General features: G+C 57.9%; 52 protein-coding genes (1 of these 52 running past the window's edge). 40 read left to right on the forward strand and 12 right to left on the reverse strand.

Annotation, left to right across the window (positions count from 1 at the left end; all coding sequences use genetic code 11):
- The 12 genes from murJ to tppA all read left to right on the forward strand — a co-directional run.
- Positions 1 to 1,391 carry the 3' portion of a murein biosynthesis integral membrane protein MurJ gene (gene murJ, locus G5287_RS09425; protein WP_421231202.1) on the forward strand. It extends 172 nt beyond the left edge of the window, so the window shows 1,391 of its 1,563 coding nt (coding positions 173–1,563); its start codon lies beyond the left edge, outside the window; the stop codon is at positions 1,389 to 1,391.
- 154 nt (positions 1,392 to 1,545) lie between these two features.
- The gene (gene ribF, locus G5287_RS09430) at positions 1,546 to 2,520 is read left to right on the forward strand and encodes a bifunctional riboflavin kinase/FAD synthetase (RefSeq protein WP_019445579.1); all 975 of its coding nucleotides are present in this window, start codon (positions 1,546 to 1,548) and stop codon (positions 2,518 to 2,520) included.
- Positions 2,520 to 5,381, forward strand: a complete 2,862-nt coding sequence (gene ileS, locus G5287_RS09435; RefSeq protein ID WP_227341908.1) for an isoleucine--tRNA ligase — start codon at positions 2,520 to 2,522, stop codon at positions 5,379 to 5,381. The genes ribF and ileS overlap by 1 nt, the downstream gene beginning before the upstream one ends.
- The gene (lspA, locus tag G5287_RS09440; protein WP_005340447.1) at positions 5,381 to 5,878 is read left to right on the forward strand and encodes a signal peptidase II; all 498 of its coding nucleotides are present in this window, start codon (positions 5,381 to 5,383) and stop codon (positions 5,876 to 5,878) included. The genes ileS and lspA overlap by 1 nt, the downstream gene beginning before the upstream one ends.
- Complete coding sequence (gene fkpB, locus G5287_RS09445) at positions 5,875 to 6,327, forward strand: FKBP-type peptidyl-prolyl cis-trans isomerase (protein ID WP_005341354.1); 453 nt, start codon at positions 5,875 to 5,877, stop codon at positions 6,325 to 6,327. Before lspA ends, fkpB begins: the two co-directional genes overlap by 4 nt.
- On the forward strand, positions 6,327 to 7,262 hold the full coding sequence (ispH, locus tag G5287_RS09450; protein WP_216952856.1) for a 4-hydroxy-3-methylbut-2-enyl diphosphate reductase: 936 nt from the start codon (positions 6,327 to 6,329) through the stop codon (positions 7,260 to 7,262). The genes fkpB and ispH overlap by 1 nt, the downstream gene beginning before the upstream one ends.
- A 254-nt stretch (positions 7,263 to 7,516) precedes the next feature.
- Positions 7,517 to 8,020 carry a type IVa pilus pseudopilin TppE gene (tppE, locus tag G5287_RS09455; RefSeq protein WP_100646794.1) on the forward strand — a complete coding sequence of 168 codons (504 nt, stop codon included), beginning with the start codon at positions 7,517 to 7,519 and terminating at the stop codon, positions 8,018 to 8,020.
- Between the two features lie 14 nt (positions 8,021 to 8,034).
- Positions 8,035 to 8,430 (forward strand): type IV pilus modification protein PilV, encoded by a 396-nt coding sequence (pilV, locus tag G5287_RS09460; protein ID WP_421231203.1) that lies wholly within the window; start codon positions 8,035 to 8,037, stop codon positions 8,428 to 8,430.
- The gene (locus tag G5287_RS09465; RefSeq protein ID WP_421231204.1) at positions 8,427 to 9,527 is read left to right on the forward strand and encodes a PilW family protein; all 1,101 of its coding nucleotides are present in this window, start codon (positions 8,427 to 8,429) and stop codon (positions 9,525 to 9,527) included. Before pilV ends, G5287_RS09465 begins: the two co-directional genes overlap by 4 nt.
- An 11-nt stretch (positions 9,528 to 9,538) precedes the next feature.
- Positions 9,539 to 10,015 (forward strand): pilus assembly PilX family protein, encoded by a 477-nt coding sequence (locus G5287_RS09470; RefSeq protein ID WP_123173790.1) that lies wholly within the window; start codon positions 9,539 to 9,541, stop codon positions 10,013 to 10,015.
- A gap of 10 nt (positions 10,016 to 10,025) precedes the next feature.
- Positions 10,026 to 13,379, forward strand: a complete 3,354-nt coding sequence (locus tag G5287_RS09475; protein WP_421231205.1) for a pilus assembly protein — start codon at positions 10,026 to 10,028, stop codon at positions 13,377 to 13,379.
- A gap of 8 nt (positions 13,380 to 13,387) precedes the next feature.
- A complete protein-coding gene (gene tppA / locus G5287_RS09480; RefSeq protein ID WP_100654567.1) occupies positions 13,388 to 13,789 on the forward strand; it encodes a type IVa pilus pseudopilin TppA in 402 nt (133 codons plus the stop codon).
- A 3-nt stretch (positions 13,790 to 13,792) separates the two neighbouring features.
- On the opposite strand, the gene G5287_RS09485 is transcribed toward tppA, so the two are convergent.
- A complete protein-coding gene (locus G5287_RS09485) occupies positions 13,793 to 14,182 on the reverse strand; it encodes a type IV pilin protein (protein WP_100654566.1) in 390 nt (129 codons plus the stop codon).
- 95 nt (positions 14,183 to 14,277) lie between these two features.
- Here G5287_RS09485 and G5287_RS09490 point away from each other — a divergent pair, with 95 nt between their 5' ends.
- The 8 genes from G5287_RS09490 to luxS all read left to right on the forward strand — a co-directional run bounded on the left by G5287_RS09490 (position 14,278) and on the right by luxS (position 21,890).
- A complete protein-coding gene (locus G5287_RS09490) occupies positions 14,278 to 14,829 on the forward strand; it encodes a GspH/FimT family pseudopilin (protein ID WP_216952860.1) in 552 nt (183 codons plus the stop codon).
- A gap of 20 nt (positions 14,830 to 14,849) precedes the next feature.
- Positions 14,850 to 15,437 (forward strand): PilW family protein, encoded by a 588-nt coding sequence (locus tag G5287_RS09495; RefSeq protein WP_216954532.1) that lies wholly within the window; start codon positions 14,850 to 14,852, stop codon positions 15,435 to 15,437.
- 4 nt (positions 15,438 to 15,441) lie between these two features.
- Positions 15,442 to 16,548: a PilX N-terminal domain-containing pilus assembly protein gene (locus G5287_RS09500; protein ID WP_216952861.1), complete on the forward strand. Its 1,107-nt coding sequence runs from the start codon at positions 15,442 to 15,444 to the stop codon at positions 16,546 to 16,548.
- Between the two features lie 8 nt (positions 16,549 to 16,556).
- Positions 16,557 to 18,665: a type IV pilus modification PilV family protein gene (locus G5287_RS09505; RefSeq protein WP_421172253.1), complete on the forward strand. Its 2,109-nt coding sequence runs from the start codon at positions 16,557 to 16,559 to the stop codon at positions 18,663 to 18,665.
- Between the two features lie 73 nt (positions 18,666 to 18,738).
- Positions 18,739 to 20,361: an NAD+ synthase gene (locus G5287_RS09510; RefSeq protein ID WP_421231206.1), complete on the forward strand. Its 1,623-nt coding sequence runs from the start codon at positions 18,739 to 18,741 to the stop codon at positions 20,359 to 20,361.
- A 9-nt stretch (positions 20,362 to 20,370) separates the two neighbouring features.
- Entirely contained in the window at positions 20,371 to 20,709 is a 339-nt protein-coding gene (gene glnB / locus G5287_RS09515) for a nitrogen regulatory protein P-II (protein ID WP_005308848.1), read from the forward strand.
- 50 nt (positions 20,710 to 20,759) lie between these two features.
- Complete coding sequence (locus G5287_RS09520; RefSeq protein WP_041233948.1) at positions 20,760 to 21,362, forward strand: lipoprotein; 603 nt, start codon at positions 20,760 to 20,762, stop codon at positions 21,360 to 21,362.
- Positions 21,363 to 21,380: 18 nt separating this feature from the next.
- Positions 21,381 to 21,890, forward strand: coding sequence for an S-ribosylhomocysteine lyase (gene luxS / locus G5287_RS09525; RefSeq protein ID WP_033135492.1), 510 nt, complete (start codon positions 21,381 to 21,383; stop codon positions 21,888 to 21,890).
- A gap of 324 nt (positions 21,891 to 22,214) precedes the next feature.
- On the opposite strand, the gene tppF is transcribed toward luxS, so the two are convergent.
- Complete coding sequence (gene tppF / locus G5287_RS09530) at positions 22,215 to 22,832, reverse strand: type IVa pilus pseudopilin TppF (protein WP_421231207.1); 618 nt, start codon at positions 22,830 to 22,832, stop codon at positions 22,215 to 22,217.
- Positions 22,833 to 22,873: 41 nt separating this feature from the next.
- Here tppF and G5287_RS09535 point away from each other — a divergent pair, with 41 nt between their 5' ends.
- The 7 genes from G5287_RS09535 to deoD all read left to right on the forward strand — a co-directional run bounded on the left by G5287_RS09535 (position 22,874) and on the right by deoD (position 30,094).
- Positions 22,874 to 23,647, forward strand: coding sequence for a TatD family hydrolase (locus tag G5287_RS09535; RefSeq protein ID WP_421231208.1), 774 nt, complete (start codon positions 22,874 to 22,876; stop codon positions 23,645 to 23,647).
- 221 nt (positions 23,648 to 23,868) lie between these two features.
- Entirely contained in the window at positions 23,869 to 25,143 is a 1,275-nt protein-coding gene (locus tag G5287_RS09540) for a NupC/NupG family nucleoside CNT transporter (RefSeq protein WP_019445565.1), read from the forward strand.
- Between the two features lie 125 nt (positions 25,144 to 25,268).
- Positions 25,269 to 25,439 carry a XapX domain-containing protein gene (locus tag G5287_RS09545; RefSeq protein WP_005340467.1) on the forward strand — a complete coding sequence of 57 codons (171 nt, stop codon included), beginning with the start codon at positions 25,269 to 25,271 and terminating at the stop codon, positions 25,437 to 25,439.
- A gap of 424 nt (positions 25,440 to 25,863) precedes the next feature.
- Entirely contained in the window at positions 25,864 to 26,637 is a 774-nt protein-coding gene (gene deoC / locus G5287_RS09550; protein WP_005340468.1) for a deoxyribose-phosphate aldolase, read from the forward strand.
- A 109-nt stretch (positions 26,638 to 26,746) separates the two neighbouring features.
- Positions 26,747 to 28,078: a thymidine phosphorylase gene (deoA, locus tag G5287_RS09555; protein WP_227341916.1), complete on the forward strand. Its 1,332-nt coding sequence runs from the start codon at positions 26,747 to 26,749 to the stop codon at positions 28,076 to 28,078.
- 14 nt (positions 28,079 to 28,092) lie between these two features.
- Positions 28,093 to 29,301: a phosphopentomutase gene (locus G5287_RS09560; protein ID WP_216952866.1), complete on the forward strand. Its 1,209-nt coding sequence runs from the start codon at positions 28,093 to 28,095 to the stop codon at positions 29,299 to 29,301.
- 76 nt (positions 29,302 to 29,377) lie between these two features.
- Positions 29,378 to 30,094 (forward strand): purine-nucleoside phosphorylase, encoded by a 717-nt coding sequence (gene deoD / locus G5287_RS09565; RefSeq protein ID WP_040096807.1) that lies wholly within the window; start codon positions 29,378 to 29,380, stop codon positions 30,092 to 30,094.
- Between the two features lie 60 nt (positions 30,095 to 30,154).
- Here the strand turns inward: deoD and G5287_RS09570 are convergent, their stop codons facing one another.
- Positions 30,155 to 30,790, reverse strand: a complete 636-nt coding sequence (locus G5287_RS09570; RefSeq protein ID WP_216952867.1) for an AhpA/YtjB family protein — start codon at positions 30,788 to 30,790, stop codon at positions 30,155 to 30,157.
- Between the two features lie 119 nt (positions 30,791 to 30,909).
- Between G5287_RS09570 and serB the strand changes: the two genes are divergently transcribed.
- A complete protein-coding gene (gene serB / locus G5287_RS09575) occupies positions 30,910 to 31,920 on the forward strand; it encodes a phosphoserine phosphatase SerB (RefSeq protein WP_216952868.1) in 1,011 nt (336 codons plus the stop codon).
- A 28-nt stretch (positions 31,921 to 31,948) separates the two neighbouring features.
- A complete protein-coding gene (locus G5287_RS09580) occupies positions 31,949 to 32,854 on the forward strand; it encodes an alpha/beta fold hydrolase (RefSeq protein ID WP_216952869.1) in 906 nt (301 codons plus the stop codon).
- A 38-nt stretch (positions 32,855 to 32,892) separates the two neighbouring features.
- On the opposite strand, the gene G5287_RS09585 is transcribed toward G5287_RS09580, so the two are convergent.
- Positions 32,893 to 35,274, reverse strand: a complete 2,382-nt coding sequence (locus G5287_RS09585) for a PilZ domain-containing protein (protein ID WP_227341917.1) — start codon at positions 35,272 to 35,274, stop codon at positions 32,893 to 32,895.
- Between the two features lie 100 nt (positions 35,275 to 35,374).
- Here G5287_RS09585 and radA point away from each other — a divergent pair, with 100 nt between their 5' ends.
- Positions 35,375 to 36,742, forward strand: a complete 1,368-nt coding sequence (radA, locus tag G5287_RS09590; protein ID WP_227341918.1) for a DNA repair protein RadA — start codon at positions 35,375 to 35,377, stop codon at positions 36,740 to 36,742.
- A gap of 56 nt (positions 36,743 to 36,798) precedes the next feature.
- Here the strand turns inward: radA and G5287_RS09595 are convergent, their stop codons facing one another.
- Complete coding sequence (locus tag G5287_RS09595) at positions 36,799 to 37,179, reverse strand: PilZ domain-containing protein (RefSeq protein WP_216952871.1); 381 nt, start codon at positions 37,177 to 37,179, stop codon at positions 36,799 to 36,801.
- A 101-nt stretch (positions 37,180 to 37,280) separates the two neighbouring features.
- Entirely contained in the window at positions 37,281 to 37,763 is a 483-nt protein-coding gene (gene rsd, locus G5287_RS09600) for a sigma D regulator (protein ID WP_216952872.1), read from the reverse strand.
- Between the two features lie 337 nt (positions 37,764 to 38,100).
- Between rsd and hupA the strand changes: the two genes are divergently transcribed.
- Positions 38,101 to 38,373 carry a nucleoid-associated protein HU-alpha gene (gene hupA, locus G5287_RS09605; protein WP_005340484.1) on the forward strand — a complete coding sequence of 91 codons (273 nt, stop codon included), beginning with the start codon at positions 38,101 to 38,103 and terminating at the stop codon, positions 38,371 to 38,373.
- A gap of 114 nt (positions 38,374 to 38,487) precedes the next feature.
- Here hupA and G5287_RS09610 read toward each other — a convergent pair whose 3' ends face one another.
- From G5287_RS09610 to G5287_RS09620, 3 genes are all read right to left on the reverse strand, one after another.
- Positions 38,488 to 38,931, reverse strand: coding sequence for a PACE efflux transporter (locus tag G5287_RS09610; RefSeq protein WP_421231209.1), 444 nt, complete (start codon positions 38,929 to 38,931; stop codon positions 38,488 to 38,490).
- Positions 38,932 to 39,094: 163 nt separating this feature from the next.
- On the reverse strand, positions 39,095 to 39,952 hold the full coding sequence (locus G5287_RS09615; RefSeq protein ID WP_227341919.1) for a hypothetical protein: 858 nt from the start codon (positions 39,950 to 39,952) through the stop codon (positions 39,095 to 39,097).
- Between the two features lie 111 nt (positions 39,953 to 40,063).
- Positions 40,064 to 41,287 carry an Nramp family divalent metal transporter gene (locus tag G5287_RS09620; protein WP_227341920.1) on the reverse strand — a complete coding sequence of 408 codons (1,224 nt, stop codon included), beginning with the start codon at positions 41,285 to 41,287 and terminating at the stop codon, positions 40,064 to 40,066.
- Between the two features lie 237 nt (positions 41,288 to 41,524).
- Here G5287_RS09620 and rpsF point away from each other — a divergent pair, with 237 nt between their 5' ends.
- The 4 genes from rpsF to G5287_RS09640 all read left to right on the forward strand — a co-directional run bounded on the left by rpsF (position 41,525) and on the right by G5287_RS09640 (position 43,513).
- Positions 41,525 to 41,911, forward strand: coding sequence for a 30S ribosomal protein S6 (gene rpsF / locus G5287_RS09625; protein WP_005308887.1), 387 nt, complete (start codon positions 41,525 to 41,527; stop codon positions 41,909 to 41,911).
- A 30-nt stretch (positions 41,912 to 41,941) separates the two neighbouring features.
- Positions 41,942 to 42,172, forward strand: a complete 231-nt coding sequence (gene rpsR, locus G5287_RS09630) for a 30S ribosomal protein S18 (protein WP_005308890.1) — start codon at positions 41,942 to 41,944, stop codon at positions 42,170 to 42,172.
- Positions 42,173 to 42,224: 52 nt separating this feature from the next.
- Complete coding sequence (gene rplI, locus G5287_RS09635; RefSeq protein WP_005340490.1) at positions 42,225 to 42,671, forward strand: 50S ribosomal protein L9; 447 nt, start codon at positions 42,225 to 42,227, stop codon at positions 42,669 to 42,671.
- Between the two features lie 101 nt (positions 42,672 to 42,772).
- Positions 42,773 to 43,513: a ferredoxin--NADP reductase gene (locus G5287_RS09640; RefSeq protein WP_227341921.1), complete on the forward strand. Its 741-nt coding sequence runs from the start codon at positions 42,773 to 42,775 to the stop codon at positions 43,511 to 43,513.
- A 50-nt stretch (positions 43,514 to 43,563) separates the two neighbouring features.
- Here the strand turns inward: G5287_RS09640 and G5287_RS09645 are convergent, their stop codons facing one another.
- Both G5287_RS09645 and G5287_RS09650 read right to left on the reverse strand, forming a co-directional pair.
- On the reverse strand, positions 43,564 to 43,914 hold the full coding sequence (locus G5287_RS09645) for a hypothetical protein (protein WP_227341922.1): 351 nt from the start codon (positions 43,912 to 43,914) through the stop codon (positions 43,564 to 43,566).
- Between the two features lie 19 nt (positions 43,915 to 43,933).
- Complete coding sequence (locus G5287_RS09650) at positions 43,934 to 44,230, reverse strand: hypothetical protein (protein WP_421231210.1); 297 nt, start codon at positions 44,228 to 44,230, stop codon at positions 43,934 to 43,936.
- A gap of 255 nt (positions 44,231 to 44,485) precedes the next feature.
- Here G5287_RS09650 and G5287_RS09655 point away from each other — a divergent pair, with 255 nt between their 5' ends.
- Positions 44,486 to 45,496, forward strand: a complete 1,011-nt coding sequence (locus G5287_RS09655; RefSeq protein WP_227341923.1) for a Preprotein translocase subunit SecY — start codon at positions 44,486 to 44,488, stop codon at positions 45,494 to 45,496.
- A 54-nt stretch (positions 45,497 to 45,550) separates the two neighbouring features.
- On the opposite strand, the gene G5287_RS09660 is transcribed toward G5287_RS09655, so the two are convergent.
- Positions 45,551 to 45,718, reverse strand: coding sequence for a hypothetical protein (locus G5287_RS09660; protein ID WP_162484561.1), 168 nt, complete (start codon positions 45,716 to 45,718; stop codon positions 45,551 to 45,553).
- A 56-nt stretch (positions 45,719 to 45,774) separates the two neighbouring features.
- Between G5287_RS09660 and G5287_RS09665 the strand changes: the two genes are divergently transcribed.
- The 4 genes from G5287_RS09665 to gshA all read left to right on the forward strand — a co-directional run bounded on the left by G5287_RS09665 (position 45,775) and on the right by gshA (position 51,687).
- Positions 45,775 to 46,752 carry an NADP-dependent oxidoreductase gene (locus G5287_RS09665; protein WP_421231211.1) on the forward strand — a complete coding sequence of 326 codons (978 nt, stop codon included), beginning with the start codon at positions 45,775 to 45,777 and terminating at the stop codon, positions 46,750 to 46,752.
- Positions 46,749 to 47,186: a YqaA family protein gene (locus G5287_RS09670; RefSeq protein ID WP_005348990.1), complete on the forward strand. Its 438-nt coding sequence runs from the start codon at positions 46,749 to 46,751 to the stop codon at positions 47,184 to 47,186. Before G5287_RS09665 ends, G5287_RS09670 begins: the two co-directional genes overlap by 4 nt.
- Positions 47,187 to 47,213: 27 nt before the next feature.
- A complete protein-coding gene (locus tag G5287_RS09675; RefSeq protein WP_107683770.1) occupies positions 47,214 to 50,027 on the forward strand; it encodes a M16 family metallopeptidase in 2,814 nt (937 codons plus the stop codon).
- A gap of 61 nt (positions 50,028 to 50,088) precedes the next feature.
- On the forward strand, positions 50,089 to 51,687 hold the full coding sequence (gene gshA / locus G5287_RS09680; RefSeq protein WP_227341926.1) for a glutamate--cysteine ligase: 1,599 nt from the start codon (positions 50,089 to 50,091) through the stop codon (positions 51,685 to 51,687).
- Positions 51,688 to 51,831 lie beyond the last annotated feature (144 nt).

Genomic DNA, 51,831 nt, shown 5'->3' on the forward strand with positions numbered 1-51,831 from the left:
CCGAAGGTGCCTTCAACCAGGCCTTTGTTCCCGTGATGACGGAGTACAAGAAAAATGGCGACGAGGGGGAAGTGCGTGAATTGCTGGCTGCGGTGGCGGGTACGTTGGGGGGCATAGTGACTGTGGTCACCCTGCTCGGTGTGCTGGGGTCGGGTGTGCTGACCGCGCTGTTTGGCTGGGGCTGGTTCTGGGACTGGCTGCATGGCGGCCCTGCGGCCGAGAAGTTCGAGCTCGCCAGTCTGATGCTCAAAATCACCTTCCCTTACCTCTGGTTCATCACCTTTACCGCCATGGCGGGGGCTATCCTCAACACCTTCGGCCGCTTTGCGGTCTCGTCGTTTACGCCGGTGTTTCTCAACATCACAATGATTGCCGCGGCCTGGTGGATTGCACCGCTGATGGACAAACCTGAGATCTCGCTGGCGATTGGTGTCTTTTTGGGCGGTTTGGTGCAGTTTTTGTTCCAATACCCCTTTTTGCGCCAAATCAACATGCTGGTATGGCCCAAGTGGGGATGGAATCACCCTGGGGTAGTGAAGATCCGCACACTGATGATCCCGGCCCTGTTCGGGGTCTCGGTCAGCCAGATCAACCTGCTGGTCAACACCATGCTGGCTTCCTTCCTGGCGACTGGTGCCATCAGCTATCTCTACTACTCGGATCGCCTGCTGGAGTTCCCCCTCGGGCTGTTTGCGGTGGCCATCAGTACCGTGATCCTGCCAGCGCTGGCCAAGAAGCATGTGGATGCCGATCCGGCGGACTTCTCCCGCACTATGGATTGGGGGGTGCGGATGGTGATGCTGCTCGGCCTGCCCGCCATGATAGGCATTGCGGTCATGCGCGAGCCCATTTTGCGAGTGCTGTTCATGCGCGGCGAATTTGGCCTGCATGAAGTGAGCATGTCGAGCGCCAGCCTGCTGGCCTCCACTACCGGTCTGCTCTCCCTGATGCTGATCAAGGTGCTGGCCCCCGGTTATTACGCCCGTCAGGATACCAAGACGCCGGTGCGGATCGGGGTGATGTCGATGATTGCCAACATGGTCTGCAACCTCATCTTCATCTACCCGCTCGGTTACGTGGGGCTGGCGCTCTCGACCGCCTGCTCGGGCACTCTGAATGCGGCCTTGCTGTTCAAGGGGTTGTACCAGCAGAGCGTCTATCGTCCCTCCCGCCATACTGGCGTGTTCTGCCTCAAGCTGCTGGTCGCCAGCGTGCTGATGGGCTGTGTGCTCGCCTATCTGTCGCCGGATTTGGCCCAGTGGGGGGCGTGGAGCATGGGCAAGGCCAGTTTGCAGCTGACCATGCTGCTGTCGCTGGGGGCTGCGGTCTATGCCTTGGTGTTGCTGCTGCTGGGCATTCGGCCGCGTCACCTTAAATCGGGGCAGCAGTAGCCGTGATCCTGCGGCGCCATGGGGATAGTGCCTCATGGCGCCGCAGGGGGCGTGATTGGGCCCGGATAGTTGAAATCAGGCTATGAGGGCTGACCCTGCCTGCTGCCTGATATATAATCCGCCGATTTCCATGGCAGCAACGCACAAGGCACTGATGGAGCTTATTCGCGGCATTCACAATCTCAAGCCCCGTCACCGGGGATGTGTATTAACCATTGGCAACTTTGATGGGGTTCATCAGGGTCACCATGCGGTATTGGCACGTCTCAAGGAGAAAGCGGCCCAGCTGGGATTGCCCGCCTGCGTCATGCTGTTTGAGCCGCAGCCGCTGGAACTGTTTGCCGGCACGGCAGCGCCCGCCCGGCTGAGCCGGTTGCGGGAAAAGTACGAAGCGCTGCAGGGGCTGCATATCGATCGCATGCTCTGCGTGCGCTTCAGCCACCGTTTTGCCGAGCAGGCGGCCTCGACCTTCATCGAGCAGTTGCTGGTGGAGAAGCTCGGGGTGCGCTATCTGGTGGTCGGCGATGATTTTCGCTTCGGCAAGGGGCGGGAAGGGGATTTCCACCTGCTGGAGGAGGCGGGCCATCGCTTCGGCTTCGAGGTGATCAGCACCCAGAGCTTCCAGCTCGAACGGCAGCGGGTCAGCAGCACCCTGGTGCGTGAAGCCCTTAAGGCGGGCCGGATGGCGGAGGTGGAGCTGATGCTTGGCCGCCCCTACACCATCAGCGGCCGGGTGGCCCACGGCGACAAGCTAGGGCGCACCATAGGTTTTCCCACCGCCAATCTGGCCCTCAAGCGTCAGGTGATCCCGGTCGGTGGCGTGTTTGCGGTGGAAGTGATATGTTCCGGCAAGACCTTCCCCGGTGTAGCCAATGTGGGTGTTCGGCCGACCTTGAGCGGTACACAAGCCAGATTGGAAGTACATCTATTTGATTTTTCTGGTGATCTATATGGTCAGCAGGTCAAGGTGCTGCTTCGCCACAAGCTGCGCGAAGAGCAGAAGTTTGCCTCTTTCACTGCCTTGAAAGAGCAGATCGAACGAGATGCCCTGGCGGCCCGAGCCTGGTTCGGGCTGCCACAATTCAATTTACCCAGCACTCTTTTAGAAAAGAAGGGAACCCAGGACTGATGAGCGACTATAAACACACCCTGAATCTTCCGGAAACCGAGTTTCCGATGCGTGGCGATCTGGCCAAGCGCGAACCCAACATGCTGAAACGTTGGTACGATCAGGATCTCTACGGCGCTATTCGCCGCGCCAAAGCGGGCAAGCCTTCTTTCATTCTGCACGATGGCCCCCCCTATGCGAACGGCAACATTCACATCGGTCACTCGGTCAACAAGATCCTCAAAGACATCATCATCAAGTCCAAGGGCCTCTCCGGTTTCGATTCCCCCTATGTGCCGGGTTGGGATTGCCACGGTCTGCCTATCGAACTGAAAGTGGAAGGCATGGTCGGCAAGCCGGGCGAGAAGGTTTCCGCTGCCGAATTCCGCGCCGAGTGCCGCAAATACGCCAAGACCCAGATCGAAGCGCAGAAGACCGACTTCATCCGTCTGGGTGTGCTGGGCGACTGGGAACATCCCTACCTGACCATGGATTTTGGCACCGAAGCCAACATCATCCGCTCCATGGCCAAGATCGTTGAAAACGGCCACCTGCACAAAGGTTCCAAACCGGTGCACTGGTGTACCGATTGCGGCTCCGCGCTGGCTGAAGCCGAAGTGGAGTACTACGACAAGAACTCCCCCTCCATCGATGTGCGCTTCAAGGCCGTTGATGAGGCATCCGTTGCCGCCAAGTTTGACTGCGCCGAAGGCCACACCGGCAAGGGCCCGATCTCTGCGGTGATCTGGACCACTACTCCGTGGACCCTGCCAGCCAACCGCGCCATCGCCATGCACGCCGATCTGGATTACGCACTGGTGCAGGTTGAAGGTGAGCACCCAGAGCGTCTGATCCTGGCCGCCGAGCTGGTCAAGGACGTGATGGATCGCGCCGGTATCGAGAAGTTCCACAATCTGGGCTATGCCAAGGGTGCCGCGCTCGAGCTGCTGCGCTTCAACCACCCCTTCTACAGCTTCGATGTGCCGGTGGTACTGGGTGATCACGTTACCCTGGATGCCGGTACCGGCGCCGTACACACCGCCCCTGGCCACGGTCAGGAAGACTTCGTGGTCGGCCAGAAATACGGTCTGGAAGTGGCCAACCCGGTTGGCAGCAATGGCGTTTACCTGCCTGATACCGAACTGTTTGCCGGTCAGCATGTGTTCAAGGCCAATGCCTCCGTGATCGAAGTGCTGACCGAACGCGGCGCCCTACTGCATCACAAGGTGTTCAACCACTCCTATCCGCACTGCTGGCGTCACAAGACCCCGATCATCTTCCGTGCTACTCCGCAGTGGTTCATCAGCATGGAGCAGAAGGGTCTGCGCAAGCGCGCGCTGGAAGAGATCGAGCGCATCGAGAAGGACGGTATTGCCCAGCAAGGCCAGAGCGGCTGGGTACCGGCCTGGGGTAAAAACCGCATTCAGGCGATGGTTGAGAACCGTCCTGACTGGTGTATCTCCCGTCAGCGCACCTGGGGTGTGCCTATCTCCCTGTTCGTCCACAAAGAGACCCAGGAACTGCATCCGGAATCCGTGCGCCTGATGCACGAAGTAGCCAAGCGGGTCGAGCTGTCCGGTATTCAGGCATGGTGGGATCTGGACAAGGCCGAGCTGCTGGGTGCCGATGCAGACATGTACGACAAGGTGCCTGACACTCTGGACGTCTGGTTTGACTCCGGTTCTACCCACGCCTCCGTGGTCGATGCCCGTCCCGAGTTCAACGGCAAGCCGGCCGACATGTATCTGGAAGGTTCTGACCAGCACCGTGGCTGGTTCATGTCCTCCCTGATGATCGGTGTGGCCATGAAAGACAAGGCTCCCTATAACCAGGTGCTGACTCACGGCTTCACTGTGGATGGTCAGGGTCGCAAGATGTCCAAGTCCATCGGCAACGTGGTGAGCCCGCAAGACGTAATGAACAAGCTGGGTGCCGACATCCTGCGTCTGTGGGTAGCGAGCACTGATTACACCGGCGAGATGACTGTCTCCGATGAGATCCTCAAGCGCTCTGCCGATGCTTATCGCCGTATTCGCAATACAGCCCGCTTCCTGCTGGCCAACCTGAACGGCTTCAATCCGGCGACCGACATGGTGGCACCTGCCGACATGGTGGTGGTGGATCGCTGGGCTGTGGGTCGTGCCAAAGCGGTACAGGCCGAGATCATGGCGGCATTCGACGAGTACAACTTCCACGGTGTAACCCAGAAGCTGATGCAGTTCTGCTCCATCGAGATGGGCTCCTTCTATCTGGATGTCATCAAGGATCGTCAGTACACCGCCAAGGCTGACAGCCTGGCCCGTCGCTCCTGCCAGACAGCCCTCTATCACATCGCCGAGGCCATGGTGCGCTGGATGGCGCCGATCATGAGCTTCACCGCCGATGAAATCTGGGCACTGCTGCCGGGTGAGCGCGGCGAGTTCGTCTTCACCGAAGAGTGGTACGACGGCCTGTTCGGGCTGGAAGCGGGTGAAACCCTCAACGACGATTTCTGGGCCGAGATCCTCACCGTGCGTGGTGAAGTGAACAAGGCGCTGGAAGTGGCCCGTGGCGAGAAGCGTATCGGCGGCTCCCTGCAGGCCGAGCTGACCCTGTTCGCCAAGCCGGAGCTGGCTGCACGCCTGAATGCCCTGGCTGATGAGCTGCGCTTCGTGCTGCTCACCTCCAAAGCCAATGTGGTTGAGGCTGACACTGCGCCGGAAGGCTCTGTGGCGACCGAGCGTGATGACCTGTGGCTGAGCGTGGCCCAGTCTGCTGCCGCCAAGTGCGACCGCTGCTGGCACCATGTAGAAGATGTGGGCACCATAGCCGGTCACGAAGAGATCTGTGGTCGCTGTGTGACCAACGTTGAGGGTGACGGCGAAACGCGTCAATTTGCCTGATGAACATGACTCAACATAAAAGCGGCCTGCGTTGGCTGTGGCTGGCAGTGCTGGCCTTTGTTCTGGACCAGGCGAGCAAGCTCGCCGTGGTCAAGTTGCTGCCATTTGGTTACCCGGGGGTGGAGATCACCCCCTTCTTCAATCTGGTTCACGTCTACAACAAGGGCGCCGCATTCAGCTTTCTGGCTGATCAGGGGGGCTGGCAGCGCTGGTTCTTCGCGGTGCTGGCTTTTGCCATCTGTGGATTGCTGATCCACTGGCTGCGCAAGCAGTCGGTGACCCAGCGTTGGAGCGGTATCGCCTATTCACTCATCATCGGCGGCGCCCTCGGCAACGTCTTTGATCGACTGGTGTTGGGCCATGTGGTCGATTTTCTCGACTTCTACTGGCAGCGTGCGCATTGGCCGGCATTTAATCTGGCCGACAGCTTTATCTTTATCGGGGCCGCCATGATCGTGCTGGACGGTTTCCGTGGTGAGAAAAAGGAGCAGGCATGAGCCAGCAGATCACCGCTAACAGCAGCGTGCTGTTCCACTTCTCCATCAAGCTGGAAGATGGCTCGGTTGCCGACAGCACGGCGCTGCACGGCAAACCTGCCCGCCTGCGGATGGGCGATGGCAGCCTGACCCCCACCTTCGAGCAGTGCCTTTTGGGGCTGAGCGAAGGGGAGAGCAAGAGTTTTACTCTGGCGCCGGAAGAGGCCTTTGGTCTCTCCAATCCCGACAACATCTACCATCTCGACCGTGCCAAATTTGGCGCCGATGTGGAGCCAAAAGTCGGCACCATCATCCTGTTCGATCAGCCCAATGGCAGCGAGCTGCCGGGCATTATCCGGGCGGTAGCCGGGATGTCGGTGACGGTCGATTTCAACCACCCGCTGGCCGGTCATACCGTCACCTTCGAGGTGGAGATCCTGGGCGTTGATGATGAGGAGAAGGTGCATTAATGGATATTCTGCTCGCTAACCCTCGCGGTTTTTGCGCCGGTGTCGATCGCGCCATCAGCATTGTCGAGAGCGCGTTGGAGAAGTTCGGTGCCCCCATCTATGTCCGCCACGAAGTGGTGCATAACCGCTATGTGGTGAACAAGCTGAAAGATGCGGGTGCCGTCTTCGTCGAGGAGCTCGATGAGGTGCCGGATGACAGCATCGTCATTTTCTCTGCTCACGGCGTGGCCAAAACAGTGCGCGAGATGGCCAAGTCCCGCGCCCTCAAGGTATTTGATGCCACCTGTCCGCTGGTGACCAAGGTTCACATGGAAGTCCATCGCGCCAGTCGCAAGGGCTCCGAAGCCGTGCTTATCGGTCATGCTGGCCACCCCGAGGTGATCGGGACCATGGGGCAATACGAGAATCGCGAAGGTGGCATGTATCTGGTGGAGACACCGGAAGATGTGGCCAGGCTCAAGGTGAAGAATCCGGATGACCTCTGCTTCGTCACCCAGACTACCCTGAGCGTGGATGAGACCTCTGACGTGATCGATGCGCTGCGCAAGCACTTCCCCAAGATCCAGGGGCCGCGCAAGGACGATATCTGCTACGCCACCCAGAACCGTCAGGATGCGGTGCGGGAGATGGCGGGGCTGGTGGACGCCATGCTGGTGGTGGGGTCTCGCAACTCCTCCAATTCCAACCGTCTGCGCGAGCTGGCCGAGAAGGTGGGCGCCAGAGCCTATCTTATCGACGATGCGTCGATGATTGAGGCGAGCTGGCTGGAAGGGGTGAAGGCGATAGGGGTCACTGCCGGCGCATCCGCCCCCGAGGTGCTGGTGCAGTCCGTGATTGCCCGCCTGCGGGAGCTGGGAGGCAAGGTGGTCGCCGAGCATCCTGGCCGTGAAGAGAACGTGGTGTTTGAAGTGCCGCCAGAGCTGCGGATCCTCTGATCCCTCTCATCTCGCTGGATGTCGGTTTATTGCCAGAGCCACCTCGTTGAGGTGGCTTTGTTTTTTTGGCTCTAACGAGTCCTCTTTGCATGTTCGCAACTAGATTGCAGCGAAAATTGATGATGCAGCTCGAACTTTTGCATTGCCGGGATTGAAACACCAAGTGCCCGGCATAGACTGCCATCAAGCCCTTACTCTGGCTTAGCACACATGGAGTGTGTCTGTCCTCCTGGAACAAATCAGAGCGAAACAGGATGTTTTTGCGTTCAGGTTTTAGCCTTATCGAGCTTATGGTCACCATAGCGCTCGTCTCTTTGTTACTCACGTTGGGGGTTCCTTCCTTCAACGCTTTGCTGCGCACTATTTCTCTCAATACTCAGGCTAACAACTTTGTTGCGGCCATCAACCTTGCCCGCTCAGAAGCCATTCGCCGCAACACGGTAGTGACCCTCTCCGCCTCTGCCGATAACCTGACCCAGCATCACTGGGAGGCTGGCTGGCAGATCTGGGTCGATGGCAACGGTAACGGCATACTGGATAATGGTGAGTTGTTGCGAGGCTTTCCCGACATGGGGGGCGGGGTATTGAGCAGCAATACCTCCCTGCTGCGTTTTAATAGCGAGGGTTTTCTTGATGGCCGCACTCCGTTGGCACGGGTATTTTCCCTGCGTCCTGATGAGTGTCGGAATGAGCCCTCCCGTGATATCAACATCACAGTGGCTGGTCGCCCTTCCATTACCGAGGCTAGCTGCCCATGATGCGAGAACGGGGTTTGTCACTGCTTGAAATCATGATCTCGGTACTGGTGCTCTCCATCGGTATTCTGGGCATGGCGACTCTGCAACTGCAGGCTCTCAAGAGTAACCAGTCGGCGCTGATGCGTACCGAGGCGACCCAGTATGCATACATGATCAACGACATGATGCGGGCTAATCGCAGCGCGGCTCTGAACGGGCAATACAATATCGACTTGGGCGAAACTGTCTCGGGTAGCTCTATGGCGGTTCAGGATCTGCAACACTGGAAGCGGGTCGTAGCCGAGCTACCAGGTGGCGATGGCGCCGTATCGGTCAGTGCCGGAAGGGCCACCATCACTATTCAGTGGGATAGCAGTCGGCTGTCGACTGATCCTGCGTCGCGCAGCATGATCCTGAGGACGGACCTATGAGAAGGAGCGGTTTGCCGCTACACCAGCACGGGATCGGCTTGGTCGAGGTGATGATCGCCTTGGTGCTCTCGCTGATAACGGTGGGGGTCATGATTCAGGTGTTTCTCGGCAATCACAAAACCTATCTCACTGGCGAGGCCATTGCCCGGGTGCGGGAAGATAGCGGATTTGCCACCAATCTGCTGCAAAAAGAGCTGCGTATGGTGGGCTATCAGGGGTGTCTCAGCAAACAGGGGGTCAATATCACCAATACCCTCAATAACAGTACGGCACTGCCCTACAACTTCACCACCTTTTTGCGTGGTTACGACAATGTGACGTCCACTTTGCCAGCCGAGCTGTCTGCTCTGTTCAGCGGTTCCGAGCCCAGACCCATGCCGGGTAGCGATATCCTGTTGGTTCAGGGGCCGGTTGGGGTTGGGGTTCCGCTCAGTCGTGATAATCATAACAGTGCCGCCCAGCTCTTTGTGCAGCAGCTATCCAGCAAGGCCGACTATTGTGGTTCCGGCGCACAGGGTTATAGCGATCTGTGCGAGGGAGATATTGTCATGGTCTCCGACTGTCAGAAGGCCAGAATATTTCAGGTCACCAAAGTACAGGGCGTGGCAGGGGGGCGTGAGGTCAATATCGTCCACTCCAATGACAACAAATATACGCCAGGCAATGCCAGCAGTTCCTGGGGGGGGGCCAGCAGCCCACCCGAGGAGCGATTCGGTCTTGGCTCGGTCGTGAACAGGGTGGAAACCCGTCTCTACTATATCGCCCGCCCCTCCGCCAGCAGCCCCTACGCGCTTTATCGCAAGAACGGGGTGGCTGCAGGTATGCCCCTTATCGAAGGGGTGGCCAATATGCAACTTACATTCGGCGAGGATCAGAACCGGGATCGGGCGGCAGATCGCTATGTGAGCGCCGCCAGCAATCCAAACTGGAACAATGTACTGGGGATTGGAGTACAGCTTCTTATGCGCAGTAACCAAGGCAATGTGGTGTCGTCTCCGCAGGCCCTTAGCTTTGCCGGAACCACCTTCCGGGCGACCGATCGCAACTGGTACTGGGTCGCCGAAACCACAGTTGCGCTGCGCAACCGGCTACCTTGAGGAGCCCAGTCATGATGGATCGACAGCAGGGGATGGCGCTGGTGATCAGCCTGATTTTTCTGGTCATGGTGAGCCTGCTGGGTATGGCCAGTATGCGTGGGGCGCAGTTGCAAGAGAAGATGGCGGGTAACCAGAAAGAGGCGCTGCAGGCATTGCAGGCGGCAGAAGCGGGCCTGCGCGCTGCCGAGCGCTATATCGAGGCTGGCAACTCGGGTCCCTATGACAACAGCGCGGGCCTGTATGAATTTATCGACACCGCGGTGGATCCTGCCTCCCCTTCGACCGCTTGGCGTACCTATACCAACAGTGGTCTGGCGGGGCGCGCTCCCGAATACTTTATCGAACGGTTGCCCTATACCCAGGGGGGGAGCGAGGATCTGGCAGTCGATGAGCCCATCAGTGAGCGTCGTCTATATCGTATTACTGCAAGGGGATTTGGTCTCTCTGACGAGAGCCGGGTGCTGTTGCAATCGACCTATAGTCGCTAGGAGGCGGTGTATGGGCAAACTTGGTTTTGGCCTTTCGGTGATGCTCTGCTGTGCTTCGGCACAGGCGGCGCTCGATATTGCCCAGGTTCCCCTCTATCTCGGCACCCGGGCCGATCCCAATATCATGTTTACCCTAGATGATTCGGGTTCGATGCATTTCGAGATCATGCCCGAGTCCTTGATCGAGAACGATGCGCGTTATGTCTACCCACGTGCTAACAAGGTCTATGGTAGCGATGATTACGATAATCGTACCGTGACCTTTGCTGCGGGCAGTAATCGTAATGCCTACACCCGTTCCAGCCATAACAACAAGCTTTATTACAATCCGCAGTTGACCTATCGCCCTTGGGTCAAGGCGGATGGCACCTTGATGAGTAATGCCAAAATTACCTGCGCCCCGCACAATCCATTGAAGAATCCCGATAGGTCGTGCCGTGATTTGACCAATGAAGGTACGGAGTACGCAAATGCCGATAACGCTACTTTCTATAAAAAATTTAATGATGATGAAGTAAATAAAACGGAAGAGTTCTGGCCTGCCGTCTATTTCGACTACAAAGGTAGCGGTGATGTCAAGAAGGTGAGTAGCTATAACAGGGTGGAGATAAGTAAAAGCACGTCAAGTTACCTTGGGCGGCCCAATCGCAGCGACTGCAAGAGCGCGCCTGCCTGTAGCTATGACGAGGAGATCCAGAACTTTGCCAACTGGTATACCTATTACCGTTCGCGGATCCTGGCAGCACGAGCTGGCATTGGGCGTGCCTTTGCCAGTCAGGGGCAATCGCTGCGAGTCGGTTTTGCCACCATCAACGCCAGCGGTAGTGTGATCCGTGATGTAGCCGCTTTTTCGGGTACTAATCGCAGTGACTTTTTCAAAGATCTCTATAGCCGAGATATTCCAGCTGCCGGTACTCCACTGCGGACCAGCCTCCAGCATGTGGGAAACTACTTTTCCAAGACGGGTGGCGATGGCCCCTGGGCCGTCAGTGCCGGTAGCACGCTTCCTCATCTTACCTGTCGCCAGAGTTATAACATCCTGATGACCGATGGTTACTGGAGTGAGGGACGAGCTTATGATCCTGACCCTGCGGTCGGTGACCAAGACAATGATGGAACCGCTGATACCTTGGCTGATGTGGCTTACCATTACTGGAAAACGGATCTGCGTCCCGATCTCGCAAACAAGGTTCCGACCAGCACGGAGGATCCCGCTAATTGGCAGCATCTGGTCAACTTCACGGTCGGATTGGGGGTCAACGGCACCTTGAACCCTGCCAGCGGGAAGCCTGTGAGTTGGCCCAGCCCCTACGGCTCCGATGCAAAGAAAATTGATGATCTGTGGCATGCGGCCGTCAACAGCAAAGGGAATTTCTTCAGCGCGGCAGATCCCGATACCTTTGCCGCAGCTCTGAGCAGTACCCTTGCCCAGATCGCAGCGCGCAACAGCTCCGCCAGCTCGGTAACCGCCAACGCAACCCGGCTGGACAGCAATACCCACATCTACCAAGCCCGCTACAACAGCGGCGACTGGTCGGGGCAACTGGTCTCGATCCCGCTTAACAGCGATGGCACCCTTGGGGAGATCGCCTGGGATGCCGCTACCTTGATCCCCGAGCCTTCGGCACGCAATATCTTCACCCGGCAAGATGGTGTCGGCATCCCCTTCCATTGGGATACGCTGAATGTGACCAACCGGGCTCTATTCAATGTCGCTGGTGACAACCAGGGAGAAAGCCGGGTCGCCTATCTGCGCGGTGAGCGCAGTGGCGAGCAGCGCAATGGCGGTGCGTTTCGCAATCGCAGTGATCTGCTCGGCGACATCATCAATTCTGATCCCGTCTACGTGGGCAAGCGTGATTACGGTTACAGCAGTGCAACCGGTCTGACCCAGACCGAGCGGGAGGGTTACCAGGCTTTTCTAGGCTCGACGGCGATTACCCGGCGCCCACCCATGCTCTATGTCGGTGCCAATGACGGTATGCTGCACGGATTTCGAGTCGCCGACGGTGTCGAGCGACTGGCCTATATCCCGTCCAGCCTGCTGGGCGAGCTGAATCAGTTGACCAGACCGAATTACAGCCATCGCTACTATGTGGATGGGACGCCCAGGGTGGGCGATGCCTATCTGGGCAGTCGCTGGAAGAGCATCTTGCTGGGATCCACCGGTGCCGGTGGCAAGGCGGTATTTGCCATCGATGTGACGGCCCCGGATAACTTCACCGCCGACAAGATGCTGTGGGAGTTCACCGATAGCGAAATGGGGGTTGCACTGGCGGCACCCACTCTGGTACGTGTCAAAGCCGACAACAAATGGGTTGCTCTGGTTGCGAATGGTTACAACAGCACCAGTCAGACTGCGAGGCTGTTTGTGCTGGATCTGGCGACTGGCGCCATCATCAAAGAGATTGATACCGAGGTAGGGTCTTCCAGCGAGCCCAACGGTCTATCTTCCCCCTTGCCGGTAGATCAAGACGGGGACAGGGTTGTCGACTATGTCTATGCCGGTGACCTGCACGGCAATCTGTGGAAATTCGATCTGACTGACAAAAACAGTGCCCAGTGGGGAAGTGCTTTGAAAACGGGCAACAAGCCCAAGCCGCTGTTCCAGGCTTGTAATGGCAGCTGCAGTGCCGGTACGCGTCAGCCGATCACCATGCGTCCTTTGGCTATTCGGCACCCTAAAGGGGGGGTTATGGTGATGATGGGGACTGGCAGTTATTTTACCAATGATGACAAACTGGTTCCCGCCACGCCGAGGCTGGAAGCGGTGTACGGTATCTGGGATACGGGGGCTACCGTGCTCAGTAGCCAGCTGTTGCAGCAGAGCATCACCCATGAGTTTGTGGCCAACGGCACCACTATCAAGTTCAACGTGAGGGTTGTCTCCAACCGGAATGTCAATTACACCAGCCAAAAGGGTTGGTATCTGCTATTGAAATCGCCAAGCTTGAGCAAGGGGGTCGGTGAGCGGGCCGTCTCCGAGATGCTCTATCGGCATAAGCGATTGATCTTCAATACCTTGATCCCGTCGGCGGATGCCTGTGACTTTGGTGGCCGCTCCTGGCTGATGGAGCTGGATCCCATCTCGGGGGCCAGACTCACCTACTCGGTGTTTGATGTTAACGGCGACGGGGCCGTCAACGATGATGATTACGTCGCGATCGAGGATGAAGCCGGCAATGACATCAAGGTGCCGGTCAGCGGCAAGCAATTTGATGAGCTCACCACGACGCCAAGCGTAGTGGAAGATGCCGAGATGGAGCGCAAATATATCAGCGGCTCCAGCGGAAATATCTCGGTCACGCTGGAAGAGGGGGCAGGCTATCTGGGTGGCCGCCAGTCCTGGTTGCAACTGGAGTAGAGGTTGGCATGGAACGTGGTTTTACCCTGATTGAGTTGATGATAGTGGTCGCAGTGGTCGCCATTCTGGCCGCGATCGCGTATCCCAGTTACAACAACTACATGGCGGCTGCCAAGCGGGCCGAAGCCAAGGCAGTGTTGCTGGAAGCGGCGCAATATCTGGAGCGGGAGTTTACTGCCAATGGCAATTACGACGCCGGTAACCTAGCCTCTGCCGGCTTGGCGACCCTGCCGAGGGATGGGGGGGCTGCGTATTACAATGTAGCGCTCAATGCCAGTGGGGCCCGTTATACCCTGACCGCCATTCCGACCGGTGTGATGAATGGCGATCCCTGTGGATTGTTGACTCTCGATCAGAGCGGACTGCAGGGGGTATCACGAGCCACCATGACAGCCACCGAATGCTGGTAGCGTTCAGTTCCAGCACTCGGCAGGCGTCTTGATGTCGGCCTTGTTGATAGTCAGGGTATCACAGGCCGTATTGCCGGCCTTGTCGCCGACCTGGGCCCCCTTGCTGGTGGCCACCAGTGTGTAGGCGGTGGCGCTGGCGCCAGAAATGCTAAAGGTGTAGTAATCGCTGGTTGGGTTGCCCACACTGGCTATCGCACTGCTGTAACTGGCATTGGAGATGCGAAATTCTTCTTGTTTGAGCTGCATGGTCAGCAAGCCCTTGATGGCATCGGCTCGACGAGATTTACGCAGACCGTCAGTAAAGCTCGGGTAGGCGACAGCGGCAATGATGGCAACGATGGCAACGACCACCATCAATTCCAGCAGGGTGATTCCGGATTGTTTGATTCTCATGGGCGCGGCAGGGTTCGTTAAACAGATAGATACTATAGGATAGTACTGACATCATACTCTACTGGCATGTGCGAAAAGAAAGGAGTCTTTAGCCAATGGAATTCGCAGAGGGGCGCTCAGCCGGTTTTACCATGATTGAATTGATGATCGCCATGGCTCTGGTCGCCCTGCTGCTAACCGTAGCCATCCCCAGTTATCAGTCATTGCGCCAGGAGCAGATAGTCAAGGCGGCTACCCAAGCCGTTTACACGGATATCATGCTGCTCAAGTCTGAGGCTATCAAACGTAATAAACCGATAATCTTCAAGATATTCAATGCGGGGCAGGCCAATTGGTGCTATCGCATCGCTCTTGATTCGGCATGTAATAGCTGCTCGGATTCATGTTCTGCTATTGAAGGTCGCAAGGGCGTTGATGCCAGCGAGTTTAACGGCATTACTCTGACGACAAACTATGAATTATCCGGTTCTGAAAATGCTCTTGAAATCAATAACCGTAGAGGCTCATTCAAAGATCTTCACGGCAGTGGCGGTTTGGGCAATGGTTCTATTTGTCTGAAGAACGGGACCTCTGAGCACAGGGTTATTATTGCCACAAATGGGCGAGTGAGAACCGAGCCAGTCACGGGGAGCTCTCCATGCGATTAGGTCTGGCACGAGGCTTTAACATCGTCGAGTTAATGGTGGCCATGGTCGCAGGTCTGTTTTTGGTTGCAGCCGTAACATCCTTGTTCGCCACTATTCTCAAGGCCAATCAAACATCGATGCAGGTAAGTCGTCTAAATCAGGAGTTGCAAAGTATCACGGACATGATTGCCCGTGATGTACAGCGAACTGGTTACGATCAGGGAGCTACTGTGTTTCTCAATGCTGCATCAGGCTCCAGATCCCCCTTCTATTTTGATACTGGCAGCGACCTGATGAATGAGACGATCACTGGTTCCAAGATTTATCGCTGTATCCGGCTGAAATACGATGATGATAACAATGGAACCCTCGGTGCCAATGAGATCTTTATTTACAGCTACGACAGTACCGACAAAGGGGTGCAGCTCGGTACCAGTTGCAGCACGGGGAATTTACTCAGTACCGATGACACCATTGAGGTGACTGACCTCACTTTTTCGCTGCTTGGAAGCAGTGCGTCGGCTGGCGCGAGAACGGTGCGCTTGGCCATATCGGGTCAGTTAAAGGCAAATAGTGCACTTAAACTCACCTTGCAGCGTGATATCAAGCTGCGTAACGACGGGTATTGATGCCATGAAACGTTATCTTGGCTTTACCACATTCACTATTACGCTGCTGCTTATTGTGATCCTGCTTGGCATCTCTTTGCTGGTGGGCAAGCTGATGGTTGCTGACCGTCGTGTCAGTCTTAATGAAGTACAGTACCGGCAGGCGTTGGCACTGGCCGAGCTGGGTCTCTCGGATGGGGTCGGACGGCTTGCGCAGGATGCAGCTTGGCGCACCCCCAGTAGCGGTATATCTATCACTGTTTCGGCTGGCAATTATACCCTGTGGGCTCTGGATGAACCGACCGTGATTGTCGGTGGGGCGAACGTAGTTCCGGTTAAAGTGCGCACTATGGCAACCCTGGTGGACAGTACCGCCAATGCAGAGGTTGAGGTGAAGGCCATCAAGATAAGCGTGTTGGCCGGCACTCCCGCAGCCCCCCTGACAGTTGCCGGTGGTATGGCAGTATCCGGCAACTTCACTGTGGTGGCCAACCCTAACGGTGGGGGGCCAGGGGTTCCGTTATCTGTCTGGACGAATGGCAATGTGGATTTGACCAATGGTTCTGGTCAGACTTGCCATCAGGGAGACTACAGCGGCGGGTGCAGTACCTACATTAGCCAGAAGGGTGATAAGCAGTCGGACATCAAAGATAATGATACGGCATTCCCCACAGACCTGGTCTGGTATCTGTTTAACGAGAATGATGACGCTACGGGGTGGGCCAATCTGGAGTCACGAGCAGTACAACGGTTGAATAATTGCGACTCGCTCTCGACCGCCTCAAGCGGCCTTATTATCGTCGATGGAGACTGCAAACCGGGTGGGTCTATCGGCTCGGTTGCTGCGCCCGTGGTACTCATCGTTCGCAATGGCAATCTGATGGTCAATGGGAGCGCTACCCTCTATGGGCTGGTGTTTGCCTATTCATCCACGCCTGCTACGGCGACTACTGATATCAGCTTGAAGGGGGGGGCTATCGTCAACGGTGCCGTGGTGGCCAACTATCAACTGGGCAAAACGGCTAACGGTACCTTTGATGCCAAGTATGATCAGGCGGTGTTGAGCAATATCGAAAATGGGGCTGCGTTTCAGAGCATCAATCTGGTGCCTGGTAGCTGGCGCGACTGGTAGGAGCATGTATGAAACCGCACAAGGGATTTGGGCTGTTAGAGATTTTGATCACTCTGGTTCTGCTGGGAGTGGGGGTCGCAGGATTGGTGGCTATGTCTCGTTCGTTGCTCAATACCTCCCAGGATAGCCGCCGTTATGAGGTAGCCATGCGTCTGGCGGAGTCAAAACTGGATGCGTTTCGTACCTTCAATGGAGTGGTAAGCGCGGTTTCACCGCTTACTGCTTATAACAGTATCGCGGCAGGTTCCAGTTCGGCGACACCTCCTGATGGCGGTGGGACTTATGCCCTTAGTTGGACCGTCAGCAATCAGTACTGGAATGGTTCTGGCTGGCAAACGGCTATCCCGGCGGGTTATTTGCATGCCTATTCTGGCCGAAAGGTGGTCAATGTCACTGTCAGTTGGAGCGACAGCGTCGGGCAGTCCCATTCCTTGTTGCTTTCCGGTGCGGTATCGCCTGTTGAGTCATTAACCCAGAATCAGTTTAACGGGGGGTTGGATACCAGTCGTGAACCGCCCCATGTGGTTTATACCCCCGGGGTCGCGCCCGATGTCATTTCCATCCAGATTGACCAGGAAGGGCGCAAGCAAGAGACCAGCAAGCCATTGCCCACCGTGACCTCCAAGGATGGTTCTGTTGGCAAACTGGTGCAATTCGAGACTGTTACCTATAAGCCAGACAATGGTGGCAATACTCAACAGGTGCTGCAGGATCTGGCATCGGTCTCCTGTTCCTGCAGTTATGGCTCGAGTGTCAATGCCTACCTGCCCGGTAAGGCCATTTTGACCAGCAGCAACCTGTTGTACTGGAATGTGGGCTCCCAGGTTACCAAGCAGACCGGGGTACTCAACAGCAGTGTCAGAGATCAGCCGAGTCTCTGCACCAGTTGCTGCAAGGATCATTTCGATGGCAGCGGCAGCAGTTTCGAACAGTTTTACGCTCCACTCAATACCAGTCGACTGCGTTACAACAGTGGCCTCTCATCGGTCAATAGTGGCGATTATGTGGATGCCTGCCGCTTTGTCAGACTTGATGGTTACTATCGCCCGCTGCCTGACTGGAACCTGATCAAAGTTGTCGTGACCAGCGCTGATTTTCTTGCCAAGCCCGCAAACCAGACCAGCTATCAGAACTACATCAAGTACGTAGTTACTACCTACATCACCTGGCAGAAAAACACCCTCAACTGGACCGCAAACCCCACGGCCACGCCGCCGACGATCACCGAATTTGCAGAGTGGTTGCCTGCCAATGCTGCGACAGGGGGAGATACCAGCACCAAGATCACCATGAATACGGGGACCGCCCAGTTGATTGCTAGAGGTATCTACGTGGATCTGCTCTCGCCGGACAGTCTCTCGAAGCTCGATCTGACTTCTCAGGATCTGTTGGCCAAGGTTCCGTTTCAGGATATCAATCTGACCATGCTGGCGGAGTGGAGCTTGGTGCCATTGAGTGGCCAGTTGACTGGCAGTGCCTCTGACTATGTCGGTGTGACCAACGAGCCTGTCAAGACAGTCGTTGATCTTGGCAGCTATTATTTTGGTAGCTACAGCCGTGGTTATTTGTCCGCCAAGAAGAGCACCAAGGATGCATCCAACGTGTTGCAAAGTGCATCGATCAAGGTGACGGCCTACCAAGGTAACTCGGGGATCACAGCTTCACTTATCTCACCGGTAGATCGAAGTGAGGCCAAGGTCGCCACCATGCCTATCTCGATCGATACCAGCTCCCAGACTGTGCCAACTCTCACGGTATCGGGACGGATCGAGTGTCTTGAGCAGGGGAATGGCAACAATACTGCGCCAGTATCTTGCAGCAAAAATACCTTCGGTGGCTTGAATGTCAGTACCACAACTACGGGGGCTACTTGCCGTATTGATAAACCCCAGGCTAACAACCAGCCGGCTACCTATGTCTGTACGGCAGCGCAAAATAGTAGCTTGGTGGTGAACTTCTCCTACAGTGCACAGGGAAATAAAACTTACTTGTTGAAACCAGCTTCCCTCAGCATCGCCATGACGCCACCCGCCAACGGTCAGGTGATTAGTGGTCCTTGTGCCCTGCTGGTGGATAATGGTGTAACCAATGCGGCCAATCTAAGTTGTACCCCTTGAATCCGGGGCGCTGGCACAGCCAGCGCCTTTTCTTTATCATTCCCCATCATTTTCGAATACAAGATGCATCGCCATGGCAAAAGCCCTCTCTCTGATGCTTGCCCAGTTGAATCTGACGGTAGGCGCCATCGAAGATAACACTGACAAAGTGCTCGCTGCGGCGGCTCAGGCCGAGCAGCAAGGTGCCGATCTGCTGGTCTGCTCCGAGCTGGCCCTGACCGGGTATCCACCGGAAGATCTGCTGCTGCGCGCCGATCTGATGATCCGGGTCGAAGCCGCGTTGGCTCGTGTTGCCGAATGGCAGGGCAACTGTGCCATTTTGGTGGGTCACCCTTGGCGTGAAGGAGAGGCGCTCTACAACGCGGCTTCCCTCTATGAGCAGGGCCAGCTGATTGCCCGTTACTTCAAGCAGGATTTGCCCAACTACGGCGTGTTTGATGAGAAGCGCTACTTTACCGCGGCGACCGAGACCTGCGTGGTGCCGTTCCGTGGTTATCAGCTAGGGCTGCTCATATGCGAAGACCTCTGGCAGCCAGGCCCGGCGCTGGCCGCCAAGGCGGCAGGAGCCGATCTGCTGCTCACCATCAATGCGTCTCCTTACGATCAGGAGAAACCCTGGATCCGCCGCGAACTGATGACTGAGCGCTGCGATCAGACCGGTTTGCCGCTGGTCTACCTCAATCAGGTGTGCGGTCAGGATGAGCTGATTTTCGATGGCTGCTCCAAGGTGTTCAACAGCCAGGGTGAGTTGACCCATAAGCTCGCCCCGTTTGCCGAAGAGCTGGCGCTGGTACGTTTTGCTGATGGCCAGCCGGTGAAAGAGCGGGAACCGGCTGCGCCGCTGGAGCCGTTGGCCGAGACCTATAAGGCGTTGGTGCTGGCAGTGCGCGACTACGTTACCAAAAACGGCTTCCACGGCGCTGTGCTGGGCCTATCCGGCGGCATCGACTCGGCGCTGACGTTGGCCATCGCGGCCGATGCCATCGGGGCCGACAAGGTGCAAGCGGTGATGATGCCGTTCCGCTACACCGCCCAGATGAGTGTGGAAGATGCCAAGGAGCAGGCTGAGCGGATGGGGGTTGAGTTCAACATCATCTCCATCGAGCCGATGTTCGAAGGATTTATGACCCAGCTGGCGCCGTTGTTTGAAGGTACCGCTCGCGATACGACCGAAGAGAATCTGCAGGCCCGCTGCCGCGGCGTGCTGCTGATGGCGCTCTCCAACAAACGTCGTCGTATCGTGCTGACCACAGGCAACAAGAGTGAAATGGCTGTTGGCTATGCCACGCTGTACGGTGACATGGCTGGCGGTTTTGACGTGCTGAAAGATGTGCCCAAGACGCTGGTCTTCAAGTTGTGCGAATATCGCAACTCGGTCGACTATGTGATCCCGCAGCGGGTTATCGACCGCCCCCCTTCAGCAGAGTTGGCGCCGGATCAGGTGGATCAGGACAGTCTGCCGCCATACGACATCCTCGATGCCATCCTCAAGCGTTATGTGGAAGAGGATGCGTCCGTGGCCGACATGGTGGCCGAGGGCTTCGAGGAAGCGGTGGTGCGCAAGGTGATCCGCCTGGTGGATCTCAACGAATACAAGCGCCGTCAGGCGGCGGTCGGGCCCCGCATTACGGCTCGCAACTTTGGTAAGGATCGCCGTTACCCCATTACATCCGGGTTCGGCAAACAGAACTGGTAAGGAGTCACCATGAAGAAGATTGAAGCCATCATCAAACCGTTCAAGCTGGACGATGTGCGCGAGGCCCTGGCCGAGATCGGCATCAACGGTATGACCGTATCCGAAGTCAAAGGCTTCGGCCGCCAGAAGGGCCATACCGAGCTCTATCGCGGCGCCGAATATATGGTCGACTTCCTGCCGAAAGTGAAGGTGGAGCTGGTGGTGCAGGACGAGGATCTCGATGCCTGTCTGGAAGCGATCCAGAACACCGCCCGTACCGGCAAGATTGGTGATGGCAAGATCTTCGTCTGCGAGGTGGAGCGTGTCATTCGTATCCGTACCGGCGAAGAGAACGAAGACGCTATCTGATGTCGTTTTTGCCTCGTTATGTTCAGGAGAGCAAATCAAGTTCTGCTCTGATGTCCCGAAAGCGCATCGTGGCGGTGGCAGGCCTGCTGGCAGTACTCACTGCGTGCAGTACCCGCCCGCCGGCTCAGCCGGAAAACCTGTGCCAGATCTTTCGCGAGAAGCCGGAGTGGCACAAGGCCGCGCTCAAGATGAACGAGAAGTGGGGGACGCCGATCCATGTGGTGATGGCCATGATGTATCAGGAGTCCTCGTACGTACATGATGCTCAGCCGCCGATGCAGTATTTCCTCTTCATCCCGACCGGGCGGGCCAGTTCGGCTTATGGTTATGCTCAGGTCAAAGATGAAACTTGGGCGGATTACCAGCGGGAAACCGGCAACAGCTGGAGTGACCGCGATGATTTTGCCGACGCCATCGATTTTATGGGTTGGTACACTAACAAAGCCCAGCGGCTCAATGGCACCTCCAAGTGGGATGCCTATGGCCAGTACCTCAACTATCACGAAGGGTGGGGTGGCTACCGGCGTGGCAGCTATCGCAGCAAGGGGTGGTTGATGAAGACCTCTCGCAAGGTGGAAGCTCGCGCCCAGCGCTACGGCGCCCAGTACCGTCAATGCAAGGATCAGCTCTCCCGTGGGGGCTGGTTCTGGTAACCAAATCAGGAGTCAGAAATGCCGTTATTGGACAGTTTTACCGTTGACCACACCCGTATGGAAGCGCCAGCGGTGCGTGTGGCCAAGACCATGCAGACCCCGAACAAGGACACCATTACCGTGTTCGACCTGCGTTTCTGCGTGCCGAACCAGGAGATCCTCTCCGAGCGCGGCATCCACACCCTCGAGCACCTGTTTGCCGGCTTCATGCGTGATCACCTGAACGGCAACGGCGTGGAGATCATCGATATCTCCCCCATGGGTTGCCGTACCGGCTTCTACATGAGCCTGATCGGCGCACCAGACGAAGCCCGGGTTGGCGCCGCCTGGCAGGCCGCCATGAGCGACGTGCTGACTGTGCAGGAGCAGGGCAAGATCCCCGAGCTGAACGAATACCAGTGTGGTACCTACAGCATGCACTCGCTGGAAGAGGCCCACGCCATCGCCCGTCATGTGCTGGAGCGCGGTATCGGCGTCAACCACAACGACGAGCTGGCTCTGCCGGAAGAGAAACTGAAGAGCCTTTGAGGCGGATGAGCTATCGCTCATCTGATAACCTCTTCAGGGAATCTTAAAAGAGCCGGTCAGCCATGCTGACCGGCTCTTTCTATCTCGACCGACCGCAAAAATGGTGATGGCTTGCTCCCCTTGTCGACTCTGATTAGGATGGTTTTTGACCTGAACCTGTTGGCGGAGGTGTGATGATGAAAGGGGTATTGCTGCGTTGGCTGGCCCGTTACGATGCGTGGTGCGAGGAGTGGGGGCTCACTCAGGAGAACCGGCGCTGCTGCACACCGGTTCGTTATGATGAGGACTCAAGCAAAGAGCGAGCTTGCGCAGAAGAGGCTGAGCTCAATCAAAATTGCGGGTCACGGCACCGGTAACACTGTTGTACTCGAAGCCGAGGCCGTCGGGGTGCTCCGGGAAGCGGCCGATAGAATCACGCAGGATATAGCGGCAGTTGTGATGCTCTAACCCTCCGATCTCAGTTTGGTCATCTGCAATAATAAGTTCGGAACTATAGTCAGTTTCAGTGTTGTTATTGTCTAAGTCAGGAACAGTCTGCTCTGTATCAAGTAATCCAGTGAAGAGTAGCTTGCAGTCATCTTCGTTGTTAACAGAGATCTGGTTTTCGTTAGAGCCAGGTGGAAATGTTGTATCTGGCGCTTGGTTATAGTCCTCTTTCGTGCCTACAGGCCAACCATAGCGATTAATATCAAGATCGCCTTTGCCAAAGCTACTCAAGTTGTAGAGCCCGATAGACTCCCCCTTCACTTTCACCGACCAGCCGGCATTTGCCAGTTGAACTGCACTGGCAAAGCTGCCAGCAGTCGCCGAGACCGTGCTTTTCAGGGCATCATCCTTGATATTGATAAAGCGTGGCAGGGCGGTGACGGCCAGGATCCCCAGCACTATGATCACCAACACCAGTTCAATCAGGGTAAAGCCGTTGTTTCTGTTGTTCATCATGTTCAATGACCCATTAAATACCGCAAACAGGTGTGAGTGATATGCAGCTGATAGATACCCATTGCCATCTCGACTTTCCGGTGTTCGACCAGGACAGGGAGGCGCTGCTGGCCCGTTGCCGGGCATTAGGGGTGACGCAGTATATCATTCCTGCCATCGCAGAGGATAACTGGACTCGTGTGATGGCACTGGCAGATCAGCATGACGGACTTTTTTATGGTTTGGGCATTCATCCCTGGTATACCGGTGAGCAGCGGGAGGGGGTGATGGAACGGCTGCGAGCGTTGGTGATGAGTCAACCTGCCAGGCTGGTGGCCATTGGTGAGTGCGGGCTGGACCTCCGTTCTCACGTGCCGCAGGAGGGGCAGCTTGCGCTGTTTGAGGCTCAGATCCGGCTGGCTGCAGATGCCGGGCTCCCCCTGATGATCCACTCGGTGCGCGCTAATGACACTGTGGCCAAGCTGTTGCGCCGCTTCAAGCCGCCACGTGGCGGGGTGATCCATGCTTTCAGCGGTTCGTTGCAGCAGGCGGAGGCCTTCTGGCAACTGGGCTTTCGACTCGGGGTGGGCGGGGTAATCAGTTTTGAACGGGCGAACAAGACGCGAGAGGTATTTCGGGCCATGCCGCTCGAGGCCCTGGTGCTGGAAACCGATTCGCCCGATATACCCTTACAAGGCGCACAAGGCACCCGGAATACCCCGGAAGCGCTGCCGAAAATAGCGGAAATATTGATGGCCTTGCGGGAGGAATCATCGGCGGATGTTACCAAGGTGTTATTTGAAACTGCCCGGCATATTTTCCATCACGACCAATAGCCACGAAACAAATTCGCAACACCTGATTTAGTTGTCAGAAAAAAAATGAGCATAAAAATCGTTTGCTGTCTAATTTTGTGACACTTGGACATTTTGATAACGATAAAATGTGACCAGCATTCTATTTTATCGGACTTTAATTAGTATAATGCGCTCCCCTTGATTAGTTGGGTTTAATAACAACTCGCTAACAAGCCAGGTGCTACTAGAGGAAGATAATAATGAATTTGTTCATGGGTCTGGTAGGGATGGCGACGCTCGTCCTTATCGCGGTGCTGTTCTCCAGCAATCGCAAGGCAATCAACGTCCGTACCGTTGTCGGTGCGTTCGCAATTCAAGCCGGTCTGGGGGCGTTTGTTCTCTATGTTCCGGTTGGTCGCGATATCCTGGTCGGCGTGTCCGACGCGGTATCCAGCGTGATCAGCTACGGCCAGAACGGGATCGACTTCCTGTTTGGCGGTCTGGTCAGCAACAAGATGTTTGAAGTGTTCGGTGGCGGCGGCTTTGTCTTTGCCTTCCGTGTTCTGCCGGTCATCATCTTCTTCTCTTCCCTGATTGCAGTGCTCTACTACCTGGGCATCATGCAGATGGTCATCAAGTTGCTGGGCGGCGGTCTGCAGAAAGTACTGGGTACTTCCCGCACCGAATCCCTCTCTGCAACTGCCAACATCTTCGTCGGTCAGACCGAAGCGCCGCTGGTGGTTCGTCCCTACATCTCCAAGATGACTGACTCCGAGCTGTTCGCCGTCATGTGTGGTGGTCTGGCTTCCGTTGCCGGTTCCGTACTGGCCGGTTACGCCTCCATGGGCGTGAAGATGGAGTACCTGATTGCTGCCTCCTTCATGGCTGCACCGGGTGGTCTGCTGTTCGCCAAGCTGCTGGTTCCCGAGACCGAGACCCCGAACTACGATGAAAGCTCTGCCGATGCCGAGCTGGATGACAAGCCTGCCAACGTCATTGACGCTGCTGCTGCTGGCGCTTCTGCCGGTATGCAACTGGCCCTGAACGTCGGCGCCATGCTGCTGGCCTTCATCGGTCTGATCGCCATGATCAACGGCATCTTCTCCGGTGTGGGTGGCTGGTTCGGTTATCCGCAACTCTCTCTGGAACTGCTGCTGGGCTGGATCTTCTCCCCGCTGGCCTTCCTGATCGGTGTGCCCTGGAATGAAGCAGTGGTTGCCGGTTCCTTCATCGGTCAGAAGCTGGTAGTGAACGAGTTCGTGGCTTACCTGAACTTTGCTCCGTACCTGAAAGACGAAGTGCTGATCAACGGTGTGGCCATGTCCGATCACACCAAGGCGATCATCTCCTTCGCGCTGTGTGGTTTTGCCAACCTCTCCTCTGTTGCCATCCTGCTGGGTGGTCTGGGGTCCATGGCGCCGAACCGCCGCGGCACCATTGCACGCTTTGGTCTGAAAGCCGTACTGGCTGGCTCTCTGTCCAACCTGATGTCTGCCACTATCGCAGGCTTCTTCCTGGCACTGTCCGGCATGTAATCGCCGCCTGACTGACAGGGTATAAACACGAACGCCACGGCATCTGCCGTGGCGTTCGTGTATGGAGCGGTGACAACCGTTTTCCTATCTAAACTAATAATAAAATGAGTCAAATCGGAGGTTATATGAATGAAGTGCTACTGGCGATGGTGGCCGGCTTTATAGTTGGTTTGTTGTTTTCTTTCCTCAAATTGCCGATCCCGGCGCCTCCCGTTTTATCCGGGGTAATGGGGATCGTCGGGGTCTATCTGGGGGGATTGGCCTACTCCTGGATCCTGACTCGTTTCTTTTCGTAAGGCTTTTATAGACCTGGATTTGCCAGATGTGAGGTACCTCTGAAATTGGCAAATCTGGCTTGCAAACAGGGGGTATCTCGGCTGAAATAGGCGTTGCCAGCAGGGTGCTGGCAATGACTAATACTCGATGAAATCGGGTGTTGGCGGTCAAATGGAATTGATTGGGAAGTCGGGTCAGATGTTGTCGGCCATTCTCAAGTCTTCATGGAACCAAGTCCGCACTTTTGTAAGAAAGTGACAGGGCTCTTGCCTTATTTACAGTCGCAGTGCCTGCAGGGTGTTTTGAATAGCATCCCGATAGTGCCGGTGCCTTCGCACTGTAATTCCATTCCCGTATAGCTGGGGATTACTGCCTGTGCATCCATCGCTGGATGGTATGGTGGTGCCCGGTTATCTGGATTAAATCGAGACTTTGGAGAACAGAATGACTGATCTGAAAGTGGCCGCTCAGCGCGCCCTGAACCTGATGGACCTGACCACCCTGAACGATGACGACACCGATCAGAAGGTGATCGACCTGTGCCATAAGGCCAAGTCACCGGCTGGCCTGACCGCCGCCGTCTGCATCTACCCCCGTTTTATCCCTATCGCTCGCAAGACCCTGCGTGAGATCGGCGCTGCCGACGTACGCATTGCGACCGTGACCAACTTCCCGCACGGCAACGACGATATCGAGATCGCCGTGGCCGAGACCCGTGCCGCTGTCGCCTACGGTGCTGATGAAGTGGACGTAGTGTTCCCGTATCGCGCCTTCATGGCCGGTAATGAACAGATCGGTTTTGATCTGGTCAAAGCCTGTAAAGAGGCCTGCGGTGCCAACGTGCTGCTGAAAGTGATCATCGAAACCGGCGAGCTGAAAGAAGAGGCGCTGATCCGTCGCGCTTCCGAGATCTGTATCGATGCTGGTGCCGACTTCATCAAGACCTCCACCGGCAAGGTGCCGGTCAATGCGACCCCAGAAGCGGCCCGCATCATGATGGAAGTGATCAAGGCCAAGAATCCGAAAGTCGGCTTCAAGCCAGCTGGTGGCGTGAAAGATGCCGCCGTTGCCGGTCAGTACCTGGCCATGGCCGAAGAGATCCTCGGCAACGACTGGGTATCCGCCCGTACCTTCCGCTTTGGTGCATCCAGCCTGCTGGCCAGTCTGCTGGCCACTCTGGGGCATGGCGACAAGCCGGCCAACACCAGCGGTTACTAATAGGTCGATGAGAGGGCGGACAGCTGTCCGCCCTGTTAGCCCCCACCATGCGGTGTGCGGGCAAAGATTCAGGCTTGTGTAACGCCAGCAATGGCGGAGGGAATGAAAGATGTTTTTGCCTCAAGAAATTATTCGCAAGAAGCGCAACGGTGAAGCGCTCAGTACCCAAGAAATTCAATTCTTCGTTCAGGGCATTACCAACAACACCATCGGTGAGGGGCAGATTGCCGCGCTGGCGATGGCGGTCTACTTCAAAGACATGACCATGGATGAGCGGGTTGCCCTGACCTGCGCCATGCGCGACTCCGGCATGGTATTGGCCTGGGATCACCTCAATCTGGGTGGCCCGATTGTCGACAAGCACTCCACCGGCGGGGTGGGTGACGTTGTCTCCCTGATGCTTGGCCCGATGGTCGCTGCCTGCGGCGGTTTCGTGCCGATGATCTCCGGCCGTGGTCTGGGCCACACCGGCGGCACCCTCGACAAGCTGGACGCCATTCCCGGCTACCAGACCTCGGTCGACAACGACCGTTTCCTGAAAGTGGTGAAAGAGGCGGGCGTGGCCATCATCGGCCAGACCGGCGATCTTGCCCCCGCTGACAAGCGTATCTATGCAGTACGTGACATTACTGCCACCGTCGAATCCATCGCGATGATCACCGGCTCCATCCTCTCCAAGAAGCTCGCCTCCGGGCTCGAAGCGCTGGTGATGGATGTGAAAGTGGGCTCCGGCGCCTTTATGCCAACCTTCGAAGCCTCCGAAGAGCTGGCCAAGAGCATTGTGGCCGTGGCCAACGGTGCCGGTTGCCGCACCTCTGCGCTCTTGACCGACATGAACCAGGTGCTGGCCTCCAGCGCCGGTAACGCGGTGGAAGTACGTGAAGCGGTGCGCTACCTGACCGGTGAATACCGCAACCCGCGCATCCACGAAGTGACCATGGCGCTGTGCGCCGAGATGCTGATCTCCGCCGGTCTGGCCAGCGACGAGCGCGATGCCCGCACCAAGCTGCAGGCGGTGCTGGATAACGGCAAGGCGGCCGAGATCTTCGGTCGCATGGTGACAGGTCTCGGTGGCCCGGCCGATTTCATGGAGCGTTACGACGCTTACCTGCCCAAGGCAGCCATCGTACGCCCGGTCTTCGCGGCCAACAGCGGCTTCGTGACCGCCATGGATACCCGCGAGCTGGGTCTGGCGGTGGTCGCCATGGGCGGTGGTCGCCGCGCTGCCGGTGACAAACTTGATTATGCGGTCGGTCTGACCGACTTTATCCGCCTGGGTCAAAGCGTTGATGCTGACAAGCCGATCGCGATGATCCACGCTCAGACTGAAGAGCAATATGCTCAGGCTGCCAGCATGGTGCAGGCGGCTGTCCGGATTGGTGGCGAACGGCCGGAGGCACTGCCTGAAGTGTACCGCCGTATCACCCTGGCCGATTTGTAACAAGGGGAAGACCCATGAAACGTACCTTTATTCTGATGATGGACTCTTTCGGTATTGGCGCTGCTGCTGACGCCGACAAGTTCGGAGATGTGGGCGCCAACACCCTTGGCCATATCGCCAAGGCGTGTGCGGCAGGTGAAATTGAAGGCCGTGGCGCCCTCAATCTGCCCAACCTCAACAAGCTGGGTCTGGGCCACGCCTGCGAGCAGGCTTCCGGCTACTTCCCGGAAGGGCTGAAAAAAGATATCGAGGTAGTCGGTGCCTACGGCTTTGCGCAGGAGCTCTCCTCCGGCAAGGATACCCCGTCCGGTCACTGGGAGATCGCTGGTGTGCCCGTGCTGTTCGAGTGGGGCTACTTCAAGGATCACCACAACAGCTTCCCGCAGGAGCTGCTGGACGCCATCGTCGAGAAGGCTGGTCTGCCGGGTTATCTCGGCAACTGCCACGCCTCCGGTACCCAGGTGCTGGACGATCTGGGCGAAGAGCACATGAAGACCGGCAAGCCGATCCTCTACACCTCTGCCGACTCCGTGTTCCAGATTGCCTGCCACGAAGAGACCTACGGCCTCGAGAATCTCTATGAGCTGTGCCACATCGTGCGCGAGCTGCTGGAGCCCTACAACATCGGCCGCGTGATTGCGCGTCCGTTCGTGGGCAGTGGCAAGGGCAACTTCAAGCGTACCGGCAACCGTCACGACTACTCAGTGCTGCCACCGGCGCCGACCGTGCTGGATTACATGAAAGATGCGGGCGGTCAGGTGGTCTCCATCGGCAAGATTGCCGACATCTATGCCCAGCAGGGCATCACCAAGCAGGTGAAAGGGACCGGTCTGACCGAGCTGTGGGATCGCACGCTGGAAGAGGTGAAAGCGGCCGGTGACAACACCATCGTCTTCACCAACTTTGTGGACTTCGACTCCTCCTACGGCCACCGCCGTGATGTTGCCGGTTATGCCGGTGCGCTGGAGTATTTCGATTCCCGCCTGCCGGAGCTGTTTGAGCTGCTGCAAGATGGCGACGTGGTGGTGCTGACTGCCGATCACGGCTGTGACCCGACCTGGGGTGGGACCGACCACACCCGCGAATACATTCCGGTGCTGTTCTTCGGCAAGCCGGTCAAGGCCGGCTCCGTCGGTCGTCGCGAGACCTTTGCCGATATCGGCCAGAGCATCGCGGCTTACCACGGCCTGCCGAAACTGGCGTACGGTACCAGCTTCCTGTAATTTACCCGCCCGCCACTTCGGCGGCGGGCAATTTATAAAACAATAAAACTCAACCTAGTGTGAAGGAATCAAGAGAATGGCAACTCCTCATATCAATGCGAAAGATGGCGCCTTTGCTGATACCGTGCTGATGCCGGGCGACCCCCTGCGCGCCAAGTACATCGCTGAAACTTTCCTGGAGAACGTCGAGCAGATCTGCGACGTGCGCAACATGTTCGGTTTCACCGGTACCTACAAGGGCCGTCGTATCTCCGTCATGGGCCACGGCATGGGTATCCCCTCCTGCTCCATCTACGCAAAAGAGCTGATCACCGATTACGGTGTGAAGACCCTGATCCGCGTGGGCTCCTGTGGCGCTGTGCGTGAAGACGTGAAACTGCGTGACGTGGTGATCGGTATGGGTGCCTGCACCGATTCCAAAGTAAACCGTCTGCGCTTCAAAGATCACGACTTCGCTGCCATCGCCGACTTCGACCTGGTTGCCAATGCCGTGCAGGCCGCCAAGAACAAGGGCGTTGCCGTGCGTGTGGGTAACATCTTCTCCGCCGACCTGTTCTACACCCCGGACCCCTCCATGTTCGACGTCATGGAAAAATACGGCATCCTGGGTGTCGAGATGGAAGCCGCCGGTATCTACGGCGTGGCCGCAGAGTACGGTGCCAAGGCGCTGACCATCTGCACCGTCTCCGACCATATCCGTACCGGTGAGCAGACCACCTCTGAAGAGCGTCAGCTGACCTTCAACGACATGATCGAAATCGCACTGGATTCCGTCCTGTTGGGCGACAACTAATCCCGCAGCCTCTGGAACCATGCAAAAACGGCGACCTCTGGTCGCCGTTTCTTTATCCGTTTACTGCGCCGGATCATTGTTGGTTGGCGGCGGGGAGGGGGGAGGACTTCGTTTTTTGTGCTTGCGCACTCGCATATAGTTGCGACGAATGCCATAGGAGATAAGCAGACCTGCCAGCAGCGCAATCAGCAATATCAGCCGCTGTTTCTCCTGAATCGTTTTGAGTCTGGTGTCCTTGTCCGCCAGCATCTGCTGCTCTTCCAGGGTGATGCGCAGGTAGCCCAGTGTCTGATCGCCATCCAGGACCTCCTGTACGAACTGGATCCGCCCCTTGCCTTGTTCCGGCATCGATTTGTTATTGTCACCGATGGGTAGCAGGCTCTCCAGCGGTACGGCCTGTTCCGACTGGGCGAGGGGAATGCCGCGTCCATCATAGAGTGTGACATCGAGGATCTCCGGCTCGGTCGCCAGATCCCGGGCCAGCCGTTCCAGCTCACTGCTGTTCTCCTCCTTGAGCCAGCGCTTCATGTCGCGGGCAGCATAGGCGACCAGTGCCTGGGCGCGGTTGCGTGCTTCGGTGTGCAGCGCAGCCTGGCTCTCTCCCTGCATATGAAGGAGAACAACCAGTACCCAGCAGCCGAGCAGCAGGCCGGCTACCAGACTGAGTACACGTTTGATGGGAAGATGACGCTGCAAGCGCGAGACCTCATGCTGACAATGAGTGCCGGATCTTGGCGCTTGCCTGCGCAAAAAGCAATACGCTACTCTGGGTCAGCATTGTTAACCCCCTGATCACCAAGGAAGGCGTATCTCTTATGTTGTTGTCCCGGCTCCCCCCTCTGTTATCCGATTGGCCTGCGTTGTTGTCCGGCTCACCCTGTTGGCAGCTCAACGCCGATGCGTTGCAACCGACAGAGACCCCGCAGGCGGGCGGCTGGTTGGTACTGTTTGGCAAGGGGCTGGGCGCCTCCCATCTGACGCATCTGTCACCACTGTTGGCTGCGCAGGGGCTGGTGGCCACCCTCTATCCTCCCACCGAGGTGACGGAGGTGCCGCTGCTGCTGCTTGGCTGCGATCGCTTCTCTTCCGAGTTGGTGGCCGAGCTCAAGAGCGGTGAGTGGGAGATCGATCTCTGCCACCTGCCGGCACTCCCCACCCTGAGCGAACCCGGCCTGTTGGTGATGGACATGGATTCCACCGCGATCCGTATCGAGTGCATCGACGAGATCGCGCGGCTGGCGGGGGTCGGCGATCAGGTGGCGGCGGTAACAGCTGCTGCCATGCAGGGCAAACTGGAGTTCTCCGACAGTCTGCGCAACCGGGTGGCCCTGCTGGCTGGAGCGCCGGTCACCATTCTCGACGAGGTGGCCGCCAACATGCCGTGGATGCCCGGCTTGCAACTGATGGTCGATACCCTCAAAGAGGCTGGCTGGAAGGTGGCCATCGCCTCCGGCGGTTTTACCCGTTTTGCCGGCGAGTTGCAGCAGGCGCTGGGGCTCGATGCCATCTTCGCCAACGAGCTGGCGGTGGAAGGGGGTCAGCTGACTGGCAAGGTGAGCGGGCGCATCGTTGATGCCAGCGTCAAGGCCGAGGTGTTACAGCAGCTTGCTCAGGAGTACGGCATTGCTGCCGCCCAGACCGTGGCCATCGGCGATGGTGCCAACGATCTCAAGATGATGGGCGTGGCAGGTCTTGGGATTGCTATTCATGCCAAGCCGCTGGTGCGGGCGCAGGCTGCGGCCACCCTCAATCATCACGATCTGGAGGGGGTGATCTGCCTGCTGGCGGCGCGGGCCTGCAGCGAACAACGCTGGGACAAGCGCTGACTGTGTTTCAAGGAGGAAACCAATAAAAATGGAATTGTTGCAGCAGTCTCTGTTTATCCCCTGTGGCGCCCATCAACTGCATGTTCGCCACATCAAACCCCGGGTCGCCGTGCATGGCGAGCCGATCCTGATGGTGCACGGCGCCATCGAGAACGGCCGCATCTTTTACACCGAATCGGGCAAGGGGCTGGCCTGTTTTTTGGCCCGCCACGGCTATCAGGTCTATGTGGCTGATTTGCGGGGACGGGGGCTCAGCACTCCGGCCATCGCCGAGCAGGCGGAGCACGGCCAGCACGAGCTAATCACCGAGGACTTGCCCGCCCTGCATCGCTGGATTGCCGAGCGCCATCATGGCTTCAAGGTGCACTGGGTGGCCCACTCCTGGGGTGGCGTCATCATGGCCTCGACCCTGGTGCGCTTTCCCGAGCTGGCGGAGCAGGTGGCCAGTCTGCTGTTTTTTGGTACCAAACGCGGCGTGTCGGTGCACAATCCCGAGCGCTGGCTGAAGGTGGATCTGATCTGGAATCGGCTGGCCCCCTGGCTGGCTCGCCGCCGTGGTTTTCTGGCTGCTCGCACTCTGAAGATAGGTGCTGACGACGAGCCGCTGCGCTATCTGCAGGAGACCATCCCCTGGGTCAAGTGTGGCCCCTGGCGGGATCCTCACGACGGTTTTGCCTATGACGAGGGGGCGGCACGGGTCAACTGGCCGCCACTCTGGATGATCTCTGCCAGAGCCGACAAGGTATTGGGCCATCCGACCGATGTGCGCCGTTTCAGCGACGAGATAGGCTCGGCTGCTCGTCACACCCGCCTGGGGCGTGATAATGGCAACCGGCTTGACTATGACCACATCAATATGCTGACCGCCCCGCAGGCGCAGGAGGATCACTTTCCCCGGATCCTGGAATGGCTGCTCAATCCGCAGGCAGCATGACAAAAAACAGGGCACATAGTGCGCCCGTGTCGATGGGATCAGCGGGGCGGCTGCGTGATGCCGAACCGGAACAGAGTTGCCTGGGTGGTGTCGGTCAGCTCGCCAACCCCCACGACACTCCACAACTCCTCTTCCAGCCGCTTTGCCTTGTGAATGGCGAACTTGGCGATGTAGTCCAGCTCATTGGCAATGAAGTTGGTGTCGGGGCGTCCGGTGCGGGAGATGCCGACCAGCACCGAGTAGAATTCTCCCTGCTGCAGTGCCAGCTCGATGAACTGGCGCTTCTCTTTTAGGTTGCTAAAGCTGCTGGCGAGGCGGCTGGTGAAGATGGGGAGGCCCGCCTTGGTCTGGATGCTGGCAATATAGACCTCATCTTCACGCGGTTTGTCCTCCCGCTCGATGGCTCGCAACGGATTCATCAGCAGCTCCTTGAACAACTCCCCCTGAAACAGCGGATAGAGGTTCTCCTGCTCAGGTTGCTCGGCACAGGCGGTTAACAGTTGTTGCAGGCTGCGCGGAGTGAGTGACTTGCCGATGGCGGCTGGCTTGGGGGCACCCTTCAGTTTGTTGATATAGACCGGTGAGTTGAACAGGTGGTGGGTGTAAATATTGCGCAGGGCTCGCGCCAGTCCGCGATAACGGCGCTGCTCCTGCGCCGCCTTGAGCTTGTTCTGGTTGCTCTCGATCAGCAGGCTGAAGAACTGACGACCGGTATGACGATCGGAATCCCCGTCGATACAGAGGTGCAGCACGGTGCGAGTCATGTTGAGACTAACCAGCCGGTAGGAGAGATGCTGCAGATCCATGCTCTTGGATAACTCCTGCAGACGGGGCAGGGCGATGGTCACCACATCGTTTTTATCACCAGCAAACGCCTCTTCCAGCTCGACCTGCAGGCCATGGGCAGAAATATCTCGGGTCCAGCCAAGCCATGACTTGCCATTGTGATGGATGGCAACGGCTGTTTTGTGGATATAGCGCAGCTCCTTGCGCAACTGGACATAGTGCAGGGATTCAATCTCGAAGGGGGCAACGCCCAGCTCGTGACCAAAACGTTGCAATTCATTGGCATTATTGCCCAGCTCGCCCTCCGGGCGGAACTCCTCCCGTTGGGACTCCAGACTGATCTCCTGCAGCAGGCCGCAATACCCAATCAGTTTGAGACGTTCGAGTAACAGAATATCCTGCAGTTGCGAATTTTCGACCCCCTGCAACTGCCCTACATCTGCCTCCAGCGATTCACACGCCTCCAGTGAAAACTTGTAGACACGCCAGCTGGGACGTCGGGAGCCCACCTGGAAGAAGAGGGCGGTGAGACCACTCTGGCGCAGCTCTTCAGCAGTGGCAGAGAAGAAATAGATATGGCTGCGTACCGTGTGGGTGAAGCAGTAGATGAGGGTTTCGGTCGTGGTGCCGGGAGCAGGGCAGAGGCGTTTCATCCGTTTTGCTGAGAAGAGTCCCGCCAGGGCATCGCGGTTTTTCTCGTCGCGCCAATACTCCAGCAGGTGCTGGTTGTTCTCGGTGCGCAGTGCTATCTCGAGTGAGGGACAATCTCCTGTGCTGAAGAAGAGCGGCATGCCGGTCATCCGTGGCAGGTAGAACTGCTCATATCCCTTGATGATGGCGGCGGAGAGCAGATAGTCGACGCTGACCCGATAGCGGATCTTGTTGGCTTCGATAAAGTCGCTGAGGAAGGCATCGAAGGCGGGCTGCTCACCGGAGCGTACCAGCCTCAGCCAATACTTCCCTTCCTTGCTCTCTTCACCGAGGATCTGGTAACCGACCGGCTGATGCAGCACCGGATTGGGGTGATCCCGCTCCAGCCCGGTAAAGAAGACCTCGACCTGAGCGCCGGTCTGGTAATTGGGCAAATAGGGGACCGAGACTCTCATGCCGCCGAGGGAAAGATCGGAACTTTTGGCGAACAACTTCTCCCCGTCATGAAGTTTGATGAGCAAGGGCGAGCTAAAGTGCATCCGCTCTTGTCGTCGCCCGTAGTAACTGGCAAAGACGATGGTGTTGACGTCGTATTGCCGGAAGGGGCTGACAGGGGGTTGCAGCAGGCCATCCACCCGGGCGTGGTGATGGTTCTTTTGCCATTGTTGCAGTGCTTCGTAAACGCCAAGGGTATAGGCGTCACGGTAGAGATAGCACTGGGACTGAAACAGTCCGATGGCCTCGGCCGGCATAAAGTGGGTGATACCGTCGAACTCGTGCACCAGGCACTCGTCCTCCAGTTCATCGCGCATGTCGATAACCCTGCGGCAAGGGGAGCATTTGCGATTGAGCTCCATCTTGATCAGAAAACGGCCGTTACTGTTTTCGTCCTGGGTCAGACGGTTGAAGATCTCTTCGAAATCTTTCTCCCGCAGCAGGGGTACAAGTTGTTCAATCAGATGTTGTTGGTGTACTGAATCCATGTGTTCCTGCCACGGAAAGTCACTTTTCCGATTCTGGGTTTGATCTGTCGGTCGCAAACAAGTATATCAAGCAGGAATTCATCCTGTCCCCGAGTTATCAATGGCTAAAAATAAAACTGCTTATGTTTGTTCCGAATGTGGTGCCGACTTCACACGCTGGCAAGGTCAATGCAGCGAGTGCAAGGAGTGGAATACCATCACCGAGGTACGCCTTGGCTCCGTCACTCCCGCTGGCAAGAGTGCCCGTTACACCGGTTATGCCGGCGCGGTTGGCAGTCAGGTACAGACACTGGCAGAGATCGCTACCACCGAAATCCCCCGTTTTACTTCCGGTTTCAAGGAGTTGGATCGGGTGCTTGGTGGCGGTGTGGTGCCCGGCTCGGCGATTCTGATCGGTGGTAACCCGGGGGCGGGTAAATCGACCCTGCTGCTGCAGACCATGTGTGGTCTGGCAGAGCGGATGAAAACTCTCTATGTCACCGGTGAGGAGTCGCTCCAGCAGGTGGCAATGCGGGCCAACCGCCTTGGTTTGCCTACCGACAAGCTACGGATGCTCTCCGAGACCAGCGTTGAGCAGATCTGCCTGATTGCCCAGCAGGAGCAGCCGCAGATCATGGTGATCGACTCCATTCAGGTGATGCATGTGGCGGATGTCCAATCTTCTCCCGGTTCGGTCGCACAGGTGCGTGAGGCAGCAGCGTTACTGACCCGTTACGCCAAGCAGAACCATGTGGCCATCTTCATGGTGGGTCATGTGACCAAGGATGGCAGTCTGGCTGGCCCCAAGGTACTGGAACACTGCATCGACTGCTCTGTGCTGCTTGACGGTGGCCATGACTCCCGTTTTCGGACTCTGCGCTCTCACAAGAACCGCTTCGGTGCGGTCAACGAGCTGGGGGTCTTTGCCATGACTGAACAGGGGATGCGCGAGGTGAGCAATCCCTCCGCCATCTTCCTCAGTCGGGGGCAGGAGCAGGCGCCCGGTTCCATCGTCATGGTGATCTGGGAGGGCACCCGGCCGCTGCTGGTGGAGTTGCAGGCGCTGGTGGATTACTCCCAGCTCTCCAACCCACGTCGGGTAGCGGTGGGGATGGATCACAACCGGCTCGCCATGTTGCTGGCGGTGCTGCACCGTCACGGTGGGCTGCAGATGGCGGATCAGGATGTCTTCATCAACGTGGTTGGCGGGGTCAAGGTCGAGGAGACCAGTGCGGATCTGGCGCTGCTACTGGCGATGGTCTCCAGTTTCCGGGATCAGGCGCTGCCCAAGGATCTGGTGGTGTTTGGCGAAGTGGGGCTCTCAGGGGAGATCCGTCCTGTCCCCTCTGGTCAGGAGCGGCTGCAGGAAGCGGCCAAACACGGTTTTCGTCGTGCCATCGTGCCGCACGCCAATGCCCCCAAGCATCCTATCGAGGGGATGGAAGTGGTGCCGGTCAAGAAGTTATCAGAGGCGCTCGAGGCGTTATAACCGTAGCAATAGAGGCTGAATGAACAGAAAAGAGCACCATGTCTGGCCGGGCGTCGTTACGACTGGTTGTGCTCCTGATGCTCGTTCAACAGCTGTTCCAGCTCCCGATGCAGCAGCTCTTCGTCACCTACGTTGAGCTCTATCATCCGCTTGAGGTGGGTGGCACTGTCGATGTCGATGTGGTGGCAGTAGAACCCCAGCTTCTTGCTGGCTTCATGGGTTAGCTCGACCTGCATCTTGATCTCGATGTCGCTGCCACTCAGGACAAAACTGAGCTGGTACTCCTTGTTGTCACGGCTCTCCCAATCATCCGGTCGGATTAACAGGGCGCCCTGCAGGGATATGTCGACAAGCTGAGTCTGCCACTTGTGCTCCCCCTGGGTGAGTTCGGCCGTGGTCAAATAGAGGATCCGTGCAAAACGGCGGCGCTCAGACATGCTCATCTCCTAGTTTGGAATCAGCTGGACACAGGGAATCATTGCTCTGAGTGTAATGCACCTTGGCTGCCAGTATCTTGAACTTGCTCCGAAAATAGCAATCAGGCTTGCTGGGCACTGAGGAACTCCACCACATGGAGTGCCTTGACCAGACGATCTTCCTGTTTGAAGCGATCCTCCAGTACCGGACCCAATTCGTTGAGGTCATCATCGAGCAGTAGCAGTTGGGCCTCGTCGGCATCACTGTATTTGTCGTTGAATTCGAGGGCAAACTCGGTAGTGGCACGAATATGGGGATAAATGCGCTTGGCCAGCTCCAGTGTTTCGCCGCTGGCTTGCTCGAAGGCGGTGACGACGTGGTGGTAGATCTCGAAATGGCCCGCGCTGACATAGTCGACTAGGCGGTCGCAAAACTGATGCAGCTCTTCTGTTTTGGGCAGGCTGCGTTGCTTGGTCCGCGCCGGAGTAAGGCCTGCCAGCTGCATGTATCCAACCAGCAACGCTTGCCTTGCATCCAGCCAGTCGTCGATAGCTTTATGCTTGCCTGCCAGCGCCTGCTTGGTCTGTTCCAGTTTCGTCAACATAATCCCTATCCCTCCGTGGGGCAAAGGCTGGCCGATTGTTCGGTATTCCGAGCCGTTTGAGCAGTGACACAACCTATAACTAGGGAAAATCTGGGCAAGCGTCAATAGCCATGGGGGGATAATGTTAAGTGGCGAAGAAATAGTCAGCGGATTGTGTCTGCGTGCTAGCAGGTTTCAGGCCTGCTCACGGTTTTTCGCGTGTGGAATGTGACTATTTCCGCAGATCTTGATGAAAACCCCAGCGTTTGACGCGTTCGGCTCGATAAAGGCTTTGCCTGTGCGTTTTTTTTTGCATAGAGTGACCCAGCGCTAAATGCCCGATCATAAAGGAAATGTTATGAACAAAGCTCAACTTGTCGATGCGATTGCCGCCAAAGCAGATCTGAGCAAAGCTCAGGCCAAAGTGGCTCTGGAAGAGATCATCAATGGTATTACCCAGAGCTTGAAAGAAGGCGATGCTGTGCAACTGGTCGGTTTTGGCACCTTCAAGGTCACCCACCGCGCAGGCCGCACCGGTCGTAACCCGCAAACTGGTAAAGAGATCCAGATTGCTGCTGCCAACGTGCCTTCATTCGTGGCTGGCAAGGCTCTGAAAGACGCCGTCAAGTAAGTCCGAAAGTCTGTTTTGTCCAATGCCAGTCAGCTTGCTGACTGGCATTGTTTTTATGGGATTCTCCCATCCTTCCTGACTTTTCCTTTTGTCGGCCTCGTTGCGGCTGAGGCCTTATGCCGTTTGCGGGTTGGATGGCAGCGGCCAGATCCGCTCATAGGCCCAGGTAAAGACCATGATGTAGACGAGGTAGAAGGCGACGAAGCCGAGATCCAGCATCAGGGCGTCCCACACTTCCAAATCGAGCCAGAACATGACGCAGGGGAGGGAGAGCATCATAAAGCTCGCCTCATAGCCAAACGCGTGCAGGAAGCGGTCCAGTGGTCGCTTGTTAGTGCGTCCGCAAAGTTTGAGCAACCCCTTGTCGAACAACAGGTTCCAGCCGTAGGTCCAGGCGGTGGCGACGATGGAGAAGAAGATGGCCAGTGAACCGACCTCGGCGACGCCCTGACCGAACAGCTGGCTGATCAGCGGTGCGACCAGTGCCAGCCCGATGCCTTCGTAGAGAACCAGATAACGAAGTCGATCGGGGGTGGTGCGTAGTTGGGTACTACTCATGGGGATGTGCCTCCTGTGGGAGGCGCATTCTAATCAGGGAGTGGTTAAAAGAGAAGCATCGGCCCGTCATGACGGGCGTTGAGGGGCATGATGATGCCCCCTCATTTGCGATACGTCTCTATTGCCAACTTGGGCGTTAGCCCTGAGTGGTCAAGTCTGCGACTCAGGCGCCGGTTGGCGTGACCCGGGTCAGCATGGCAAAGCCCTCTTCCACTTGAGTGAGCTCTACCTTGACCTCTCCCAACTCGGCGAGCGAGGCAACATGGGTGCCGCCACAGGGGATGGTGACCTCCTGGCCTTCCAGCGAGCAGTGCCAGTAACGGGAGTCGATGATCGCCTCGCCGGCCCGGCTTCGGCGAATGTCAGCTCCGCTTGCTACCCAGTCGGCCAGTTGTTGGTTGACTTTCTCTTCAATCAGCGCCAGATCTGCCAGCAGCGCCTCGCTGTTGACTCCTTTCTTGCGCAGGCTCTTGCCGATTCGGTACTGCTCCCACGATCCGCAAGGCTCGACCCGCGAGCTTTGAATAGCAAGACGATCGAAGTCGGGCTGGCCCAGTGCATCGCGCTCGCTTACCTCCTTGCGCCAGTAGGGAGTCAGTACTCGATTGAGCGCCAGCGCGGCCAGATGGCAGCCGCTATGGCCCAGACTCAGGGCGTGGCGGGCAGCGCTATCTACTTGCAATTCGACCTGGCTGCCAACGGCTAGCGCGTGGTCACCGGTCATTGGATGGACCACCACGAAACGCCACCCTTCAGCCCCCCGTTTTACCGGAATCGCAGTATCGACAAACAGCTTGCCATCCGGGCTGATAGCCCCCATCCGGCAAGGGCCAATGGCGGCTTCGCCCCCTTCCCAGCGAGCATGGCCCACATCCCCCGGCTGATCGGGCCAGAGGTGGCTCTGGGGATGAAAGGGGGTGAGGTCGGTGACCAGCAGTGTGGTGTCGCCACGCTGACAGCAGACCACGCTGGCTTGCTCCTGATGATGGCCCAGCACGAAGCTGACTCGGGTATGTTCCATGGCAAGGCTCCCGCAACGATAAATGAGAAAAGAAAGCGGCAGCATACGCCAAAGTGCGAAGAGGCTCATTAACCAGAGTTAATGAGCCCCTCTTCTCGGTTTGACGGTTCGCTAGATCATGGCGACCAGCAGGTAGGCGTTGAGCCCGATCACCAGGGCGACGATGAGGCGGCCGACCGCCTGGGTCACCGGGTGGTTGCGATACTCCCCCATCAGGGCGCGATCGCCGGTCAATATCAGCAGCGGGATGAGCGCCAGCGCGATGCCGAAGCTCAGCACCACCTGGCTCAGCACCAGGATCTCGGTGGTGTTGAGGCCCATGGCGATTACCACGAAGGCAGGGGCCATGGTGATGGCGCGGCGCAGCCAGAGCGGGATGGTGAAGCGCACGAAGCCCTGCATCACCACTTGGCCGGCCAGCGTGCCCACCACGGTAGAGCTGATGCCGGAGGCGACCAGCGAGAGGCCGAACAGAGTCGCGGCCGCCTGACCCAGCAGCGGGGTGAGGGTCTGGTAGGCCGACTCCAGCTCGGCTACTTGCTGGTTGCCGGAGCTGTGGAAGGCGGCCGCCGCCATGGCCATCATGGCCAGATTGACGAAGCCGGCGATGGTCATGGCAATCGCCACATCGACCCGGGTGGTGTGCAGCCGCTGGGGGACCGAGCCCTGATCCTGGGTGTGCTGGGTCAGTGCCGAGTGCAGGTAGATAACGTGGGGCATCACGGTGGCGCCGAGCACGCCGGCCGCCAGATAGACGGCGTCACTGTTGGGCAGGCCGGGGAAGAGGGCGCCCTCCAGCAGGCTAGGCAGATGGGGGCGGGAGAACACCAGCTCGACGATGTAGGCCGCCGCCACGAACAGCAGCAGGCCGCCCACCACGAACTCCAGCGGTTTCTGGCCGCGGGATTGCAGCATCAGGATCCCCCAGGTCACCACGGCGGTGATGCAGGCCCCTTCAAGCAAGGTCACGCCAAGCAGCAGCTTGAAGCCGACGGCGGCGCCGATAAATTCGGCGAGATCGGTGGCCATGGCGATGATCTCTGCCTGCACCCAGTAGGCCCAGACCGCCGGTTTCGGCAGTCGGTCGCGGATGTGCTCCGCCAGATTTTTGCCGGTGACGATGCCGAGTTTGGCCGAGAGGGTTTGCACCAGCATGGCCATCAAGTTGGCCCATACCACTACCCAGAGCAACTGGTAGCCAAAGGTAGAGCCCGCCTGAATATTGGTGGCGAAGTTGCCCGGGTCGATATAGCCGATGGCGGCGATAAAGGCAGGCCCGAGCAGGGTCAGTTTGAATTTGCGGGCTGGAATCGTAGTCGTCAGTGCGGGTTGCATGGCATCACCCTCCATAAGGATATGGAGAGAGAATAGATCTAAATGATAATCGTTATCAATTGTTGTTTCTGATGATTTCCATCGGGAAAAACATTTAAGGCGGTCAGTTGCAGTGAGGGATGTGATTTCGTACAATACGCCGCCCTAGAAAAGCAGCGACTAAACACCTTTATGTTCCTTGCCTCCGAGGTCTGGCTGCACCTGGGCGGAGGCTGAATTAATCCGTAAGGAGCTAAAATGCGTCATTACGAAATCGTCTTCATGGTTCATCCGGACCAGAGCGAGCAAGTTCCCGGCATGATCGAGCGTTACACCGGCGCCATCACCACCTCCGGTGGTACCATTCATCGCCTGGAAGATTGGGGCCGTCGTCAGCTGGCTTACCCGATCGACAAACTGCACAAAGCCCACTACGTTCTGATGAACGTAGAAGCAGAGCAAGCCGTTATCGATGAGCTGGAAACCAACTTCCGCTTCAACGATGCCGTTATCCGCAACATGATCATGCGCACCAAGCACGCCGTGACTGAAGTTTCTCCGATGGCCAAGGCCAAAGAAGAGCGCTTCACCCGTCGTGACGACGAGCGCCGCGAAGAAGCTACTGAAGCTGCTTCCGAAGAGTAATTCTGGATCACTGACTAGAGGATAAAGGCCATGGCACGTTATTTCCGTCGTCGTAAGTTCTGCCGCTTCACCGCCGAGAACGTTACCGAGATCGACTACAAAGATATCGTTACTCTGAAAAACTACATCACTGAATCTGGCAAGATCGTACCGAGCCGTATCACCGGTACCCGCGCCAAGTATCAGCGTCAGCTGGCACGCGCCATCAAGCGTGCTCGTTACCTGGCTCTGCTGCCGTACACCGATCTGCACAACAAGTAAGAATCGGCCCGGCACTTAAGCCTAACTCAACGAAATTTATAGAGGAAAGGTAATGCAAGTTATCCTGCTCGACAAAATCGCCAAACTGGGCGGTCTGGGTGACCAAGTTTCCGTGAAATCTGGTTATGCCCGTAACTACCTGATCCCGCAAGGCAAAGCTGTTATGGCCACCAAAGCCAACATCGAAGCTTTCGGTGCTCGTCGCGCTGAGCTGGAAGCCAAACTGGCTGCCAACAAAGCTGCTGCTGAAGAGCGTGCTGCCAAGCTGGCCGAACTGGCTACCGTGGTTATCGCTTCCAAGTCTGGCGACGAAGGCAAGCTGTTCGGTTCCATCGGTACCCGTGACGTGGCTGAAGCCATCACTGCTGCCGGCGTAGCCGTTGCCAAGAGCGAAGTCCGCATGGGCAACGTTCTGCGTAACACCGGTGACTACGAAGTTGCTGTTCAGCTGCACGCTGACGTTAAAGCAACCGTACAGATCCAGGTTGTTGCCCTGTAATAGCGATTCGCTTTTGCAGAAAAAACCCGCGCTCTTGCGCGGGTTTTTTATTTTCCGGCCCGGGGGTAGAGTGAAGGTCTGTTCCACTGGAGGAGATCCTTATGGCTTGGGTAGAAGGTCGCGTCATCGAACGCATCGAATGGACACCCACCCTGTTCTCCCTGCGGGTAGCGGCCGAGCTGGTCCCCTACAAGGCAGGCCAATTCACCAAGCTGGCCCTCGAGCAGGGCGATCGCCGCATTCAGCGCGCCTACTCCTTCGTCAATCCCCCCTCTGCGCCATACCACGAGTTCTATCTGGTCGAGATCCCGAGCGGTGAGCTGACTCCGTCCCTTGGCTTGCTGCAAGCGGGCGATACATTGCTGGTGCAATCCCAGGCCACCGGCTTCCTGACGCTGGATGAGGTGCCCGCCGGGCGCGATCTCTGGCTGCTCTCGACCGGCACTGCCATCGGCCCCTTCCTCTCCATGCTGGCAGATGGGGAAGCCTTCAACCGTTTCGAGAATCTGGTGCTGGTGCACGGGGTGCGCAAAGGCGAAGAGCTGAGCTATCAGGATTTGATCGCCAGCTTTGCCGAGCAATATGGCGCGCGTTTTTGCTATGTCCCCTTTGTCAGCCGCGAGCCTTGGCCCGATGCAATGGCAGGGCGGATCCCGGCGGCGATTGCCAATGGTCAGCTGCAGGCTAGAGTGGGGTTGGAGTTCTCACCCGAGCTGAGCCAAGTGCTGATCTGCGGCAATCCGGAGATGGTGAAAGAGACCCAGCAAACCTTGCTGGCGCTGGGGTTGGTCAAGAATCTGCGGCGGGCACCGGGCAATATCAGTGCGGAGAATTATTGGTAAAACAATCAGCACAGGGGCGCCAGGCCCCTGCTGGATAAGGAAAGGGGGGGTCAGTTTTTCTTGCCGTTACCCTTGTTTTTATCCTTCTGTTTGTCGTGACCCTGTCCCGGGTTATTGCCGCCGTGGATGCTGCGGTTGTAGTGATCCCGGTACTTGCCATCCATCTTGTCGCAGTTGAGTTTGATCCGGCTGTCGCCAATGCCAAGATCCAGACAGTTGTCCTGCCACCAGTCGTACTCCTTGTCATCCCAGTCGAGATTGATCTTGATGTCATCACCGGAGATCTTGATGCCATCGCTATTTTTGCTTGGCGGTGCCGCAACCGCGATGCCGTGCGCCATCAGCAGGGAAAGCAGCAGGGCGCCGCGCCGGATAACGGGGTTGTGTTTAGCTTGGGTCATCGCAAGGGTACTCCTGTTGTTACTGGTCGCTCTGCGAGTTGGCAGGGACCTGGTTGGTTTTCGGTGGCTGGTTGCGATTCTCTTCATCTTCCAGATTGAATTTGACCGCCTTGCAGTCGACGGAGGAGGTCTCCCTGATATCCAGAGTGAGGCAGTCGTTCTGGGTCCAGCCGAACTGTTTGTCATCCCAGTCCAGATTGAATTTAAGCTCATCGACGGAAAATTCGGTGCCACCGCTCTCTGGATATTGCTGTGTCGCAGCGGCGCCGCCGGTAACCAGAAGAAGGGAGAGTAGCAAGGTGGTCGTACTGTTCATGATGGCCTCGGATAATTGCAACGGTGGATGAGTGTACGGATCTGGGCTGAACCCGGGCGGAATCGCACCTCATCTCACCACATGATCAAGTCAGGGAGGAATTGTATCGCTTTTCTGCTGCCGATTTGTCCGTTTTGGTCGCACTCTGGGCAGCTGGTTGCCAATCTGAAGGAATTCAGTCATTTGCCCTTCTCTGTGCGAGTCTGGCGACTATAATCGGCAGCTAACTTTTCCTGCACAGCACACCCCTTCATCATGACCACACAGGACTCCTCCACACAGCGCTACCCCAAGGGGTGGTTCGCTCTGACGACGGTATACAGTTTCACCGGATTGGCCATTCTGGCCTCCATTATCTTCTCCCTGCTGCTGTTCCTCTCCATCGATGACAACCCGCTGATGAAGTGGCTGTTCGGCGGCTTGGCCATCATCTTCGAGCTGGGCAAGTTTTACGTCTGGTACGAGTACGGCGAGCGCAAGGCGCGGCGGGATCTGAGTGGTGCTCTCTGGTCGCTGCTGTTTTACAGCGTGCTGGCGGCCATCTCCATCGGCGGCAGTATCGGTGGCATCAACAGCGCCACCAATACGGTGTTGAGCCAGCAGGCGCGCCACGAGCGGGAGCTGGCCCGTTTCGACGAGCAGATCGCCAGCATCGAGCGGCAGATCCAGCTCAACGAAGAGGCGGCCCGCAAATACATCGAGCTGGAGCGCATCTCCAGTGGCGTCTCCTCGTTGCAGCATGCCAACACCAAGCTGCGCTTGCAGCAGGATGAGCTGCGCCAGCAGCGCGATGCCAAGCCGGTCAACGAACAATCCTCTATGTTGGGGCTGATGAGCAGTCTGGCGGACGGGGTCGGGATGAGCATCAGCCAGGTGCAGTTCCTGCTGGTCTGCTTCCTCTCGGTGCTGCTCGACGTGTTCGGCGCCTTCTTCGTCAGCCTGATCGGCGAGGAGAACCGCTTTCGCCGGATGTGGCGCTGGCAGCAGGAGCAAGCTCGCAGAGAGGCGCAGGCAGAGTTGGCGATGGCAGCCCAGCCCGAGCCCATCATGCCCCCCGAGCCAGCCCCCGAAGTGCTGGCACAGGTGCGCGGTGCGCTGGTGAGCGGTGAGCTCAAGTGCAGCAAGCGCTCGGTGGCACAGGCGTTGTCACTCTCGCTGGAGGAGGTGGATCGGGTGTTCCACCATCTGCTGTCGCAAGGGGTGCTGGGGCAGGGGAGCAATCGCCACTACTACCTCAATCCGGCGCTGGAGCAGCAACCCGGATAGTGAGAAGGCCACCGGAACTCGGTGGCCTTTTTCGTTATCGAGTGGCTGTGGCACTCAGTGAGTCAGCACCATCATCAGGCTGAGGAAGGCGGCCAGTCCGCCACCGATGCCGATGATCCAGTAAAACCCCTTGGCCCCCTGTTTGAGCGGGATGTGGAAGTAGAGCAGAAACGCCCACCACCCCAGTGCCAGCAACAGAGGAATAAGAAACATTCGAGCCATGGTGTCCTCGCTGTTATTCTGTTGACCCTTGATCAATCAACAGGATGGATTGTGCAATGACGCAACTACAGATTACCGCATTCGGTGACCCCTCGGTACTCAAGCTCAACCCTTCCCTCGATAAGGTGCCAGCCGATGGCGAAGTGCGGGTGAGCATCTGCTTTGCGGGGGTTAACCCCATCGATGCCAAAACCCGCGCCGGTCTTGGCTGGGCGGCGGCCCAGAACAAGGACAAGCTGCCCTGGACGCCGGGTTATGACATCTCCGGCGTGGTGGAGAAGGTAGGCCCCGGCGTAACCTCGCTGGTCGAGGGGGATCGGGTGTGCGGCATGGTCGGTTTTCCTCTTACCGCTGGTGGCTACGGGGAGTCTGTGGTGGCAAGCGAAGGCGAGCTGGTCAAGCTCGACGGAGTGAGCCTGCAGCAGGGAGCGGCGCTGCCACTGGCCGGTCTCACCGCCTGGCAGGGGCTGCTTGAGCACGGCGGCCTCAAGAGCGGTCAGCGGGTATTGATCCTCGCCGGTGCCGGTGGGGTTGGCCATCTGGCGGTGCAGTTTGCCAGCGCCTATGGCGCCGAGGTGGTGGCTACCGCCAGCCCCGACAACCATGGCTTCCTCCATGCTTTGGGGGCGCGCTGGATGGTGGATTACCATGATGCGAACTGGCCCGCACAGGTGGTGGCAGAGGCCGGTCAGGTCGATCTGGTGCTGGATCTGGTAGGCGGCGAGAGCGGCAAGGCGGCGCTCGCCTGTGTCAAACCGGGTGGCCGCCTGGTGACTGTGCCTACCATTACCGCCCAGCAGATCAAGGATGCTGGGGCTGCGGCGGGTATCGAGGTGGTCGGCATGCTGGTTCACCCCGACCAGAAGCAGCTGGGTCAGATGTTGATGCTGCTGCGTCAGGGGGAGGTGAAGGTCACCCTCGCCGGTGAGTTCGCTCTGGCTGAGGGGGCGCTGGCCCATCAGGCCATCGAAGGGGGCCATGTACGCGGCAAGCTGCTGCTGCGCATGCCTGCGGCCGATGGCTATCCCGGATGAGCGAGATGATGGAGATGGGGCTGGGGTGGCTCTTTTTAAGTGCATTCACCTCCGCCACCCTGCTGCCCGGCAGCTCGGAAGTGCTGCTGGGGGCCATGGCGGCCAAGGGGGAGTGGAGCATGGCTAGCCTGCTGCTGTGGGCGACGCTGGGCAATACCCTCGGTTCCATGACTACCTGGTGGCTCGGCTGGCTCGCCACCTTCAAGAAAAAACCGGAAGATTTTCAAGGCCGTGGGGAACAAAAAGCCTTAGGCTGGCTCAAACAACATGGTCACTGGTGTCTGCTGCTTGCCTGGACGCCGGTGGTCGGTGATGGTCTCTGTCTGTTGGCCGGTTGGCTGCGCCTCTCCTTCTGGCGCTCTCTCATTTTGATCGGGCTCGGCAAATTGTTCCGTTATGCCCTGGTTTTTCTGCTGGCCAGTCACATTTTCTAGCCTGTTTTTGTCACTCACGAGGTTACCGTGAACAAAGTCATACCTTTAACGATTCTGCTGGGCTTCACCCTGCCGGTGCTGGCGGCACCGACCCTGATCGCCGAACAGGGCAAGGAGGAGGGCAAGCTCGCCATCCCCTACCAGATGTACAAGCTGGACAATGGCCTGACCGTGATCCTGGCTCCCGACCGCTCCGATCCGCTGGTGCACCTCGATGTGACCTATCACGTCGGTTCATCCCGCGAGACGGTCGGTAAGTCCGGTTTCGCTCACTTCTTCGAGCACATGATGTTCCAAGGCTCGAAACACGTCGGTGATCAGGAGCATATGCGGATCATCAACGAAGCCGGTGGCGACATGAATGGCACCACCAACAAGGACCGCACCAACTACTACGAAACAGTGCCGGCCAACCAGCTGGAAAAAGTGCTCTGGCTGGAGGCGGATCGGATGGGCTTCCTACTCGATGCGGTGAGCCAGAAGAAGTTCGAGATCCAGCGCGCCACCGTCAAGAACGAGCGGGCCCAGCGGGTCGATAACCAGCCGTACGGGCTGGTGAGCGAGAAGGTGGGGGAGGCGCTCTATCCGCGTACTCACCCCTACTCCTGGCAGCCTATCGGTTACGTGGAAGATCTCGACCGGGTCGATGTGAACGACCTCAAGCAGTTCTTCCTGCGCTGGTATGGCCCCAACAACGCTACCCTGACTCTGGGCGGCGACTTTGACAGCAAGCAGGCCCTCGAGTGGATCGAGAAGTACTTCGGCTCCATCCCGCGCGGCCCGGACGTGGCCGAGCCGACGCCAAAGCCGGTGACTCTGCCCGAGACCCGCTACGTGACGTTGCAGGACAAGGTACACCTGCCGCTGCTCTATATCAGCTACCCCACCGTATCTCTTGGCGATCCGCAGGAGCCTGCACTCGACATGTTTGCCGACGTGCTGGGTGGTTCCGCCAGCTCCATGCTCTACCAGTCGCTGGTGAAAACCGGCAAGGCGATCGATGTGGGGGCGTCCCACTACTGTGAAGAACTGGCCTGTACCCTGACCGTCTACGCCTATCCCAATCCGTCACAGGATGGCAGCCTCAAGACCCTCAAGGGGGAGGTGGACAAGGTGATCGGCGAGTTCGCCCAGCGCGGCCTCAAACCGGAAGATCTGGAGAAGGCGATCGCCAAGTACCGTGCCTCCGCCATCTGGGGTCTGGATAGCGTCTCCGGCAAGGTGAGCCAGCTCGCCATGGGTCAGGTGTTTGCCCAGGATCCCAACTATGTGTTCAAGACACTGGATGCCATCGGCAAGGTGACACCTGAGCAGGTGAAGGCCGCCTACGACAAGTTCATCGCGGGCAAGCCTGCGGTGGTGCTGAGCGTGGTGCCCAAGGGCAAGACTGAGTGGCAGGTTGCCACCCCGAACTTTACCCCCGCCAAGCGCGAACTGCCGGATTACAGCAAGCATGACGAGGCGCTGGCCGAACGACCGGTAAAAGACAATTTCGATCGCAGCGTGCAGCCCAAGGCGAGCGAGGCGGTGAGCGTCAAGGTGCCCGCCATCTGGCACGGCAAGCTCGACAAGAACATCGAGATCATCGGCACCAAGAGTGACGAGATCCCCGCGGTCTCCATCATGATCGCCCTGCCGGGCGGCATTCGTGCCGAAGATAAGGGGCAGCTTGGACTGGCCAATCTGACCGCCGCCATGATGGGGCAGGGCACGGTGCGCCTGACCGAGGCTCAGCTCAGCGACGAGCTGCAAAAGCTGGGCTCAAGCATTGATGTCTCCAGCGCCCAGTACAACAACCTCATCACCGTCAGCTCGCTGGCGGACAAGTTGCCCCAGACCCTGGCGCTGGTGCGCGAGGTGCTGGAGCGCCCGGGCATGCGGGAGGCGGACTTCGAGCGGGTCAAGGCGCAGCTGCTGCAAGGAATGCAACAGGCCCAGCAGCAGCCCGAGTGGCTGGCCGGGCAGGCGTTCCGCGAGCTGGTCTACGGCAAGCAGAACCGCCTCGGTCAACCTACCGACGGGGTAGCGGCTGATGTGGCCAAGCTGACCCTGGCGGACGTGAAGCACTTCTATCAGGCCTACTACAACCCCACCAATGCCAAAGTGGTGGTGGTCGGTGATGTGGGCCAGAAGCAGATCGAGGAGCAACTTGGCTTTCTGACCGAGTGGAAGGGGGCCACGCCGACTCTGGGGGATCTCAAGCTCAAGGGTGAGCAGGCCAAGCCGGGCATCTATCTGGTCGACAAGCCGGGGGCGCCCCAGTCGGTGATCCGCATCGGCCGTCGCGCCATGCCGTTCGATACCACGGGGGATTACTTCACCGCCGGGCTGATGAACTTCAACCTGGGTGGCAACTTCAACAGCCGCATCAACCTCAACCTGCGGGAAGACAAGGGTTACACCTATGGTGCCAGCTCGGGTTTCTCCGCCAACCGCGAGGTGGGCACCTTCGCCACAGGCGCCAATGTGCGGGCCGATGCGACTGTGGATGCCATCCGCCAGTTCCTCAAGGAGATGGACAACTACCGCAAGAGCGGCCCGACCCCGGTCGAGCTGGCCTATATGCGCAGCGCGGTTTCCCAGCAGGATGCCCTCTCTTACGAGACCTTGGGCCAGAAGGCGGGCTTCCTGCTGCAGATGGTGATGTATGACCTGAAACCGGACTATGTGCAGGCCCAGAACAACCTGATCAAAACGGTGTCGCCCGAGGCGCTCAAGGCCAGTGCCGCCCGTTGGCTCAATCCGGCCGACATGGTGATCGTGGTGGTGGGAGACAAGCAAAAGCTTGAAAAACCCCTGAAGGAGCTTCATCTTCCCATCTATCCGCTGCAGTTGCCGTAACTGACGCTTTATAAAAATCAAGAGCCGCCCCGGATGGGGCGGCCTCACATGAGCCGTGAATATGACTACAACAAGCTTGTCGCTCACCGAGTTGCTGAATGCGTTGGGATCACCGGAGCGCCTCACCGCGCTCAAGGGGATCCGGCGCGGGATCGAACGTGAATGCCTGCGCATCACGCCGGATGGCCGACTCGCCCAGAGTGACCATCCACGGGCGCTGGGCTCGGCCCTGACCCATCCCAATATCACCACCGACTACTCGGAGAGCCTGCTGGAGTTCATCACCCCGGCCACCGACTCCATCGACAGCCTGATGGAGCAGCTCGGCGACATCCATCACCATGTGATTCAGCATCTGGGTGACGAGCGGATTTGGCCGCTCTCCATGCCATGCTTCGTCGGTGGGGAAGAGAGCATCCGGCTGGCCCAGTACGGCAGCTCCAATATCGGCAAGATGAAGACCCTCTACCGTCAGGGATTGAAGAACCGCTACGGCAGCCTGATGCAGGTGATCGCCGGGGTGCACTTCAACTTCTCCATGCCCGACAGCTTCTGGAGCGAGTGGCAGGATCTGGTGTGCGAAGGGTGCTGCAGCCAGCGCTTTATCTCCGACAAGTACATGGGGCTTATTCGCAACGTCTACCGCTTCGGCTGGCTGGTGCCCTATCTGTTCGGCGCCTCCCCGGCCATCTGCGAATCCTTCCTCAAAGGGCGCAAGAGCAACCTGCCGTTCGAGAAGACCGGCAAGGGCACCCTCTATCTGCCTTACGCCACCGCGCTGCGTCTCTCCGATCTCGGTTACACCAACAGCGCCCAGGCTGGGCTCAAGATCAGCCACGACAGCCTGCCAGCCTATGTCAGCAGCCTGCGCCGCGCCATCAACACCCACAATCCCGACTTTGCCAAGATCGGGGTCAAGGTGGATGGGGAGTATCGTCAGCTCAATGACAACGTGTTGCAGCTGGAGAACGAGCTCTACGCTCCAATCCGTCCCAAGCGCACCCCGCGCAGCGGCGAGAAGCCCTCGGATGCGCTGGATCAGCGCGGCATCGAATACATCGAGCTGCGCACCGTGGACGTCAACCCCTTCACCCCGCTCGGTATCGATGCCGACCAGATCCGCTTCTTCGATCTGTTCCTGGTCTGGTGCTTGTTGCGCCCCTCTCCGGTGCTGAGTGACGAGGAGATTGCCCGCAACCGCCGCAACCAGAACAAGGTGGTGCTGGAGGGACGTCGTCCCGGCCTCGAGCTGGAGGACGAGCAGGGTCATGCCATTGGCCTCAAAGAGTACGGCCTCAAGCTGTTCGACGAGCTGGCTCAGGTGGCCGAATTGCTGGATCGCTGCTGCGGCCGTAACCACTATCGCAAAACGCTGGCAATGCACCGTGAGAAGCTGCTCAATCCGGATTTGACCTACTCCGCCCGCATGCTCAAGGAGCTGCTGGAGAGTGGCAAGGATAACGGCTGTTACGGCGACAAGCTGGCGACCCGCTATCGCGAGGAGCTGCTGGCAGGGGAGCTGCAATACTGGGATGAGGCCTACTTTGCCGGTGAGGCGAAGGATTCCCTGGCCAAACAACGGGAGCGCGAGCGCAGCGACAGCCTGTCATTCGATGACTTCCTGGCCGACTACTTCGGTACCAGTACCACCACGGCCTGAAGGCGGGTTCGTTCCGACCCAAGTGCCAGCAAAAAGCCGCTCGAGTGAGCGGCTTTTTTATTTCTCTTGTCCCGTCCTGAATATGGTTTACACCTTTCCCCCCAATAAATGGAGAGCCCGATGGGACAAGGTGTGAAACGGACA

Origin of the sequence: Aeromonas sp. 603079 (assembly GCF_049172135.1) — a bacterium.
Taxonomy (GTDB): Bacteria; Pseudomonadota; Gammaproteobacteria; order Enterobacterales; family Aeromonadaceae; genus Aeromonas; species Aeromonas veronii.

Bases quoted from the DNA above. Each gene is read 5' to 3' on its own strand.
- ribF (WP_019445579.1), top strand. From the start codon at position 1,546: ATGGAGCTTATTCGCGGCATTCACAATCTCAAGCCCCGTCACCGGGGA.
- ileS (WP_227341908.1), top strand. From the start codon at position 2,520: ATGAGCGACTATAAACACACCCTGAATCTTCCGGAAACCGAGTTTCCG.
- lspA (WP_005340447.1), top strand. From the start codon at position 5,381: ATGAACATGACTCAACATAAAAGCGGCCTGCGTTGGCTGTGGCTGGCA.
- fkpB (WP_005341354.1), top strand. From the start codon at position 5,875: ATGAGCCAGCAGATCACCGCTAACAGCAGCGTGCTGTTCCACTTCTCC.
- ispH (WP_216952856.1), top strand. From the start codon at position 6,327: ATGGATATTCTGCTCGCTAACCCTCGCGGTTTTTGCGCCGGTGTCGAT.
- tppE (WP_100646794.1), top strand. From the start codon at position 7,517: ATGTTTTTGCGTTCAGGTTTTAGCCTTATCGAGCTTATGGTCACCATA.
- G5287_RS09465 (WP_421231204.1), top strand. From the start codon at position 8,427: ATGAGAAGGAGCGGTTTGCCGCTACACCAGCACGGGATCGGCTTGGTC.
- G5287_RS09470 (WP_123173790.1), top strand. From the start codon at position 9,539: ATGATGGATCGACAGCAGGGGATGGCGCTGGTGATCAGCCTGATTTTT.
- G5287_RS09475 (WP_421231205.1), top strand. From the start codon at position 10,026: ATGGGCAAACTTGGTTTTGGCCTTTCGGTGATGCTCTGCTGTGCTTCG.
- tppA (WP_100654567.1), top strand. From the start codon at position 13,388: ATGGAACGTGGTTTTACCCTGATTGAGTTGATGATAGTGGTCGCAGTG.
- G5287_RS09485 (WP_100654566.1), bottom strand. From the start codon at position 14,182: ATGAGAATCAAACAATCCGGAATCACCCTGCTGGAATTGATGGTGGTC.
- G5287_RS09490 (WP_216952860.1), top strand. From the start codon at position 14,278: ATGGAATTCGCAGAGGGGCGCTCAGCCGGTTTTACCATGATTGAATTG.
- G5287_RS09500 (WP_216952861.1), top strand. From the start codon at position 15,442: ATGAAACGTTATCTTGGCTTTACCACATTCACTATTACGCTGCTGCTT.
- G5287_RS09505 (WP_421172253.1), top strand. From the start codon at position 16,557: ATGAAACCGCACAAGGGATTTGGGCTGTTAGAGATTTTGATCACTCTG.
- G5287_RS09510 (WP_421231206.1), top strand. From the start codon at position 18,739: ATGGCAAAAGCCCTCTCTCTGATGCTTGCCCAGTTGAATCTGACGGTA.
- glnB (WP_005308848.1), top strand. From the start codon at position 20,371: ATGAAGAAGATTGAAGCCATCATCAAACCGTTCAAGCTGGACGATGTG.
- G5287_RS09520 (WP_041233948.1), top strand. From the start codon at position 20,760: ATGTCCCGAAAGCGCATCGTGGCGGTGGCAGGCCTGCTGGCAGTACTC.
- luxS (WP_033135492.1), top strand. From the start codon at position 21,381: ATGCCGTTATTGGACAGTTTTACCGTTGACCACACCCGTATGGAAGCG.
- tppF (WP_421231207.1), bottom strand. From the start codon at position 22,832: ATGATGAACAACAGAAACAACGGCTTTACCCTGATTGAACTGGTGTTG.
- G5287_RS09535 (WP_421231208.1), top strand. From the start codon at position 22,874: ATGCAGCTGATAGATACCCATTGCCATCTCGACTTTCCGGTGTTCGAC.
- G5287_RS09540 (WP_019445565.1), top strand. From the start codon at position 23,869: ATGAATTTGTTCATGGGTCTGGTAGGGATGGCGACGCTCGTCCTTATC.
- G5287_RS09545 (WP_005340467.1), top strand. From the start codon at position 25,269: ATGAATGAAGTGCTACTGGCGATGGTGGCCGGCTTTATAGTTGGTTTG.
- deoC (WP_005340468.1), top strand. From the start codon at position 25,864: ATGACTGATCTGAAAGTGGCCGCTCAGCGCGCCCTGAACCTGATGGAC.
- deoA (WP_227341916.1), top strand. From the start codon at position 26,747: ATGTTTTTGCCTCAAGAAATTATTCGCAAGAAGCGCAACGGTGAAGCG.
- G5287_RS09560 (WP_216952866.1), top strand. From the start codon at position 28,093: ATGAAACGTACCTTTATTCTGATGATGGACTCTTTCGGTATTGGCGCT.
- deoD (WP_040096807.1), top strand. From the start codon at position 29,378: ATGGCAACTCCTCATATCAATGCGAAAGATGGCGCCTTTGCTGATACC.
- serB (WP_216952868.1), top strand. From the start codon at position 30,910: ATGTTGTTGTCCCGGCTCCCCCCTCTGTTATCCGATTGGCCTGCGTTG.
- G5287_RS09580 (WP_216952869.1), top strand. From the start codon at position 31,949: ATGGAATTGTTGCAGCAGTCTCTGTTTATCCCCTGTGGCGCCCATCAA.
- G5287_RS09585 (WP_227341917.1), bottom strand. From the start codon at position 35,274: ATGGATTCAGTACACCAACAACATCTGATTGAACAACTTGTACCCCTG.
- radA (WP_227341918.1), top strand. From the start codon at position 35,375: ATGGCTAAAAATAAAACTGCTTATGTTTGTTCCGAATGTGGTGCCGAC.
- G5287_RS09595 (WP_216952871.1), bottom strand. From the start codon at position 37,179: ATGTCTGAGCGCCGCCGTTTTGCACGGATCCTCTATTTGACCACGGCC.
- rsd (WP_216952872.1), bottom strand. From the start codon at position 37,763: ATGTTGACGAAACTGGAACAGACCAAGCAGGCGCTGGCAGGCAAGCAT.
- hupA (WP_005340484.1), top strand. From the start codon at position 38,101: ATGAACAAAGCTCAACTTGTCGATGCGATTGCCGCCAAAGCAGATCTG.
- G5287_RS09610 (WP_421231209.1), bottom strand. From the start codon at position 38,931: ATGAGTAGTACCCAACTACGCACCACCCCCGATCGACTTCGTTATCTG.
- G5287_RS09615 (WP_227341919.1), bottom strand. From the start codon at position 39,952: ATGGAACATACCCGAGTCAGCTTCGTGCTGGGCCATCATCAGGAGCAA.
- G5287_RS09620 (WP_227341920.1), bottom strand. From the start codon at position 41,287: ATGCAACCCGCACTGACGACTACGATTCCAGCCCGCAAATTCAAACTG.
- rpsF (WP_005308887.1), top strand. From the start codon at position 41,525: ATGCGTCATTACGAAATCGTCTTCATGGTTCATCCGGACCAGAGCGAG.
- rpsR (WP_005308890.1), top strand. From the start codon at position 41,942: ATGGCACGTTATTTCCGTCGTCGTAAGTTCTGCCGCTTCACCGCCGAG.
- rplI (WP_005340490.1), top strand. From the start codon at position 42,225: ATGCAAGTTATCCTGCTCGACAAAATCGCCAAACTGGGCGGTCTGGGT.
- G5287_RS09640 (WP_227341921.1), top strand. From the start codon at position 42,773: ATGGCTTGGGTAGAAGGTCGCGTCATCGAACGCATCGAATGGACACCC.
- G5287_RS09645 (WP_227341922.1), bottom strand. From the start codon at position 43,914: ATGACCCAAGCTAAACACAACCCCGTTATCCGGCGCGGCGCCCTGCTG.
- G5287_RS09650 (WP_421231210.1), bottom strand. From the start codon at position 44,230: ATGAACAGTACGACCACCTTGCTACTCTCCCTTCTTCTGGTTACCGGC.
- G5287_RS09655 (WP_227341923.1), top strand. From the start codon at position 44,486: ATGACCACACAGGACTCCTCCACACAGCGCTACCCCAAGGGGTGGTTC.
- G5287_RS09660 (WP_162484561.1), bottom strand. From the start codon at position 45,718: ATGGCTCGAATGTTTCTTATTCCTCTGTTGCTGGCACTGGGGTGGTGG.
- G5287_RS09665 (WP_421231211.1), top strand. From the start codon at position 45,775: ATGACGCAACTACAGATTACCGCATTCGGTGACCCCTCGGTACTCAAG.
- G5287_RS09670 (WP_005348990.1), top strand. From the start codon at position 46,749: ATGAGCGAGATGATGGAGATGGGGCTGGGGTGGCTCTTTTTAAGTGCA.
- gshA (WP_227341926.1), top strand. From the start codon at position 50,089: ATGACTACAACAAGCTTGTCGCTCACCGAGTTGCTGAATGCGTTGGGA.